We start from the raw sequence: 52,881 nt of genomic DNA on the forward strand, positions 1-52,881 counted from the left end.
ATCGCGTTCAAGCCCTTCGCCAGCTCGGTCAGTTTGGCCGACACGCGGGCAGCGCCTGCGCGGTCGCCCTGTTGCTCAAGCTGATTGCGCGCCGTGCTGAGTCCTTGCCAGTCACTGACAAAGCGTTCAGTTCGCAACGCCGGATCGGTGCGCACGGCGGCCTCGTGCTGCATGGCGCGCATGGCCTCCTGGCTGCGCCCGCCAACGGCTTCTGCAATCAGCTCAGGACGCCGCTCCAGCGCTTTGTCGAGATCGGTGACGGCATGGGGGCGGATCGCTTCGAGCGCCTTTCCTGCCTTCTCCAAGGCGTCCTTCTGGTGCGGGAGAATTGGCAAGCCCTGGGCCTTCATTGTGCCGATGTCGCCAAGCGCACGGGCGTAGCGCTCGACCGCGCGGCGCTGGTCGTTCTGTGTGTTCGACTGGACCGGGATTGGTTGGAGCTTACGGCCCTGCGGACGGAAGTTTCCGAAGATCGATTTCGCCTTTTCCGGCACCTGCCGGACCAACTCCACGATACGCTCGCGGAAACGCCACGTCGGCACGACGTATAAGCGCGCCCTCTCATGATAAAATCCTGCTCGGGACTAAGCAGTATCACACTGTCCCGGCGACCTTACTGCATTGGATTACAAGCACGATTATCATGGCTCCATCACACCAACGATGGAGATACCCCATGCGCAAACCCCGCGATTTTGATTCGGAACTGAAGGCTCTCGCCGACAAGGCAAAGCAGTTGAAGGAGCGCCGCGTACGCGACCTCGGCGCACTCGTCGCGGCAACCGGTGCCGACGCGCTCGATGCCGATGTCCTGGCAGGCGCGCTGCTCGATGCTGCCGCCAACACCGACAAGGCAACCGGGGAGGGCTGGCGCAAGCGCGGCGCGGCCTTCTTTCAGGGCAAACAACGCAACACTTCGGGCGGACCTCGCCAGCAGCCGGAAGGCACTCTCCCGCTCGATGGCGGCGCGGCATCGGCTTGAGGGGGCAAAGGCACGAACAGACATGCGCGAATGGCAGGTCAAACGCCGCGAACGGACCCGGCAACTGATCGAGCTGGGCGGCCTCGTCGCCAAGGCCAAACTGGTCGAGCTGACCGACGATGATCGGGCCGCGCTCTACGGCGCGTTCCTCACCGTTGCAACCAAGCTTCGCGGTATTGACGGAGCGCAGGCGCTGGTGCTGTTCAGGCGCAGGGGCAAGCGGGCGTTTGAGGCCGAACAGGACGAAGCAGTCTCCAAATAGATTTGCATCGCCAAACGAGTTGATTTGTCCCGGAGATTCTTATAACGGGTCGCGTCAGCCAAGCCCGGCGTGTTTCTGAAAATGGAAAGGAGCAAATCATGCGAGCAGTGATCGTTCGTCTCACAACCGATTTCCCGATCCATAATATTCAGGAACATATTGCATGGGCAATTTCCTGTCGGGCGGACAAGCACGCCTGATTGTCGTTCGCAGCGGATTGAACGCTGCGCATTTCACCATTCCGGGCCTTTTGCATGCGCAGTGCAAGGTGACCTCCATTGCTATGGAGGGCCGCCATGCGTTCTGACATGTTCAAGGTCATCGTCGAGCGACCGCGCTGGGGCGCAAGCCATGCGTCGTCGCCAAAACTAAAGAGGACCAAAGATCGCACGCTGAAGCACATCGGGCACAAGCGCCACGCCTTCGAAAGCGCGCCCTACACAAAATCGCTCAATGAGAACCTTGCTCCATTGGTTCGCTTCCTGCGCAGCCGGAGGGGGCAGCCGTGGGACAGCGTTTTCAGCGAGATTTGCGAGCGCCTCGATACGGGGAGCACAGTCAAGATGCACGTTCGCGAGCACCTTGAAGATTTCGTTCTCACCCGGATCTCAATCGGACGGCACGGCGAGTGGATGTTCGAAGGAGAGGTTCTCGGCGCCCACGGCATGTGGTTCAGGCGCCGCGAATTCTTCGTCGATCCGGATGATGGCATTCTCAAGGACTATGCTTTGCTAGCCAAGCGACTGCCGGCAGCAAATCGCAAGTCAGCGGGAGGGCGAGCATGAACGAGCAAAATTCGCTTACGCTGATCGCGCGCGAACCCGCCCGCTTCGATCCTGTGGCACTTGATCAACTCGAAACTACTTCCCGTCTTGAAGGGATGGATCGTGTTGTCGGATTGCCCGATCTCCACGCGGGCAACGGGATCGCCGTGGGCGCTGCTTTCTGGTCTCAGAAGCGCATCTGGCCGCATCTTGTCGGGAGCGATATCGGCTGCGGCATGGCTCTCTGGGAGACCAGCCTGGCTGTGCGAAAGTTCCGGGTCGGCAAGGTCGAGCGCAAGCTGCACGGTCTTGATGAGCCTTGGGATGGACCGGCGGAACATGCACTGGCCAAAGCGGGATTGCCGCCTGAACTTGCCAGCCCAGCTCTCGGCACCATTGGTGGCGGAAACCACTTTGTTGAATTCCAGCGCATCGAGGAGGTCGTCGCGCCCGATCGATTTGCCGAGCTTGGCTTAAAGGATGACCGCGTCCTGATGATGGTTCACAGCGGTTCGCGTGGGCTGGGACAGGCTATCCTGCAAGAGCAAATGGCCAGGCATGGAACGGAGGGTCTCCATGACGGCGCTCCGGACGCTGACGCCTATTTGCAGCGGCACAATCAGGCCGTGGCATGGGCGGTCGTGAATCGAGCTGTGATCGCCAACCGGTTTCTTGACGCCCTCGGCATGTCTGGCAATTGCCTGCTCGACATCGTGCATAACAGCGTCACTCGGCATCGCGAGGGCTGGTTGCACCGAAAGGGGGCTGCACCGGCGGATTGCGGCTTGGTCGTGATACCAGGGTCACGGGGAGACTTCAGCTATCTGGTTGAGCCCGTGCCCGATCGTGCCGATGATGCCTTATACTCGCTTGCGCATGGGGCGGGCCGCAAATGGAGCCGTAAGGATGCCCATGCCCGCCTCTCCCGCAGATATCGCGTGGCCGACATGCTGCGTACCAAACTGTCCAGCCATGTGATCTGCGAGGACCGCCGCCTGATCTTTGAAGAAGCTCCGGAAGCCTACAAGGATATCGCCGGTGTCATTGCCGATCTGGAGGCCGCTGGCCTGGTTCGGGTGATTGCCTGCCTTCGCCCCCTGCTCAGCTACAAGACGAGGGCGTCATGACAGAAGCGATATTGCATCTGACCTCCGGGAAAGGGCCTGCTGAATGCCGTTGGGTGGTTGCTCGCCTAGCCGAGGCTTTTGCCGACGAAGCTGCAAGGATCGGTGTGACTTGTGAGGTGCTTGATGCTCAAGATGAGCTTGCAGCTTCGCTGCTGATGCGTGTTTCAGGTGATGGGGCGCTCGCCTTTGTGAGGGAGCGGACGGGAACGATCCTCTGGATCGGCGAAAGTCCTTTTCGCCCCAGGCACAAGCGCCGTAACTGGTTTGTCGGCGTTTCGCTCGCGCCTATACCAGATGACGTGCCAGACTTGCGCGATAGCGACATTGACTTTCAGGCGATGCGAGCAAGCGGTCCTGGAGGACAGCACGTCAACAAGACTGACAGCGCTGTACGCGCGACACACCGGCCAACTGGCTTGGTTGCAACCGCGCAGGAGCAGCGATCACAGCACGCAAACCGCAAACTGGCAAAACTGAAATTGGCCATGCTGTTGGAAGATCGTCGTTCAGGCGCAAGTGACGATGTGCGACACGAGCGGTGGTCACTTCACCAGCAACTGGAGCGCGGAAACCCGGCGCGCACGTACACTGGTCCGAAGTTCAAGCTGAGGAAGGGCGGGTAGTGGCAGGTTTCCAATTGCACTTATGAACTGGGTTGCCGGACTGGTTTACGAATTGCCGTGATGACCAAGCCTAACTTGGTGTTTGGGCGACTTCGTAAACCAGCGGCGTTTCGAGTCGTGCGCAAAATCGAGCAACGCTGGCGCGGAATTCCGCCACTGCCGTCGCATTTCTTCGCACGTCGGTCGCAGAATCGGGCCGAACGAAAAAATTTTCAAAACCGTGGGCGGCGGAGCGGGTTGTCCGCAAAAGTCTCTACCCGTCCATAGTCGGTTCAAATCGCGCAAATCGTTGAAGAATTGCCCGAATTCCAACTGAACCACGCCCTTGCGCCATTCGCAAAAGTTCTCATTATGTTCCGGAGAGGGGCTGCCGATACCATAGAGAGAATGCCCCATGTCGAATACCGAACGCATTATCCGCCTCAAGACCGTGCTCGACCGGACCGGACTTTCCCGCTCCACCATTTATCGCAAGATCGCCGAAGGCACGTTCCCGTCGCAAGTGAAGATCAGCATCCACGGCGCGGGCTGGCACGAGTCAGCAATCAACCGCTGGATCGCCGATCCCGCCCACTATCGTGAAGAGGAGCCGGCAGAATGAGCGACCATCAACCTGTCGAGCCGATTTGCATTAGGGTAAATGACGCTGCCCGTATGATCGGCATCGGGCGCACGAAGCTCTATGAACTGATCTCCAGCGGTGAACTCGAAACGGTGAAGATCGGCAAGGCAACGCGCGTTACCACTGCCAGCTTGCACGAATTGGTGAGGCGGTGGCGTGACGAAAGGTGAATTCGTGCGCTTCTCTTGAGCCATTCATCTCATTGCAGGCCGCATCGGAATGGTGCATCCAAATAGATCTGATGGCACCTCCTTCGAAATATGAGCGGATGGAAATCCGGAAAGCGATAGGGAATCGTAGCGTTCCGGGCGCTGATAACGGTGAACGATTGAGCGGGCCTGACTATCTCGTCGCACACGCGTGTTTTGGATGTCGTAAATCTTGGAAGCTTTCCGACGAGAGCGCAGCAATCTGTCCACAGTGCGGAAATTCTGCGCATTGGATGGGGCGAGCGTTCAAGGCTCCCAGGAGGTCCGACGAGGAGCAATGGACTAAGGTTGAGATGCTGTGGCGAGCTGGTTTTCGGTTCTTACCCAACACCGGCTGGCGTGCAGCCGAACCTTATCCGGAGCGATTGAGAGAGGTAGCTAAGTTTATCGCTGACAATCCGAAGCACCCATTTCGGTTCGAGACCTAGGGAATGAAAACGGCCTTTGATTTGCCTAATAGCGAGCTTGACGAACAAGAGCGCAAATTCCTCGAAGAAATCGGCGAGCATGGTTGGTTCAACACACGCGTTTTCGACCCGGAGCGCGAGGAGCCCGACTTTTCCTACTCGACGGGCATATTCTCAAGTACCGGTTTCCCGGAAATTGTCGTATTTTCACTGCCCAAACAGGTTTCCCATGACATCCTATGGGACATCTATCGTGACGTATCAGGTGGGAAGGCGTTTCCAGCTTCCACCAAGATCGAAGGCATATTCGGCAATCATGATGCCGTTTTTCTGCCGGTCTCTAGAAATAAATACCGCGACTACCTCGGCTGGAGTCGGTGGTTTTATGACGGTGATGAATTTCCCTGCCTTCAACTGATTTGGCCCGACCCCAACGGGAGATTCCCGTGGGAATCGGATTTTGAAACGAAATTCAAATCTGACCAACCCGACCTGACGAAAAGCGGCTGGACCGATTTGAGGATTCGGCCCTAAAGTTAGTTGGGTAGTTCGCCTGAAGAAAGAATTGGCCTTCACGCGCTGCTCTCATCGACGGCGCGCGGGCTATCGAGATAATCTGCCCAAACCGCCATCAGCTCGCGCCGCTTCTCGAAGAAGTCGGTGCGGCGATAGGCGGCTTCGACCTGGTTGCTCAGCTTGTGGGCCAAGGCCTTGTCTGCCACTTCCTTCGGAAAGTCGGTCTTCTCCGCCGCCCAATCGGTGAAAGCGGAGCGGAAGCCATGGACGGTTGCGCCCTTGATCCCGGCATCGCGCAACAGCTTGGTCATTGTCATGTCGCTAATGGGCTTCTCGCCATTGTTCGAGAAGACAAGGCCATCATCGCTCGTGCGCAGTTTCCAGCGTCGCCGCAGAATGGAAACTGCCGCTTGGGAGAGCGGCACGACATGCGTTTCCTTCGCCTTCATGCGCTCACCGGGAATGGTCCAGACCGCCTTGTCGAGGTCGATCTCGGTCCAGACGGCCTTGCGCGTCTCGCTCGAGCGCACGGCGTTGTAGATCGTAAAACGCAGGGCATCGCGGCCTGTTGTGGGTGATGCGGTCGCCAGCTCCTTCATGAACGCCGGAATCTCTGCATAGGGCATGGCCTTGAAGTGCTCGACCTTGTCGGTCTGGCGCGGCAATCCCTTGCGGACTGAGCGCAGCGCGGCCTCTTCTTCCCGCCATCCCCTGATATGCGCGAAGTCGAGCACGGCACCGATGCGCTGGAGAATCTTGCGAGCAGTGTCGGGGATTTCGAGCCAGATGGGCGTGAGCACCTCGACGACGTGGGTGCTGTCCACCTGATCGACGGGCTTCCTGCCGATCAGCGGGAAGACATGGTTCTCCATGCTGGAGATCCAGTTACGATAGTTCTGGTTCTTCCAGCCGTCCTTCAACGCCTCGTAGCATTCGCGCGCCGCCGTTTCGAAGCTGGGCACAACCTTGCGCGACTTTCGCCGTTCGGCAACCGGATCGATTCCTGCGCGGACCTGGCGGCGCAATGCGGCTGCGGCGTCTCGCGCCTCAGTCAGCGTCACATCGAGCGCCGACCCCAATCCATAGTCGCGTCGCCTGCCGTTGTGCTGCATCCGCAAGACCCAGCTGCGGGAGCCGCTCTCCTTCACGAAAAGACACAAGCCACGGCCATCAACGTAGCGACCGGGCTTGGCGTTTTTCACCTTCAATGCTGTCAGCGCCATAGGTTATACACACCATAAAATTGTTCCAACTTTCGACCCCACATGGTGATCGAAATGCAGGCAAACGGGGGCGATCAACCGTGAACACGGTAGACAACAAATCCCTGATTTTACAGAGTAGTTAGGGACGTCCCGACACTTCCTGCGACAGAAGTTTTAGCAATGTCGGGTGCGCCATTTCATCGGCATTTGGAAGACCTCCAGTCTACGCCGATCCGCGACCTTCGAGCTTAAGTAGAGATTTTGCGGTAGTAGCCCGCCCCATGGGCGATCTGCCGAGTCCCAAAAGGGCAATCAGGGCATCGGGGATGCCCTCACACCATAAAGCTTTCACCGCAGCCGCATGCGCCCTTGGCATTGGGATTTTCGAACACGAAGCCGGCTGTAAAATCGTCTTCGACCCAGTCCATCGTGCTGCCAATGAGATAAAGCACGCTGGCCCCGTCGATGTAGAACACGCCGCCGGGCGTTTCGATCTTCTCGTCGAACTTGGCTTCCTCGGTGACGTAATCGACCGAATAGGCAAGGCCCGAACAGCCGCGACGCGGGGTCGACAGCTTGACGCCGATCGCGTCGGCGGGCGCCTTGGCCATAAGATCGGCGACGCGCTGTTCGGCGGCGGGCGTCAGGATGACGGCAGCCTTGGGGGCGGGACGGGTCTTGGTGTCGCTCATCACAGCATCCCCAGTTCGAGACGTGCCTCGTCGGTCATCTTGTCGGGACCCCAAGGCGGGTCCCAGACGAGATTGACTTCCGCATCGCGAACACCCGGTACGCTGGCGGCGCGCAATTCGACCTCGCCAGGCATGGTTTCGGCGACCGGGCAATGCGGTGTAGTCAGCGTCATGGTGACGGTCACGTCGCTCTCATCGTCCACCTCGACGCCATAGATCAGACCGAGATCGTAGATATTCACCGGAATTTCCGGATCGTAGATTTCCTTGAGCGCGGCGACCACCGCTTCATACAAGTCGCCGCCGGGCGCACCGGCGGGCACGTTCTCGGGCTTTTTCTGGAGAAAGCCTTCGAGATAGTCGCGTTTGCGCTCCATGGTTTCGCGCGGGCTCTCCTCCGGATCGACGGCGTCCTCGACCCGCGCGCGCGGCGGCTTGTCCACGACGGTATCCGCCGGGGACGGCGCTGCAATGAAGTCCTTGTCCTGATCGTCGTTCATCCGAAGATCCTCTGGGTCCTTTCGATACCGCGCAGCAGCGCAGCGATGTCGCTTTCGTCGGAATAGAGCCCGAAGCTCGCCCGGGCGGTGGCGGGAACGCCGAGGTGGTGCATCAGCGGCTGCGCGCAGTGGTGGCCCGCACGGATCGCAACATTCTCTTCATCCAATATGGTGCCGAGATCGTGCGGATGAACCCCCTGAAGCGCGAAACTGACGATGCCCGCGCTTACCTCCGGCCCGAACAATGTGACCGAGTTCATGGAACGCAGTTCGTCGCGGAGCTGTTTCGCCAGCGCGCTTTCATGCGCGAACAGGCGGTCCGGGCCGAGCGCATCGACATAATCGATGGCCGCATGCAGCGCGATCGCCTCGGTAATCATCGGCGTGCCCGCCTCGAAGCGCTGCGGCGGCGGGGCGTAGGTGGTTTTCTCGAAGGTCACGCGATCGATCATCGCACCGCCGCCCTGCCAGGGGGGCATGGCATCGAGGATATCCTCGCGTGCCCACAACACGCCGATGCCGGTGGGTCCATAGGTCTTATGGCCCGAGAAAGCATAGAAATCGCAATCGAGCGCCGCCATGTCGAGCGCCATGCGCGGCGCGGCCTGGCAGCCGTCGAGCAGGATCTTCGCGCCGACCGAATGCGCCAGATCGGCGGCTTCACGCGCATCGAGCACGCTGCCCAGAACGTTCGAGACATGCGCCAGGGAAACCAGCCTGGTGCGCGGCGTCAGCAGTGCCTCGAGCGCGCCCAGATCGATCCGGTGGTCTTCGGTGAGCGGGCAGACGTCGATCTGCGCGCCGGTACGCTCGGCCACCATCTGCCAGGGCACGATGTTCGAATGATGCTCCAGCGTGGAAAGGACAATCCGGTCGCCCTCTCCGATATTGGCCATGCCCCAACTGGACGCGACGAGATTGATCGCCTCGGTTGCGCCGCGCACGAAAACGATTTCGTTCTCGCTCCTGGCACCCATGAACTCGGCCACGCGGCGGCGCGCGGATTCGTAGCCGAGCGTCATCTGCGCGCTGCGCGAATAAACCCCGCGATGAACCGTGGCATAGTCCTTGCCGAGTGCACGGGACATGGCGTCGATCACGGCTTGCGGCTTCTGGGCCGAAGCCGCCGTGTCGAGATAATGCCACGGCTGCCCATCGGCAGTCAGCAGGCCGGGGAAGTCCGCTTTCCGGGTCAAGGTCGCCGCTTCGCTCATAGCGCCCTGTCCACCTTGTCGAGCGCAATGCCCATCATCGACTCGCGCGTCTCGTCGTCGTCGAGCGAGACCAGCGCATCGCCGAGGAAGGCCTGCACCAGCAGACGGCGGGCAAGGTCGGGCGAAAGGCCGCGTGCCGCCATGTAGAACCGCGCGGTCTCGTCCAATTGGCCGACACTGGCGCCATGCGCGCACTTCACGTCGTCGGCGAAGATTTCGAGCTGCGGCACGGCATTCACGCTCGCGCCCTTTTCAAGCAGCAACCCCTTGAAGTCCTGCGCCGCATCGGTCTTCTGCGCATGGCGTACGACATCGATATTGCCGAGGAAATTGCCCGTGCCGTGGCCCCAGTGAACCGCACGAACCGTCTGATTGCTGGTGCCCTCCGGTTCGGCATGGATCGTGCGGGTGACGATCTCGCGCACCGTCTCGCGGCCACCCACGGTAATACCGCCAAGTTCGAAATGCGCGCCATTGCCGAGGGTCACCTCGATCTCCAGCCGCGCGAATTCGGCCGAGGAGAGCACGGCGAAAATCTCGCAGCGCGCGCCCTCGCCGACACTCACACGCCAGCGGTGCAGTTCGGTGGGCTTCGTATCCGCCGCATCGGCGATAAGGAGCGTTTCGCGGAAGGTCTCGCCCGCCGCGATATCGATCAGGCGCCAGTCGTCCAGCGCCTCGCCCTGCAACCGCTCGACCGCGGAATAACGCCAGGCCTCTTCGCGCCTTGTGGGAAGTTCGGCTGTTTCAGGCATCCGCCATCACCGCATCATACCCTTCACTTTCAAGCTCGATTGCCAGTTCGGGGCCGCCGGTACGTACGATCCGGCCCTGCGACAGGATCGAGACCTTGTCGGGCTTCACCACTTCGAGCAGGCGCTGATAGTGCGTGATCAGCAGCACACCCTTGGCCGGGTCGCGCATGATCGCATTGATCCCTTCGCCCACGACGCGCAGTGCGTCGATGTCGAGGCCGCTATCGGTCTCGTCGAGCACGGCGAATTTCGGATCGAGAATGCCCATCTGGACCATCTCGGCGCGCTTCTTCTCGCCGCCCGAAAAGCCGACATTGACGTGCCGCTTGAGCATTTCCGGATCGAGCTTGAGCAAGCCCGCCTTGTCCTTGGCAAGCTTGAGAAATTCACCGCCGGTCAGCGCTTCTTGCCCACGCGCCTTGCGCTGCGAGTTGAGCGCCTCGCGCAGGAATTGCAGGTTCGACACGCCGGGAATCTCCACGGGATACTGGAAGCCGAGGAACAGGCCGGCCGCCGCGCGTTCGTGCGGTTCGAGATCGAGCAGGTCCTGCCCGTTGAACTCGACCGAACCCTGCGTAACCTCGTAGCCGGGCCGTCCGCCCAATACATAGGACAGCGTCGACTTGCCGGCGCCATTGGGACCCATGATCGCATGGACCTCGCCCGCAGGCACTTCGAGCGTGAGCCCGTTCAGAATTGTCTTGCCGTCGATTTCGGCATGGAGATTGTCGATTTTCAGCATGATGCGATTTCCAGATTGTCGTCGCCCCGGACCTGATCCGGGGCCGGTGCTGTCTTGAGCGCAGCGCCAGAAAGAGAAGCACTATCCCGGATCAAGTCCGGGATGACGGGAGAGGGGTGTGAGCGCGTCATCGGCGGTCTCTCGGCCCGCCGGTCGGGCGACCTCGCCGCGGGGTCGCGCCGTATTTTGACTGGTGTTCGCGGCGCGCGGTCTGCTTGTCGCGGTAGCGCGCGTTCATGGCGGCGAAGATCGGCTTCATCGCCTCCTCGACATCTTCGAGGATGGTCGCGGCGGGCACCCGGAACACTTCGACGCCGACGCTGGCCAGGCTCTTGTCCCGGCGCTTGGCGAGGGTGTCGTTTTGATCTTCTTCGTCGATTGCGATGGCAAGGCCGAGCGGGTGAGAGACGAAGTCGAGGATCGCCGAGCCGACCACGGTGTGCCGGGTGAACTTGTACTTGCCGAAATCTTCCTTGGCGAAGCGCGCCGCGAGTGTCTTGTGCGCGGGTGTCGCATGGCGCCGCAGATAGCGCGCCCGCTCATGGATCGCATCGAGCCGCTTTTCCGAAATCTCCCAGCCGCGGCCCTTCTTCTTGATCGCGGGGGTGTCGTCGGCGGTTTCGCTGGGATCGCGAAGCTGGAGGGTCTTGCGGTCGGTCATCGAGTAACACCAAGCCGCTCACGAGCACATTTTTTGCCTATCTTTTCAGCCCTATCAGCGGCAGCAATGTCCGCCCGGACTTCACGGATTTGTCGCTTCGTCATCGGTAAGATGCGATTGATTTGGCGATAATCTTCATCCCCGCTTCGAATAGCGGCCCTAACTTTAGGAAGATTCCGCGTGAATTGATCGTGCACTCTCCGCCAAAGCTGGATGAATTCATCCTCGCCCGCGTGAGCGACCCCCAGCCTGACAGCCAGCGCGAATTGTTCTTCGTGATAACTTATGCGCTCATCAATGGCGGCGAGCTCATCCATCATTTTGTCGATTTTTCGACAGACCTTTTCGGGACTCGTTCCAAACATCACCCCACACTCCCCTCAAGCGAAATCCCCATTTCGTCACCCTGAACTTGCTTCAGGGTCCATTTCTCCATTCGCGCCGAAGCAAATTTGAGCGCGATGGATGCTGAAAGGAGTGTAGTATGACGGTTGGGGGGCGTGATGAGCGTCATCCAACCGACCCTTCCAGACTGATCGCCAGCAGCTTCTGCGCTTCGACGGCGAATTCCATCGGCAGCTCTTTCAGCACGTCCTTGGCAAAGCCGTTGACGATCAGCGCCATCGCTTCCTCGTCGTCGAGGCCGCGCTGCATGGCGTAGAAGAGCTGGTCGTCGCTGATCTTGCTGGTGGTCGCCTCGTGCTCGATCTGGGCGGAGGGGTTCTTCACCTCGATATAGGGCACGGTGTGCGCGCCGCACTGGTCGCCGATCAGCAGGCTGTCGCATTCGGTACGGTTGCGCACGCCGTCGGCGTTGGCGGCCACGCGCACCAGCCCGCGATAGGTGTTGTTCGACTTGCCCGCCGAAATGCCTTTGGAAATGATCGTCGAGCGGCTGCCGCGCCCATTATGGATCATCTTGGTGCCGGTATCGGCCTGCTGGTAATTGTTGGTCACCGCGACCGAGTAGAACTCGCCCACGCTGTCTTCGCCGTTGAGCACGCAGCTGGGATATTTCCAGGTCACCGCGCTGCCGGTTTCGACCTGCGTCCAGCTGATCTTGCTGCGCGCGCCCTGACACAGCCCGCGCTTGGTGACGAAATTGTAGATTCCGCCCACGCCTTCCGCATTGCCGGGATACCAGTTCTGGACGGTCGAATACTTGATCTCCGCATCTTCGAGCGCGACCAGCTCGACGACGGCGGCGTGGAGCTGGTTCTCGTCGCGCATCGGCGCGGTGCACCCTTCGAGATAGCTTACATAGCTGCCCGGTTCGGCAATGATCAGCGTGCGTTCGAACTGGCCGGTATTCTCGGCATTGATGCGGAAATAGGTGCTGAGCTCCATCGGGCAGCGCACGCCTTTGGGCACATAGACGAAGGTACCGTCGGAGAAGACCGCGCTGTTCAGTGTGGCGAAGAAATTGTCATGCTGCGGCACGACCTTGCCGAGCCACTTCTTCACCAGCTCCGGATATTCCTTCACCGCCTCGCTGATCGAGAGGAAGATGACGCCCGCCTTCTTCAGCTCTTCGCGGAAAGTGGTGGCGACGCTGACGCTGTCGAACACCGCATCGACCGCAACCTTGCGCGCCCCCTCGACCCCGGCGAGCACCTCCTGTTCCGCCACCGGAATGCCGAGCTTGTCGTAAACCGCCTTGATCTCCGGATCGAGCTCGTCGAGCGACTTGAGCTTTTCCTTCTTCTTCGGCGCCGCGTAATAATAGGCGTCCTGGTAATCGATTTCGGGATAGCCGAGCTTGGCCCAATCGGGCTCTTCCATGTCCTGCCACAGGCGAAACGCCTTGAGCCGCCAGTCGAGCATCCATTCGGGCTCGCCCTTCTTGGCGGAGATGAAGCGGACCGTCTCTTCGGTCAGTCCCTTTTCGGCGAATTCGGTTTCGATATCCGCCGACCAGCCATGTTCGTATTCGGCCGCCTTCTCGGCAGCTTCCTTCGCTTCGGCATCCATTTCGGGCTTGGCCTGAATGTCCAGTTCTTCGCTCATGCAATCTCTCTTGTTCGGGCAAGCTGGGTCAGCGGAATCGCCGCCAGCGCACCACGAAGTGCCTCGTTCACGACCGGCCAATGCGGTTTGACCGAGCAATCATGCTCGACAAGACAATCCGCGCCCTCGACACAGGCGGTAAGCGCTATTGGCCCCTCTACCGCCTCGACGATGTCGGCCACGGTGATCGCCGCCGCCGGTCGGGCCAGTTGCAACCCGCCACCGGCACCGCGTGTCGAGCGCAGCAGGCCTGCCGTCGAGAGTTTGCTGACCAGCTTCTGCACCGTGGGCACCGGCAGCCCGGTTTCGGCAGCCAGTTCGGCGGCGCTGGTCTTTCCCCCGCCGCAATGGCGCGAGGCCGCGCACATGGCGACGACGGCATAATCGGCAAGGTTGGACAATCTCATATCGGCAACTCGGCAACGCCAGGCTTAATCGGACCAAATCGGTCTGATTGGTCAAGTAGGCGCGTAAAAACGCCATTTCAACGAGAATCGCCGTCTTGCGAGTCGTTAGCAATTAGCTGTCGGCGAGCGGGTCCCTGCCCAGTTGCTCCGCCTCGCCCGAGCCGAACAGGTCGACCGAGCTGTAGCCATCAGGCCCCAGCATGTCGTTGATGGGAGAGCCGGCATCGGGCTGCAGGCGCTTGGGCGTGCGCCCGGTGAAAAAGCGGATCTCCTTGATGAGATGCGCCTGATCGTAAAATGCCTCACGGATTTCCGCTTCGAGCTCTTCCGGCAGCTGCGGAATGGAGAGGAGAGTGGCAGCGCGCACCGCGCGATAGCGGCGCACCAACCGAACGGGCGATTGCCCGAAGAATTGCGCAACCAGCCGCTGCGACTGCCGCTTGGAATAGGGCAATCGTTCGTAAAGGTCGTCAAGGTCCGGCTTGAACGAGCTCGACAGCCATTCGAGCGTCCGGTCGATCACGGCGAGATGTTGCTCGGGCAGCTGCGAAATGCCCCGCCTGACGATATCGCACATAGCATCGAGCAAACCTTCATCATCGAGCTGATCGGTTCTCCATTGTTCGGCCAGCGCCCCGAATTCATCCGCGAGACCTGCCCCGAGCACCATTCCGGGCTCCAGGAAACAATCGTGGTAATCGTGAACCGACAGCCCCGAAAGAGCCGCCCACCCCCGGAAGTTCAGCGATACGCCGAATAATGTGGCCGGACCCGAAACGCTGAAATGGCGCGCCTGACACAGGGGTGCGAGAAAGAAGGCACCGCTCGTTTCACCAACGTCGTCACCATCGAACTGCATCCGACCGAGACCCTGCGCGAACACCACCATCTGGCCCGAATAAGCCGGCAGCACATCGTCTAGCTGATCGTCCGGGCTGCGCCAGATGTAGAGCGAGTTCAGGTATGGCGCGAGCTCGGGCGGCGCGGCTACGAATTCGAAAAATTGTGACGCGTCGTCACCCGGAAGACCCGACAAACCCCTGTCCCGTTCCCTGCCTCACCCAGTAAATTGTATAAATACGCCAAAAGCGCTGCGCTCGCAATTGCAATATGAAGAAATAATTCCATTCGCTCGCCACGCGCCACAGAAAGCCGCTCTCCATAAAAAAGGGGGCGGCCTGTGAAGACCGCCCCCTGAAGTCGAGAACTCGTTGCAGAACTGCTCCGAGCCCTTCGGGTCGCAACAGCGTGTTAGGCGGAGTCTGTGACAATTGATTGTATGCAAGCGACAGGCCTCAAAATGCGAGTTTTTCTTTGTGCCCTGCTTGCATATTGCGCGCCTCGCCCAGCCCCGGAAACCTCGACAGCGGAAGCATGAGACGGCATGGCGCTGGCATGTTGTTCGACCTCGCCCGCCCCGCCCTTTTCGCTCTCGATCCAGAGCGTGCGCACCGTCTTACCGTAAAGGCACTGTCCGTTTCCCCTCGGGTCGGGCCGCAACGTGCAGGCCCTCTGGCAGTGGAGATTGCCGGGCTCGCTTTTCCGAACCCTGTGGGTATGGCGGCCGGCTTCGACAAGGATGCCGAGGTCCCCGATCAGCTACTCGGTCTCGGTTTCGGATTTGCCGAAGTCGGATCGATCACTCCGCGCCCACAAAAGGGCAACCCCAGGCCGCGCCTTTTCCGGCTGGTCGAGGACCGCGGTGTCATCAATCGGATGGGCTTCAACAATAGCGGAGCGCAGGACGCGCTGACTCGTCTCGCGAAGCGCGCAAGCCGCCCAGGGATTGTCGGGATCAACATCGGCGCGAATAAGGACAGCGAGGATCGGACCGCCGATTACGCGGTCATGGCCCGGCTCATGGCGCCATTTGCATCCTATCTCGCCGTCAATATTTCCAGCCCGAACACGCCGGGCCTTCGTGCTTTGCAAGACGAAGGCGCATTGGCGGGCCTGCTCGACGCGGTCATCGACGCGCGCGGCGAAGGCGGTCCGCCTGTTTTCCTGAAAGTCGCGCCGGACCTCGAGCCAACGGATATCGACGCGATTGCGCGTATCGCCGTCGAGCGCGAGCTGGGCGCTTTGATCGTAGCCAATACCACGATCGCACGCCCCCCGCTCAATAGCAGCCATGCGAGCGAAAGCGGGGGCCTGTCGGGCGCCCCCTTGCGCGACCTTGCCCAGCAACGGTTGCGGGATTTTCGCGTGGCCACCGGCGGCACGGTGCCGCTGGTCGGTGTCGGCGGTATTGCCAGTGCCGAGGATGCGTGGGCGCGTATCCGCGCGGGCGCGAGCCTCGTCCAGCTCTATAGCGCCATGGTCTATGAAGGCCCCGGCCTGCCGCGCCGCATCCTGCGGGGCGTCGAGAAGCTAATGCGCCGGGATGGGTTCGCGTCGATTGCGGAAGCGGTCGGAAGCGAATAGGCAGCGGCGGATGATCAGGATATTTTCCGGCCCGCTGATGGCAATAGCCCTTGCTGGCTGCGCCACAACCCCTCACCCCGTTATCGACACCGCGCCGACAGTGCCCGCCTTCGCGGGAGCGGTTTCGGCGGCCGATCCCCGTGCGCAAGCCGCCGGCGAAGACATGCTCGCTCGGGGCGGAAGCGCGACCGATGCGGCGATTGCCGTGATGCTGGCCTTGACCGTCGTCGAACCGCAGAGTTCGGGCATTGGAGGCGGCGGCTTCCTGGTGCGCGGAACGGCGGACGGGTCCGTCGGCACCTTCGATGGACGGGAAACGGCGCCCTCGGCGGCCACCCCGGAAAGGTTCCTTGATGAGGAAGGGAACGCCTTACCCCATATGGAAGCTGTCCGCAGCGGGCTGTCGGTCGGTATCCCGGGCAATATCGCCTTGGCAGCAAAAACCCACGCCGCCCATGGCAAGCTTGGCTGGGCAACCCTTTTCGATCCGGCGATCCGGCTTGCGCGAGAAGGGTTCAAGATGAACCCGCGCCTGCATGGCATGCTAGAACGAGCGAAGAACCGGTCCGCGCATACCGAAGAGGCGCGTGCATTGTTCTTCGATGCTGCAGGCGACCCTCTCCCCGTCGGCACCCGTCTGACCAATGAACGACTGGCCCGGACTTTCGAAGCGATCGCGGCGGCGGGGCCGAGAGCTTTCTATACGGGCAGCCTTGCCCGCGAGATCGCCGAAACGGTTTCCGCGGACACGCCGCGCGATGGCGCCATGTCCTATGCGGACATCACCGGTTACGAAGCCAAAACGCGCGATGGCGTATGCGGCACCTACCGCGCCTATCGGATATGCACCATGGGTCCGCCGACCTCGGGTGGTATCGCCGTGCTGCAGATTCTCGGCCAGCTCGAACGGTTCGATCTGACAGCCCTGGGGGTGGACAACCCGGCGACGTGGCACCTCTTCATCGAATCGCAGCGCCTCGCCTATGCCGATCGCGAGCTTTACCTCGCCGATAGCGATTTCGTTTCGGTCCCGGTCGCGGGTCTGATCGATCCGGATTATCTCGGCTCGCGCAGCGCGCTGATCGAGGCGGGCGCGGCCCTCGGCACGGTCACTGCGGGCATTCCGGAAGGTGCACCCACCGCCGCAGCGGACGGGAACGAGCCCGAAGAACACGGCACCTCCCATTTCGCGGTCGTCGACGCAGACAGCACAATGGTCAGCTACACCTCGACCATCGAAGGTGCATTCGGCTCGGGGCTCATGGCAGGGGGCTTCTTCCTCAACAATGAACTGACCGATTTCAGCCGTTCGCCGGTCGTCGACGGCAAGCTCGTCGCCAATCGGGTCGAGGGCGGCAAACGACCGCGCAGCTCGATGTCGCCGACGGTCGTCTGGGACCCTGAAGGCAAGCCGTTCCTCGCCGTGGGCGCTGCCGGCGGCAGCACCATCCCCGTACAGACCGCGCGCGCCATCATCGGAGCGATCGATTTTCAGCTTTCGGCCGACGAAATCCTCGGCCTGCCCTTCGTCATGGCCTTTGGCGATCGTCTGTTGCTCGAGAAGGGGACCTGGCTCGAGGATCGGGCGGATGTTTTCCGGTCCTTGGGCCATCGGCAGGTATTTCTCCGCGAGGCGCCGGTGAAGGGCGGCGCGGTTCTGCGCACCGCCGCAGGTTGGAAAGCGGCCCGCGATCCGAGACTCGCGGACCAAATCCACACACCGTGATCCGCATGGTCGGCGGCTTGCCGTAGCGCAGCGGGCATCCTAAGCCAGTGCCCATAAAACGACATATATAATAAGAACTGCTGAGGAGCCTGCCGTGCTGACGGATATCGATTCAGCCAACAATCTCGTCGAACTCTTTCTCAAGCGCGCCGACGAAAAGGCCGACCAGCCTTTTCTCGGCGCCAAGATCGATGGCTCCTGGCAAACGCTGAGCTGGCGTGAAGCAGCCGACCAAATGTGCCTTCTGGCGGAAAATTTACGCGGATTGGGCCTGAAAGACGGCGATCGGGTGTGTCTGGTATCCGAGAACCGCCCTGAATGGTGTATCTCCGATCTCGCCATTATGGCGGCGGGCTGCATCACCGTCCCGGCCTATACGACCAATACGGAACGCGATCACGTCCACATTCTCGACAATTCGGGCGCGAAAGCGGTCATAGTATCGACCGAGAAACTGCTCAGGCCGCTCCACGGCGCGCTTCAGGCTTCGGGCATTGCGGAACATGTGATCGGTATCGACGATCTGCACCGGCAGCAATCGGGCAGCTTCACCTTCCATAACTGGGATAAAATGCTCGAAGGCGAGGCGTCTGCCGCGCGCGGCGCCGTGGAACAGCGGATTTCCGGCATCGGCCGCGGCGACACCGCCTGTATTATCTATACGAGCGGCACGGGCGGGGCTCCGCGCGGCGTCCTCCAGCATCACGGTGCAATCCTGTGCAACATTGCGGGGGCAGCGGAAATCCTGATCGAGGATTTCGGTATTGCCGAAGATGAAAGGTTTCTTTCCTTCCTCCCTCTCAGCCATGCCTACGAACATACTGGCGGGCAGTATCTGCCAATCAGCGTTGGCGCACAGATCTATTATGCCGAGGGACTCGAAAAGCTCGCCAGCAATATCGAGGAGACCCGGCCCACGATCATGGTCGTCGTTCCGCGCCTGTTCGAGGTATTGCGCACCCGGATCATGAAGCAGATCCAAAAGCAGGGCGGGCTCGCGGAAAAGCTGATGAACACCGCGCTCGAAGTGGGGGAACGGCGTGCAGCAGATAGCGCGAAATTCGGCGACGGGCTCAAGGATTTCGCAGTTACCCGCCTGCTCAAACCCAAAATTCGTCAACGCTTCGGCGGGCGGATCAAGGCCATGGTTTCCGGCGGAGCGCCGCTCAATCCCGAAGTCGGCATTTTCTTCGACGCGATGGGCCTGACCATGCTGCAGGGCTATGGCCAGACCGAGGCCGGCCCGGTGATTAGCTGCAACCGTCCGGCGGCGGGGATTGCGATGCATTCGGTCGGCCCGGCCATGCGCGGGGTCGACATCAAGATCGCCGAGGATGGCGAGATTCTCGTGCGCGGCGAGCTGGTCATGCACGGCTACTGGCAAAATGAGAGCGAGACCGCGCGTACGATCAAGGACGGCTGGCTGCACACCGGCGATATAGGCCATCTCGACGAGAAGGGCCGGATCGTCATCACCGACCGCAAGAAGGACATGATCGTCAACGACAAAGGCGACAACATTGCCCCGCAAAAGGTCGAGGGCATGCTGACGCTACAGCCAGAGATCGGTCAGGCGATGGTGGCGGGCGACAAGAAGCCCTATATCGTCGGCCTCATCGTGCCCGATGCCGAATGGACGCTCGAATGGTGCCGGGCGCAGGGCAAGCAGTTCGATTGCAAGAAGGTCCAGGAGCTACCCGAATTCCGCAATGCCATACGCGCTGCGATCGATCGCGTGAACAAGGACCTCTCGGTGGTCGAAAAGGTCCGCCAGTTCGCCTTTGCCGACGAGCCCTTCACCATCGAGAACGAGGAGATGACCCCCTCGATGAAAATCCGCCGGCACAAGATCAAGGAACGCTACGGCGAGCGGCTCGATAGGCTGTATCGGGCCTAAGCCGCCACTTCCTCGATGAATTCGGGATAGAAACTCGGCGCCCGGTCGCTCCAGCCGGGGGCGGTGGCGGCGGCTTCGCTGAGCGACTGCAGCAGCATCTTGCGGCGTTCCGGGCGGATGTGCGGCAGCGCGGCGGCGGCGCAGAAGGCGCTTGGCAGCCACGGACGAACATCGGCGGAGATCAAGCGTTCATAGAGGAAGCGGAAGGCGGAAAAGCTGTCGATCCGCTCCTGCGCCAGATCGAAGGCGGCAACCCGGGTAAGCTTCCCGACAAAGCCTTCGACGCTGTCGAGGCCCGATTGTTCGGGGATCGACTGGCGCAGCGCTTTCAGTTCCTGATAGGCGACATATTGGCTGCGGATTGCGGCGTTCTCGCTCGCATTACGGCCCCAGATGCGAAAGGCATCGCAGCGGCCGAGGCCGATATCGAGGCTGCGGCGGATATAGCGCTGCTCGGCGGCGGTCAGTCCGGCGAACTCGCGCATTTCGGCAATAGTGATCGATGCGGTACCCGTTACGGCCATGATCGGCACTCCCTAGTTACGAGGTCGAGTGTCACCGAATATGGTTAACAAGCGGTAAGCCGGGTCAGCGCTGGACTGGCTGCCTGCGCTTTCGCCATTCGGCCTTCGGGCCGATAGGCACAGTATCCCCTCGCGCTGCGTGTCTTCGCGAATGTTCGGGCGTCGCCTTCCAGGGGCTAGATCAATCCGGCCAGCGGGCTGCTCGGATCGGCATATTTACGCGTTGCCATCCGACCCGCGAGATAGGCATCGCGCCCCGCCTCGACCGCCAGCTTCATCGCGCGGGCCATGCGGATCGGGTCCTGGGCCTCGGCGATGGCGGTGTTCATCAGCACACCGTCGCAACCGAGTTCCATCGCCACCGCCGCATCGCTGGCTGTGCCGACGCCCGCATCGACCAGCACCGGAACGCTTGCACCCTCTATGATCAGGCGGATGGTGACGCGATTCTGGATTCCCAGACCCGAGCCGATCGGCGCGCCCAGTGGCATGACGGCGACCGCGCCCGCATCCTCGAGCTGCTTGGCGGCGATCGGGTCGTCGACGCAATAGACCATCGGCAGAAACCCTTCCTTGGCCAGGGTCTCGGTCGCGGTGAGTGTTTCGCGCATATCGGGATAGAGCGTTTTGGCTTCGCCCAGGACTTCCAGCTTGACGAGGTCCCAACCGCCGGCTTCGCGCGCCAGCCGCAGTGTGCGGATCGCATCGTCCGCAGTGAAGCAGCCAGCAGTGTTGGGCAGATAGGTGACTTTCTTCGGATCGATGTAATCGGTCAGCATCGGCGCTTTCGGATCGCTGACATTGACGCGGCGCACGGCCACGGTGACGATTTCCGCACCCGATGCCTCGAGCGCGGCGGCATTCTGCTCGAAATCCCGGTACTTGCCGGTGCCCACGATCAGGCGGCTTGTGAATGTGCGCCCGGCGACCGACCATGTATCATCGCCCTGGCCGCCCCCCACGAAATGAACGATTTCCAGCGTGTCGCCCTCGGCGATCGCGTGATCGGCGAGGGCGCTGCGCGGCGCGATGGTGCCATTGTGCTCCACCGCGACCTTGGCGGGATCGAGTTCCAGCTCTTTCACGAGCTGAGCGATGGTGGTGGCGGCAGTGCGGCGGCTCTCGCCGTTTACGGTCAGGGCAATCATGCCGCCCGACTTAGTCCCCGCAGCGCTCCTTGCAAGCGGAGGAATGCACATGGCGCAGATTGAGGATATGTCCGAACGAAACCAGCGCGACGCCGATGATGGTCAGGACGGCTTCCTTGATACCGTGCGGAACCGCCAGCGCGGCACCCATGAAAGTGAGGCCGGTCATGGCAATGACAAAGGGTGCGGCCATGCGGTGGCGCAGCGCGCCCCAACCGATCGCCACGCCCGCGATCAGGGTTGCCAGCAGGAGCCCGATCTCGTGAATTTCGGGAGCCAGGAAAAGTTCGCCCCCAATTCCCAGGCCCGACACGAGCACGATCGACAGCAGGCAATGCAATGCACAGGCCCCGGAAAGAAAAATTCCCGCCCGGTCAAGCCTCCGACGAATCGGCAAGATGGCGCGTTGCAGCATGGCATGGCAGTTATGTTATGTTGTATCCCGTTTCAAGGAAAACCGCTTGGGGATCGTCTCTTTTCATCGATTGCGACGGCCGGGCTGGCGCTTGTCCGTTTTGCACTTGCACTGCGCTCGCGTGGAAACCACAGACAGAGCCATGTCTGAAACCAGCAGAAACACGCGACCGGTCGCCTTGGCAAACTGGCTGCTCGTCGTCGCGACGATGGTTGTCCTGATGGTCGCCGTGGGCGGTATCACACGTTTGACCGAAAGCGGCCTGTCGATCACCCAGTGGAAACCGATTACCGGTGCCATCCCGCCGCTTACGGAAAGCGCGTGGCAGGCCGAATTCGATCTTTATAAGGCCACCGGCGAATACAAGCATGTCACCGGACCAGCGGGCATGGATCTCGCCGCCTTCAAGTTCATCTTTTTCTGGGAGTGGTTTCACCGCCTGCTGGGCCGCTTGATCGGACTGGCCTTTGCGTTGCCGCTCGCCTGGTTCTGGATACGCGGCGCGATCCCGCAGGGCTACAAATGGCGGCTGGTGGCGCTGCTGGCCCTGGGTGGGCTCCAGGGCGTGTTCGGCTGGTTCATGGTGCGCAGCGGACTTGCCGGAACGATGACCGATGTGAGTCACTTCTGGCTTTCCATCCACCTGCTCACAGCGCTTTTCACGCTTGGCGGGCTGGTCTGGACCGCGCTCGACCTCAGGCAACTGGCAAGGGGCAATTCCAGGCCCGCGCGCTGGGTCTTCACGGCGAGCTGGGCTGGCGGCATCCTTTTCATCCAGCTCCTTCTGGGTGCGTGGGTGGCGGGCCTCAACGCCGGGCTCGCCTCGGACACCTGGCCCTTGATGCAGGGGCGGCTGGTTCCCGAATATGACAGTTCGCGCGGCTTCCTTTACGCGATCACACACGATCCCTTCCTTATACACTTCCTGCACCGCTGGTGGGCCTGGGTCGCGGTGGTGGCGCTGGTCGTGATGGCGAGACGGGTGAAACCGCTCGCGCGACCGGCCTCGATCGCGATCCATTCTGCCTTCGGTACACAGATATTGCTCGGGATCGCGACGGTCTGGACCGGCGTCGCGCTATGGGTCGCGGTGGCGCACCAAGTGGTCGGCGCGCTGCTGGTCGCCAGCTTCGCCTGGGGTGCCCACGCGCTCGGTCGCAGATCGTGACCGCGCTGATTTATTGTCCCTTTCCGGATGCGGCGAGCGCAGAGGCCATAGGCCGTGCTCTGATCGAGGAACGCCTCGTGGCCTGCATCAATATCGGCTCGCCGGTCCGATCGATCTTCGCGTGGGAGGGAACGGTCGATGAAGGCGAGGAAGCCCCCTGCCTTTTGAAGACGTCGAGCAAACTGCTCGCGCGGGCCATTGCGCGTCTCGAAGACTTGCACCCCTATGATACCCCCGCAATAGTGGGCTGGAATTGCGACGCAGCCGGGCGGGCAACGGAACGCTGGCTCGGTGCTATATAACGTCGACAAACGGGGGCATTGTTGAGAACGATCGACCGCAGGGAGAGTCTACAGCTTTTCACCGGACTGGCCTCAGCAGCCATGCTCTTCATTTCTGGCGGTCCGGCCTTCGCTGCGCAGGGCACCGCAATCACCTTCCCGCGTGGCGAATTCATCCTCCGCCGAGAGCTCGAACGGGAAATGGCGCGTAGAGCCACACTGCTGGTCGCGCGCGCATGGCGTGGACGCTTCGAAACCGATGGCGAGACGGCACTGGTCACCGGCGAACAGATATCGAGCCGGGTTGTCGCCCCCGCTCATCTCGAGCCCATCGCCGCCATCGAGCGCGAACGGCGCTCTTCCGGACCATTCCCCGCGCGTCTCGACATGGACGGCAGGATTGTAGGCGAAGCAACCGGATCCGCCGCTGGCAAGGCCGAAGCAGTGAAGGCGGCCATGGCCGTGCTGGAACGTGCGGGCCACACACTTGGCCAATTGCACGAAAGCAAGGCCTATCTCGATCGTTTGGCCAGCTCGGCCGACGCCATGACGAGAAAGATTCCGGCGGATCTCTTCTTTCCGGTAGTGGGGAGGCAAGCGAACGCAGGGCGCTGACGCTGCCTGGGGAGAGGAAGGCCAGGTTTCTGTATTTCTCAAGGCCAGCGCTGGTCCGGGAGGCTTGCTCGATACGTTCGAACGCCGAATTGCCACTCGGGTAAGGGACGATGCGCGCCTGGCTCGCGAAAGCTGGTCTCTGCGCCTCGAATAGGCTGTGGTTTTATTTTACCTCCCCTGACACGCGCGGAATTGCTTGACTACAGCGTCAAGGAACGTCATTTGCCGCCCGCTTTGCGGATCCGTTTGCGCGGATTCGCCGACTGACGCCGGCGCCTTAGGGACCCGGCACGAACACTAGGAACGGAAACCAGCCATGAAGGCTCTCACGAAGACCACCCGGTCGATCAAACCGGCAGAGGTCGAAAAGAAGTGGCACATCATCGACGCCGAAGGTCTCGTCGTCGGTCGTGTCGCGGCGATTATCGCCAACATCCTGCGCGGCAAGCACAAGCCGAGCTACACCCCGCACGTCGATTGCGGCGACCACGTCGTCGTCGTCAATGCCGACAAGGTGAAATTCACCGGCAAGAAGCTGAACGACAAGGTGTATTACAAGCACACCGGCCACCCGGGCGGCATCAAGGAAACCACTCCGGCCAAGGTGCTGGAAGGCAAGTTTCCCGAGCGCGTCCTGGAGAAGGCCGTGGAACGCATGATTCCGCGTGGCCCGCTTGGCCGTGCACAGATGCGCGCCCTCCACGTATTCGCCGGCACCGAGCATCCCTATGACGGCCAGAAGCCCGAAAAGCTCGACGTTGCCTCGATGAACCGCAAGAACAAGGTTGTCGCGTAATGGCCCCCGAATCGCCGAACGAAACCAAGAACGAAACCGTCTCGGATCTCGCCGATCTGAAGGACATCGCCGGTGACGCGCCCGAGGGCGACGCCGCCGATATCGCAGCCACCGCCGAAGTCCCCCTGCGCGAGCAGGAGCTGGACAAGGAAGGCCGCGCTTATGCCACCGGTCGCCGCAAGGACGCTACCGCTCGCGTGTGGCTCAAGCCCGGCAGCGGCAAGGTCACTGTCAACGGCAAGGACCAGGAAGTCTATTTCGCACGTCCGACGCTGCGCCTGATCATCGACCAGCCCTTCACGATCACCGATCGCCAAGGCCAGTACGATGTCGTCGCCACCGTTCGCGGCGGCGGCCTTTCGGGCCAGGCCGGCGCCGTCAAGCACGGCATTTCGCAGGCTCTCGCAAAGTACGAGCCCGCGCTGCGCGGCACGGTCAAGGCCGCTGGCTTCCTGACCCGCGATAGCCGCGTGGTCGAGCGTAAGAAGTACGGCCGCGCCAAGGCACGCCGCAGCTTCCAGTTCTCGAAGCGCTAAGGCTTTACCCGATCATTGGATCACCAGGGGGGCGGTTCCGCAAGGGGCCGCCCTTCTTTCTTGCGTGTCCGCTTAGCGTTGTAACAGCATAATGCCCCAGGCCAGCGCGGTGCCACCTATGAAGAGCGGCCAGGACCACCAGAAATCAAACTGGTGAAGCTCCACCCGGAAAATCGCCAACTGACCGCCCCTGGACCCCTGCGACCCGATCGTCAGCGCCACTATCAGAGTGAGAATGGCGCCCAGTGGCACCGCCTTGACGAGTTCCATCGTTTAGCCCCCTTGTACCGTTGCGCATCCTTTCGTGAACGCGAGCGCATTTCCAGAGCGGTGACGAACGGGATTAGTCTTGGTGGTTAATGGATGGGAGGGTCCACGCGGGGCACCTGGCGAATCGGAGCGACCGGCTCACCCTCCTGTCGTGGCGGCAGCGCGTTCTCCGGAACGTCGTCGATCTGCATGTCTCGCGTGTCCACATCCTGCAGATTGCGCACATAGACGCTCAGTTTCTCGCCGTCCCACTCGATCTCGTTGAAGCTGGGCGGGGTGGATCGCGTGCGCTGCGACAAAGTGCCCGCACCGATCATCCGAACCGGTCCTTCGCTGGTCTTCTCCAAGATATCGAAGGCATCGTGGACGTGACCTGAAAGAACGGCTTCGACATTGCGTTTCGCCAGTTCGCGCAGCGCCTTGCCGCCATGCTTGGTAAGGGCCGTTCCCTGAGTCCCGACTTCACGCAAGGGATGATGCACTGCCACCAGCGCACGCGTTCCGCTGGGAAGAGCGTCGAGTGCATCAAGACACCGCTCAAGTGCTCTGTTGCTCACCCAGCCCTTCGACCAGTTGAGCCGCGGCTGCATGCGGACCGCCGTTTTGAGCGGGATAATCGCGAGTCTGCCCAGATCGAGCTCCTTCTCGACCTTTTCCGCCATTCCGCGAAACCGCCTATAGGGCGCAAAAAACCGTTCGATCGGGTTGAAGTATGGCATGTCGTGATTGCCGACTTCGACCGTGACAGGCGCCTCTAGCGAGTTGATCCAGCGGGTTGCCGCAGCAAATTCGCGATGCCTCGCTCGCATCGTCAAATCGCCTGTGATTGCGACCGCATCGGGCCTCTTCTCCGCGATTTCCTGTTTTACCCAGTCGAGCGCGCGATTGTTCTCCAGCCCGAAATGAATGTCGGAGAGGTGAAAAATCCGCCGGAAGTCAGAAGCCATGGGATGTCGCTAGCAGGTCGACGGGGCAATCAGCTACAGTGAATTCCGCCTGCGAGGGGAGAGTCGCCGGCTCTCCGTCGATCAGGACCTGCAAGGGTTCGCCGGCGCAGTTTTCCATTCGCACCCTGTCGAGCAGACCCAGCCGCTCATGAGGCCCTTCGCGAAATCGTCGCCGCAGAACCGCCCAGCCTTGCTGCAGGATATCGCTGGCGCTTTCGGGACGATAGCCGTCGACCTGAAGCCCGCGATGGCTTGGAGTCAGTTCGATCAGCGGATAGCCATCCTTATGGCCGATCACCGGTTCGATCAGACGCACGCGCGAGCCGCCGGTCGTCTCGGCTATGGCCTCGCCGGCACCCTGGGCCAAACCAGCGACGTCAAAGTCACGCATCGCCTCGCGCACTTCCGCCCATGCCGTCCCGGGGCCTACCAGAAGGCCTGCAAGCGCACTGCCTGCGTCGCAACGCGCCATCATGGGGCGAATTGGGCGGTAGGCACCCCGGGAAATGCAATCGAGTATCTCTTCGCATGCGACATCCTGCCCGTGAAGGCGCGCGCTCATGAGATTCATCGTGCCACCGGGTAGGACCAGAATCTCGCCGTCCCATCCTGACAGAGTGGCAATCACCGCATTCAGACTGCCGTCGCCGGTAAAGACGACCAGACGCGTCACTCCATCATCCCGAAGGCTGGTCGGCGTTGGCAAAGCCTGAGCGGGAAATTCCACAATCCGATCTGGAGACAAGCCGCGCATGGCCAACGCGCCCAGCAAAGAATCGTACGCGGCGTCACTATTGCTACCGCTGCGCGCATTGACGACCAACCAGGAACGTGGGCAACCCATGAGAATGAAGCGCCGAAACGCGCGCCCGGTTCCCGCAGTCACATACGGCCATTCAGTATCAGCCACGCGGTTATTCCGTTGAGGAAGCTATAAAACCCATATGCCCAGGCCGCTGCGGGCCAGCCATGACCGGCCAGAAGCATGGCCGTGAGCAAAACCACGAATTCGAAGGCCAGGGCAAATCGCCCACCACCCGATCGGAAAGAGGCGGGCAGCGTATCGAGCAAGGGGTGGTTCGAATCGAGAACTGCCCTGTGAAGCGCGAAATTCACGATCCCGAGCACGAAGATGATACCGAGCGACATAGGACGAGTGTCTTACGCTCGTCGTCCGCCGATGGCCAAATACCATTGGTCGGCAAATCTACACCTCCGGTCAAATCGCTGTGCTGCCTGTCGAACGGGAGGTGTGATTACAGATGTAGCCATGTAATACAGTTGGTGCGGCAGGCGTTTCCCCTCATCGATAGAGCCGGCCGCAGACCCGGAGATGATACCATGAAGACACCTCTCGCTACACTCGCCGCCCTGGGCCTCGCCCTGTCCGCTACCACGGCGCAGGCCGAATCGGTAAGCGTCGCCTACAAGGATCTCAATCTCGACACGGCAGCAGGGCAGAAGATTCTCGAACGGCGTATCGATGCAGCAGCGCGTGAAGCATGCGGCTTCCGAGGCCAGCGCACTGGAACCAGGGTCCGCAGCCCAAGCTCACGCGAGTGTTATGAGGCGGCCAAGATCAGCGCCAGCGAGCAGATCGCAGCGCGCATCAAGGACGAGTCCTTGGGCGGCTGAAACCCCCAGTCCGCCCAACCACCGACCCCGGCCGGATGCAGTCCCCCGGCCGGGGTCACTTTTTGTCCGCTGCAATCGAGCGGGCAGTGGGCAGGCCGAGCACACCGCCGCTCGGCATGTCTCACACGCGTCTCTGACACGCTCCAGAATGTCGGGTATGTGGCCGGTGGAAACCGGCCTGAGCGCCTTTAGCGCCCAGCCATCGCCTTCACCTTCGGCAGATAGGTTCGGCCGATCCGCAGCGCCTCCCCGTCGGCAAGTTCGACCGACCAGACCCCCAGACCGTCATGCCGCAGGCCGGTAATGCGATCTCTGCGAAGGATGGTCGAGCGGTGAATGCGGATGAATTTCGCGGGGTCCAACCGCTTTTCCAGCCCGGCAATGGTCTGCAGGAGAAGATAGGTCCTCGCGGCCTCGCCTTCCCCGACATGCAGGCGGACATAGTCACGCTCTGCATCGATCCGGCCAACTTCGGACGTTGCAATGCGGATCAGTTCCGAACGGTGCGGAATCCACAATTCGTCCAACCACGTGCTGTCGCTCCTCTCACTATCGCCTCTCCGGGCGAGCGCGCGCGACACGGCCCGTTCCAGCCGCTCGGGCTTGACCGGCTTGAGCACGTAATCGACGGCATCGAGATCGAAAGCTTCGACCGCGTAATTGTCATGCGCGGTAACGAAGACCACCGCCGGTCGCTCCGCTTTCTTGGCCAGCGATTTGGCCACCGACATTCCGTCCACTTCCGGCATGGTCATATCGAGCAGGATGAGGTCGGGCGTAAGCGCATCGACCAGACGCAGGGCCTGCGCGCCATCGCTGGCGGTGCCGACGACCTGCAGCTCGCCGATCTTCGAACAGATCACCTGCATCCGCTCGACTGCCAGGGGCTCGTCATCGACGATCAGGGTCTTGAGTTTTTCGGTTTCTTCCTCAGCCATGCTTCACCATCGGTATCCTCAGCTCGGTTTCATAGCCGGTCAACGATGGCCCGGAAACGATCGTCGCGGCATTGCCGAACCGGGCTTCGAGGCGGTCGCGAACATTGGCCAGGCCTATGCCGAAGCCGTGATTCCCGGAGGCACCTGGGCCGTCATCGCCAACGGTGAGCACGAGCCGCCCATATTCCTCGCGCGCAGCGATCGTGACGGTCACTGGCCTGCTTGATGCCGAAACACCGTATTTTACCGAATTTTCCACGAGTGGTTGTAGAATCATGCCAGGGACCTTGAAACCGGCCAGTTCGGACGGGAGATCGACCTTCACCTTCAAACGCTCGGGGAAGCGGACCGATTCGATTTCCAGATAATGTTCCTGGAGATCGATCTCGTCCTCCAGCGTCACATCGCCGGTCGGATCGTCGGCAAGGCTGTGGCGGTAGAACCGGGATATCGTCTGTATCATCTGCTCGGCGCGTTCGGCTTTGCCCGTCATGACCAGGGCAGAAAGCGAGTTGAGCGTGTTGAACAGAAAATGCGGATTCACCTGATAGCGCAAGGAGCGCAGCTCGGCCGCCTTCGCCGCGCTACGGAACCGTTCTCCCCGACGTTCCGCGGCACGCGCCTGTGCGCCGGCAAGGAGAGCTAGAAATAGCGCCGCCCAGGCAAGCAGGAGGAAATACCGCCCGATCGCAAGGTCGAAGGTCATCCGCCATTGATCGAGCGAGGTGGGCGCGGGCGCGATGACCACGCTCTGCGGCACCGATTGCTCCGCCTCTTCCACCTCTTCGCCCATTTGGCTGCGCGGAAGGTCGATCAGGAGATTCCCGGCATCGTCGCGGCGCAACGCGATACCGCGTTCCTTGCCCATTTGCTGCTCGACCCTGGCTTCGATCGAATCAAAGACCCAGCGATTGGCCTGCGCGATCATCATGGCGCCCGGCATTGCCGCGATCAGCGCAACGGCAATCTTAATGCCCAGCGCCCTGTTCTCCACCGCACGCAGGCACAGCCACAAGAGCGCCGTCACCCCTACGCCGATCACGCTGACAAGCGCGCGGCGCCAGAGCAGCTCGTCCTGGAATTCAAGACCGACAACCACACCGCGAAGCGTGATTAGAAGGAAATAGCAGAGCCACAGACCGACCATCGAGGCAAAGACAACTTTGCCGGGCAGGCGTTCATCTGGCGGATTCATCTGGCGTTCATCGATCGACACGCTTTGCGATGTGCCCATTCGAACGCGCAATTGCCAGCGCGGCGGTCGAATGGGTTGTGCGGTTGGTCGAGAGCCCCGCTATTCGGCGGGCTCAAGGTCCCCTTCGGCGATCCGCCGACGCCATTCGGCCGGTGCGAGTGTGTGGACGTTATTGCCCGCTGCATCGACTGCAACGGTAACCGGCATATCCTCCACCTCGAATTCGTAGATCGCTTCCATCCCCAAATCCTCGAAAGCGAGGACCTTGGCCCCCTTGATCGCGCGGCTGACCAGATAGGCAGCGCCGCCCGTCGCCATCAGATAGGCGACCTTGAACCTGGAGATGACCTCTACCGCATTGTGCCCGCGTTCCGCCTTGCCGATCATGGCGAGGAGGCCGAGATCGAGCATCATCTCGGTGAACTTGTCCATGCGTGTGGCGGTGGTCGGACCGGCGGGGCCGACCACCTCGCCCATCACCGGATCGACCGGCCCGACGTAATAAATGGCCCGGCCCCCGAAATCGACCGGCAGCTCTTCGCCCGCATCGAGCATGTCCTTAATGCGCTTATGCGCCGCATCGCGCCCCGTCAGCATCTTGCCGGAGAGCAGCAGGCGATCGCCATGCTTCCAGCTCGACACTTCCTCGGGAGTGAGCGCATCGAGATCGACTCGCCTGGCTGCCGCATCGGGTTTCCAGGTAACCTGCGGATATTCGTCGAGCCTGGGCGGTTCGAGATAGGCAGGGCCTGAGCCATCGAGAGTGAAATGCGCGTGGCGCGTGGCGGCGCAATTGGGGATCATTGCCACCGGCTTGCCCGCCGCGTGGCAGGGTGCGTCGAGAATTTTCACGTCGAGAACGGTCGACAAACCGCCCAGTCCCTGCGCGCCGACGCCCATGGCATTGACGGCATCGAAGATGTCGATGCGTAGCTGCTCGATATCGTTCCGCGCGCCTCGCTGTTTGAGCTGACCCATGTCGATCGGATCCATCAGGCTCAGCTTGGCGAGCTTCATGCAATGCTCGGCCGTGCCGCCAATGCCGATGCCGAGCATGCCCGGCGGGCACCAGCCCGCACCCATCGACGGGATCTGCTCGATCACCCAGTCGACGATATTGTCCGACGGGTTCATCATCTTGAACTTCGACTTGTTCTCGCTACCGCCGCCTTTCGCGGCCACATCGATGCTCACCGTGCTGCCCGGCATCATTTCGACCGAAAGCACCGACGGCGTGTTGTCGCGCGTATTGCGGCGAGTGAAGGCCGGGTCGGCGAGGATCGAGGCACGCAGCTTGTTGTCTGGATGATTGTAGGCGCGGCGCACGCCCTCATCGACGACCTCTTGCAAGGACCGGTCGCTATCGAGGCGGCAATTCATTCCCCATTTGACGAAGACGTTGACGATGCCGGTGTCCTGGCAGATCGGTCGATGCCCCTCGGCGCACATCCGGCTGTTGGTGAGGATCTGTGCGATCGCATCCTTCGCCGCCGGACCTTTTTCCGCTTCATAGGCTTCGCCCAGCGCGCGAATGTAGTCCATCGGATGGTAATAGGAGATATACTGGAGTGCGTCGGCCACGCTCTCGATCAAGTCGTTTTCGCTGATGACGGTCATGTCGCTCATCGCCGCAAATTCCCATGTTGCAGATTTGCGCTCCCCGATAGGCGCGTTTGCCGCCATCGGTCAAAGCGCTTGGCCACAACGGGCCTTGCGCCTAAGGCAACCGGAGCTTGCATAAGCGTGTTATTGATGTAATACAGCTCGCGGAACGACCCATGACCCTGACCACTACCCGCCTCGATTATGCCGCCGCCCGCAAGGCGATGCTCGACAGCCAGTTGCGAACCAGCGGCGTCAACGACGTTTTCGTGCTCGAACGCATGGGCACCGTGGCGCGCGAGGATTTCGTCCCCCAGGCCGCGAAGGCCACGGCCTATATGGACCGCGCGATTAGGCTGGAGAGCGGTGGATTCCTGCCCGCCCCGCTGTTTCATGGCGCGATGCTGGCCGAAGCGCGCCCCACGATGGACGACAGCGTCCTCGTGATCGACGGCGGGAGCGGTTATCTGCCCGCACTGGTCGAGCCGCTGGTTGCGAAGCTCGACACGGTCACGCCCGACAAGGCTGCCAATGGCGCAAAGCGGGGCGCCTACACGCTCGTCCTGGTCGACGGGGCGATCGAACATGTGCCCGCCGCGTTGGCCAAGCTGGTGGCGGATGGCGGGCGGATCGTAACCGGCATGGTCGAGCGCGGCGTCACCCGTCTTGCCACCGGCCGCAAATCGGGCAAGGCGCTGGCATTGTTGTCGCTTGCCGAAATGGGGATCCCGCGGCTCGGCGCATTCGACCGGCCGCAAAGCTGGAGTTTCTGAATGCGTCGCGGAGGGTTTTCGAAAAATCTTGTCCTGGGGTAAGCGCAGGTGCGCTGGCACTGTCCGCGCCGGCCCATGCGGACACTCTCCAGGAAGCCCTGACGCAGGCCTATCGGAACAATCCGACACTGCTTGCCGCCCGCGCCAACCAACGCGCAGTCGACGAAGATGTACCGATCAACGAAGCCCGGGTATTCCGAGCATCAATACGACTGCGACCTATACCGAGTTCATCAAGAATTCGCCCAACAGCTTTACCGCGCCGGAAAGGGTCTTGCAGATCGGACCCAGGCTGGAAGTCCCTATCTATGCCGGCGGGGCGATCCGCAACGCAGTCAAAGCGGCCAAAGAACGCGTGACTGCCGGGCAGGCCGATCTGCGCGCCATAGAAAGCGCGCTCTTCAACCAGGTTGTCGCCGCTTACATGGATGTTCTGCGCAGCGAGGCGCTGGTTTCGCTTTCCGCCAATCAAGTGGAGGTCCTGTCGGTCAACGTGCAGGCGACCAGCGACCGTTTCGAAATCGGAGACCTCACCCGTACCGACGTGGCCCAGTCGCAATCGCGCCTCGCTTTGGCCCAGGGCGATCTGCGCAATGCGCAGGCCACCCTTATCAATGCCCGCGAAACATATATCCGTCTCGTCGGGGAAGCGCCCACCGATCTGCAGCCGCCGCCGCCGCTTCCCAATCTGCCGGCCAATGTCGAAACCGCAGTCGATACCGCGCTGGCCAGCAATCCCGATCTGATCGCCGCCAAGGAACGGGCCGAGGCCGCCGGTTTCGATAGCGAAGCGGCCGGTTCGGGGCGCCTGCCGAATGTGTCCCTGTTCGCAAACACGGCCTATACCGACTATTTCGACACTCTTGCCGGTGGCGCGGGCGGTATCGCTCAGGAAGAGACGACGGCCAATGCCGGCGTGCGGGTAACCATTCCGATTTTCCAGGGTGGTCTGCCCGCGGCGCGCCAGCGTCAGGCACAGGCGCGTGAGACGGCAGCGCTGGAACAGGTGATCGCCACCGAGCGCGAGATCATAGCGCAGGTGCGGGCCGCCTGGTCGAGCTGGCAGGCGTCGCTCGCCGTGATCGAAAGCAGTCGGATCGCCGTCGATGCGGCCGCTCTCAGCCTCGAGGGTGTGCGCGCGGAAAATTCGATCGGCAGCCGCCAGATTCTCGATGTGCTCAATGCCGAGCAGGAACTGCTCAATGCGCGCGTCCAGCTCGTCACCGCTCGCCGCAATGCCTATGTCGCAGGTTTCACGCTGCTCGCGGCGATGGGCCGTGCAGAGGCCCGCGACCTCGGCTTCATCGGCGAAGGCCTGCTTTACGATCCGGCGGAAAATTACGAGCGAGTACGCGGGCGCGTATGGGACTGGGATCGCGATCCCAAACCGGTCGCGATCTCGACCAGCACCGTTGCCGTACCGGCCCCGAACGCCGATGTTCCGCCAGAGGATGAAACCGGGACCGAATCAGGCTATTGAGGGAATGTACCGAATCGGGGCGTACCGATTCGCCAGCAGGGGCTTGAGAGACGATGCAGCAACCGGGTGAACCCTCGGTCGAAGAAATTCTCGACTCAATCAAGAAGGTCATCGCGCGCGACAATCGCGACGGTGCGATCCTCGAGCGGCGCAAACGCGCAGCGCCCGCTGAAAAAGCACCCGAACCGGCTGGTTCAGGTGAAACGGACGAAGTCCTCGAACTGCCGGAAGAAACCGCTCTCGACGATGGGGATAGCGGCGAAGACGCGCTGACCCGGGGCGATACACGCGAAGCCATGCGGCAGAACTTCGCCGCGCTCGCCATGTTGGCCGAACCGGGCAAGCAGCCGCAAATCGTGCGCTCTGGGGAAACCTCGCTGGAGGGCCTGGTTCGCGAGATGCTGCGTCCGATGCTTGCGCAATGGCTCGACGATAATCTTCCCGGAATGGTCGAGGAGCTGGTCAAGGCCGAGATATCCCGGATCGCCGGCAAGCGCAGTTAGGCGCGCCTTCAAGTACCTTGACCGTGAAGCCCAAATCGCTGCGCAAGGCCGAACGAGCGCTGGCCAAGACGGGCGGTGCGCGCGCGGAACGCCAGATATTTCTCTGCGCCCTGTCGGAAAAGCAAAAATGCTGTAGCCGCGCGGATGGGAAAGAGGCCTGGAACTATCTGAAGCGGCGGCTCAAGGAGCTGGGTCTGGCGGGGAGCGGAGGAACGGTTCAGCGCACAAAGGCGGATTGCCTGCAGATCTGCGATTCAGGCCCCATCGCCGTCGTCTGGCCGGACAATGTCTGGTACCATTCATGCACGCCCGAAGTGCTCGAGGCGATCATTCAGCGCCATCTGATCGGCGGCGTACCCGTCGAGGAATACCGGCTCCGACCGGGCGACTAGTCGATTTTCTTGCGCGCTTCCTCAATCGATTCGTCGTGCCCCGTACCTGAAGACAGGAAGACGAGCCCCATCAGCGCGCTGGTGAGCAACATCGTGAAGCCGATGCCGAGCGCGGTGGCGATGTAGAAGTGAATCGACACCTCTTCGTCGCCATATTTGTAAAGCAGCGCCAGCGCGATCGCCACGATCCCGACGGTCAGCAGGAACATGAAGCGCATGATGCGCCTGAAGCGGGCCCAGGCGAAGGCCGCGCTTTCCGGATCGTCGAGGAGGGATTTTTGCGTCATCGCGAAGCCACATGGCGCGCACCGGCATGATAATCAACGCTTCCCCGCAATCCGATTCGCTTTTTCGAGTCGAAAATGGCATTCTGACCACTTCATCACAGGAGGATATGGCGTATGGAAATCCGCAGGTTGATCGAAGGGCGCGCGAGTTCGGACATCATTTCCTGTGCGTTGGACATACCTGTCCGCGAAGCCATCGCTCTTCTGGCCTCGAAACGGATCGGCGCCATACCCGTAACCGAACACGGGAAGGTAGTCGGCATCTTTTCCGAACGCGACGTTATCTATCGCCTCGCCGATGAAGGCGATGCATGCCTTTCCAGACCGCTTGGCGACGTGATGACCGCGCCGGCGATCACCGTGAACCGCGATACGCCGGTGCTCGAAGCGCTCGCCTTGATGACACGCCGCCGCATTCGCCACCTTCCGGTCGTCGATGGAGCCGAGATGTGCGGCTTCATTTCGATTGGCGACCTCGTCAAGGCTCGGCTCGACGAGATCCAGCACGAGGCGGAAGCGATGCGCGAATATATCCAGACCGCTTGAGACCGGCCGCAGCGCTCCCTACATCCAGCTCATGACCACCGCCCCGACACTGACCGATGCCGCTGCGGCCCGCATTGCCGCGATCGCCGCGAAGCAGGCCAAGCCTGCAATCTTGCGCCTGTCGGTCGAAGGGGGCGGGTGTTCGGGTTTCCAATATAAATTCGATCTCGCGGAGTCGCCCGAAGGCGACGATTCGGTGAGCGAAAATGACGGTGTGAAACTGGTGGTCGACGCAGTCAGCATGGACCTCGTCGCCGGAAGCACGGTCGATTTCGTCGAATCGCTCGGTGGGGCTGCTTTCAAGGTCGAGAATCCGCAAGCGGCCGCCGGTTGCGGCTGTGGATCCAGTTTCGGGATCTAAGGTCCTGCCCGCCTGTTCGGAGGGGCTTGCACGCTTCCCCGGCGCCGCGACACAGTGGCTTGCGCCGCCCGCTCCCCGCTTGGCGAGCGGAACGCGCGTGTCGGCCTTGATGCTAGCCAAGGCCGGGGCGACGCCATAAGACCCACGCCATGCGTATCGCCAGTTTCAATATCAATGGGATCAAGGCCCGTCTGCCGCGCCTGAAGGAATGGCTCGAGGAAACCCGGCCCACCGTCGCCTGCCTGCAGGAAATCAAGACGATGGATGAGGGCTTTCCCGCCGAAGAATTCGAAAGCATGGGCTACCAGGCAATCTGGCATGGTCAGAAGAGTTTCAATGGCGTGGCCATCCTTGCCGATGGCGAAAAGCCGGTGGAGATTCAGCGCGGCCTGGGCATCGACGGACCGAAGGATGGAGAGGGCGAACAGGCCCGCTATCTCGAGGCGGAGGTAAGGGGCCTGCGCATTTGCAATCTCTACCTGCCCAATGGCAATCCGCAGCCAGGGCCGAAATTCGAGTACAAGCTGGCCTGGATGGAGAAATTGCGCACGAGATTGCGCGCCATCTGGGAAGAACAGGTTCCGGCCGTGGTGCTGGGGGATTTCAATGTGATCCCCGAAGACAAGGATGTGTGGTCGGTCCGCGCGATGGCCTCGGACGCGCTGATGCAGCCCGAATCACGCGATGCCTATGCGCGACTGCTAGCCGACGGATGGACGGACGCAATCGACACGCTCAACCCGCGGGGCGGCGTATGGACCTACTGGGACTATCAGGCGGGCGCCTGGCAGCGCGATCATGGTTTCCGGATCGACCACCTTCTGCTGTCGCCCGAATTGGCCGACCGGATGAACGCGGCGGGTGTCGACAGGGAATATCGCGGACGCGAGAAAGCCAGCGATCATGCGCCCGTCTGGGTCGACTTGCGAGACTGACGCCGACCTAGCCCAAGGAGAAGGGGCCACCGCGCAAGCGGCAGCCCCTGCATCCGTGTGCGAAACTCGAGCTTAGCGATAGAAGACGTGGGTATCGATCGTCGCCACGGCTACCTTGCGGCGGCTCCAGCCGGGGCGCACATATTTCGCATGGAAATACACCGCATCATCCGCGCTGCTGTCCCACAGGCCGCGATGGGCGATACGCGCAATGGCCTGCGCGCGCTTCCACGCCGCCGATCCGGTCTTGATGCGCGGCATGCGGCCGTTCTTGACGAAGGAAAACTGAGACCGCTGATACACGACGGCGCAGTAGCTTGAGGGCCAACGGCGATCTTCGGCGCGATTCATAATTACCTTGGCGACGGCGAGTTGGCCTTCGAGCGGTTCGCCGCGCGATTCGAAATAGACCGCACCGGCGAGGCACTGCAATTCTTCGGACAACTGCCCCGCAGCAGGCATGGCATCGATGAGGGCACGCAAGCTGTCGGCTTGCGGCACGTCATCGGCGAAATTCTCGGATTCGGCTTCCGCCTGGGCGGGAAGCTCCTGTACCACCTCGTTTTCAACGAATACCGGCACCACTTCCTCGGTGAGGGGGGCTTCGGTGGTAGCTGTTTCGGTTGCTTGCGCCGCAACCTGGGCGTTGGCGCCGGAACCTTCCGCTCCGGCAAACGTCGTAAGGGCGATCGCCGCGACAAGCGCGGTGAAACCAGTGAACTTGCGAATCATTATTGGCAGACAACTAAGCGGTTGGCGGTCTGTCGCAGGCTGGGACCCATGGCGCGTTGATTGCGTCCTTGATGGCGGATCCGTTAACGGGCCTGCCGGCCACCCCCCGTCTGCGTGCTAGCGTGCCGACCCCATTGCCGTCCTACGCCGCCTGCGCATCGAAGTTGGCGGCCAAATAGTCGCAACTGAAATCAAGTCAAGTCAATCGACCGCGCTTGCGACGAAGCGTTCGGCATTTTCGACGTCCAGCTCGATCACCCAGCAATCGGGGTCGGAAGCTCGCCTTTTCGCGACATACTCGTCAAATTCTCCCCGATTTTCAGAGTCTTGCTCACGCGTACATATGAAGCGCCGGGACCCGTCGAGCTGGGGCATGCGCTCCCACAGGCGGGTATTTTTGCCACTATGTGTGGTTAATACGAGAATGACCCCTGCGTCTTTCTCGCCCTTTTGCAGCACCATTCCGAAGCCCCCCGCACCTTCCACCGCTCTGATCAGCCCGGAAACCTCGATATGGGAAGGCAGACGTTCGTCCATATGGATCAGGGGTTTGTCACATAGCCCGGCAGGCTCGACAGGGGGATGTGCGAGCGCATGAAGGTGCCGGTTCCGCGGCCGATCTCGTCACCCTCGGCATCGACCAGCCGCGATTCGGCGACAAATACGCGCTTGCGCCCACTCACCCAGCGCCCCTCGGCCACGACTTCGCCCACCCGTACCGGTTTGGTAAAATGCAGATTGAAGGAAGTCGTCAGCAGGAAACGGTCGGTAACGAAGGTGTTGGCGGCGTAGAATCCGGCATCGTCGAGCATCTTGAAATAGATCGTGCCATGCGCCGCCCCGGCCGCATGATAGACCTCTTCCGTGATGTCGAAGGTGATCCGCGCCGTACCTTCGCCGGTTATTTCGAGCCGCGAGGAAAACAGCGCATTGACCGGCGCCGATGCATAGAGGCTCTCGAGCGCGCGATAATGGCGCTGTGCCCCGCTGGTTGCGGCCCCGGTCACGGTAATGCGGTCTCCCTCAGCGCGGCTCGACCCAGCCGATCGAGCCATCGTGACGCCGATAGACCATATTGTGTTCGCCGCTACCCGCATTCTTGAACAGCAGGCCATTGGCATTCTGGAGGTCCAGCAGCATCACGGCATCCGCCACACTGCATTCGGGAATGATCGCCTTGGTTTCTGCGATGATCGGCGGGCTGTCGGCGGTGATTTCTTCGTCATTGTCGGGTTCCGGCACCCCGAAAATCGTATAGGCGGCTTCTTCTTCCCGGACCGCATGCGCGGCTTGTTTGTGACGGTCCTGGATGCGGCGCTTGTAACGGCGCAGCTGCTTTTCGATCTTGCCTGCCGCCGCGTCGAACGCCTGATGGACGTCATGCGCCTCGGCATGGCCCTTGAGGATCAGGCCCTGCATCACATGAGTCACGATATCCGACGTGAAGGAGCCTCCGGGCCCCTTGCCGAAAGTGACGTGCGAGGAAATCGCGCGGTTGAAATATTTCTCGACGATGGAGTTCAAACGATCGCCGACATGCTCCTGCAAGGCTGCGCCGGTATCGATCTGGTGGCCGGAAACACGTATATCCATCTTGTCGTTTTCTCCTTTACCGTCCCCCGAGCGATCCCAAATCCCCGGCCCCACCGCCGGTTCCCAATGGCCCGCGATCTAGCCCCATAAAGGGTTCTCGATCCCGGCCATGAAGTTCCTGTGTCGCGCCAGTTCGGCCTCGCTGGGAGTATGTCGGCGCGGTTCGCGCCGAGGGCCGACAGGTGCCTTACGCACTGCCGAGATTTCGACCGGCCGGGAAATGTGTGCCGCAGCTACCTCTGCCGCGAGTTCGAGACCGATCTGGCGGCCGCCCCTGAGCTCGACATAGACCTGCGCCAGCAATTCGGCATCGAGCAGTGCTCCATGCTTTACCCGGTGGCTCCGATCGACTCCGTAACGCGAACACAGCGCATCGAGCGACAGCTTCGCGCCGGGATGGCGTTTGCGCGCAAGAGCCACCGTATCCACCATCCTGCTGGTGCAGACAGGCTCCATGTCGATGAGTGTCAGTTCTGCGTTGAGAAATCCAAAGTCGAACCCCGCATTGTGCGCGACCAGCGGAGAGCTCCCGATAAAATCGAGCAATTCGCCAGCCAGATCGCCAAACAACGGCTTGTCGGACAGGAACGCCGACGACAGACCATGCACGGCCTCGGCGCCAGCAGGCATGTCACGCTCGGGGTTGAAATAGGCGTGGTAGCTTTCGCCGGTCGGCACGAGATTGACCAGCTCGATGCAGCCGATCTCAACCATCCGGTCCCCCGTCTTGGGATCGAGTCCGGTGGTTTCGGTATCGAACACGATTTCACGCATCGGGTCTTCTATCGGCTTCGCTGAACAAGATTACAAGGGGGTTACGGTGCTTGGCGAGCGGAGTACGAATCGCCCAATTCGGCGATCAGGGCGATCACGGCGTCTTCGGTTTTCTCCAAGTTCGTCCCGGTATCGATCACATGATCGGCGCGGGCGCGCTTTTGCGAATCGGGGACCTGGAGTTCGAGTATGTGGGCGAATTTTTCCTCGGTCATGCCAGGCCGGGCGAGAACCCTCATGCGCTGCGTCTCGGCGGGCGCGGAAACAACGATCACCTTGTCGACCGCTTCGGCACCGCCCTTTTCGAACAGCAGGGGGATATCGAAAACCACCATCGGCGCGCCGACATGCTCGATCACGAACGCTTCCCGCCTTGCCGCGACGGCAGGATGGACGATCGCCTCGAGCCGGGCGAGCTTTTCCGGATCGCCGAACACCAGTGCCCCAAGCTTGTCTCGCGCAACGCCGTTCTCGTCCGTGCTTCCGGGAAAGGCCTTTTCGATGGCCGGGACCAATGCGCCCCCTGGCCCCTGCATGGCGCGGACCTCCGCGTCGGCATCGAACACCGGAACACCCGCCGCTTCGAACATCGCGGCCACGGTGGACTTGCCCATGCCGATAGACCCGGTCAGGCCGATAATAAGGGGGCGAGTCACGTCATCAGCCTTTCGTGCAGTTCCGCATCATGATCTCGTGGCGGTTCGACACCGAAGAATTGGGTGAACGCCGCGGCGGCCTGGCCGATCAGCATGGCGAGACCGTCTATGGTTTCGAAGCCGGCCTCGCGCGCCTTGCGCAGGAACTCGGTTTCCACCGGATCGGTGACGATATCGTAAGCGATCGAGCCAGGCGGAGCATGAGACCAGTCAAAGGCTAGGGGGGGTTGCCCGCGCATGCCGAGCGGGGAGGCGTTGACGACGAGATCGCAGCATCCCTCCCGGTCATCGAAGGCGAAATCGGTGACGTCGGCAAAATGGCTTAGCGGAGCGGCATGGTGTTCCCCGATCGGATCCAGCTCGTCGAGCAGAGCTTGCGCCTTGTCCGGGTTTCGGCCCGCCAGAACCAGTGTGAACCCCTCTCCGGCCAATCCAGCCACGATGGCCCGGGCCGCGCCGCCTGTTCCGATCACGCGAGCCATGCGGAAATAGTGCTTGCTGCGCAGGCGAACCGACAGCGGTTCCAGAAATCCCGCTACGTCGGTGTTCCGCCCGACCAATTTGCCATCGGACGCCTTTACCACCGTGTTGACCGCTCCGACGCGTTTGGCGAGCGGTTCGAGCCGGTCCATGAGCGGCATGATCGCCTGTTTATGCGGCATGGTGACATTGCAGCCGCGCCAGTCCGCATCGCCGCGTCGTTCGGCGATGAAATCCTCGAGCGCGGCGGATTCGACATGCTGCGCGCGATATTCAGCCGCGAGACCGAGCTTTTCTATCCAGAATCCATGGATCGCGGGGGATTTCGACTGGCGGATCGGATCGCCGATCACTTCGGCATAGCGAGTCACGACAGCAACGCACCTTGCCCGCGCAAGGCGTCCAGAACCTGCAGTAAGGGCATGCCCAGCACGGTGAACTGATCACCCATAATGCTATCGAAAAGCTGCACGCCCGGCCCTTCGATCCGGAATACACCGACACAATAGCTCACTGCGGGCCATTCCGCATCGAGATAGGCGGCGATGAAATCGTCCGACAGGTCACGCACCCGCAAGCGCGCGAAATCGGAACCGACCCAGAGGATCTGGCCGTCACGCGCAAGTGCCGCAGCGCTATGCAGCGTCATGATCTTGCCGGAAAAGAACCGCAAATGCTCCGCCGCATTCTCCCGGCTGGAGGGTTTATCGAACCGTCTGCCATCGACCTCGACCAGAGAATCAGACCCTAGCACCAAGGCATCGGGCTGCCCGTTGGAGACCGCCGCAGCCTTGGCAGCGGCCAGCGCCTGCGCGATTTCCCCGGGCTCGGCTCCATCCATTTCGGATTCGAGGGCGCGTTCATCGACATCCGCGCCCTTTGCCGTGAAAGCGATACCCGCCGCCTCCAGCATCGCCTTGCGAGAGGCGCTGTTGGAGGCAAGGATCAAACCGCTCCCTGCGATCCGTGTCATATCGGTTTGGCTCCCTGACGCGTTCCGCGCGCCTTTCTCTCGTTATAGAGGCGGATCACGGCGGCGGCAGTTTCCTCGATCGAGCGGCGTGTCACGTCGATTACCGCCCAGCCATTGTCGGCAAACATCCGGCGGGCGAACTTGACCTCATCTTTCACCCGCTCGTTATCGACGTAGTCGGTTTGACGCTCTTCGTTGAGCGTCAGCAGGCGGTTGCGCCGGATCTGCACGAGACGTTCGGGCGCGGTGGTCAGCCCGACCACCATCGGATGTTTGAGCTCGAACAGTTTGGAGGGTGGCGGACTTTCCACGACCAGAGGTATATTGGCCACCTTGTAGCCGCGATTGGCGAGATAGATGCTGGTCGGTGTCTTGGAACTGCGCGAAACCCCCGCAAGCATGATATCCGCCTCTTCCCAGTCTTCCCATCCGATACCGTCATCATGCGCGATGGTGAACTGGATCGCCTCGACCCGGTTGAAATAGGCCTGATCCATGGCGTGCTGCCGACCGGGACGCCCGTGCGCTTCCTGGCCGAGCGCCTTTTCCAGCGCTTCGGTCACGCGATCGAGGATCGGTACCGCCGGAAGGCCCGACTGCGTGCACGCTTGTTCCAGCCGTTCGCGCGTTTCGGGATTAACCAGGGTGAACAGCACCAGACCGGGATTGGCCTTGAGTTCGGGCAATATGCGTTCGAGGTGCTGGCGGCTGCGGACCATGGGCCAGAAATGCCGCACCACGTCGGCATCCTCGAACTGCGCAAGCGCCGCCTTCGCCAGCATTTCGAGCGTCTCGCCGGTGGAATCGGACAGCAGGTGAAGATGAATCCGGTTGGAGATTTCGATACCCTGGGCCTGTGGAGAACGCGAGGCATAAACCACGGGAGAAAGCTGGCGACAAGTTCGGGACCAAAAACCCTCCCCGATACGAGTCCTTCACGGGCCGATTCCCGCACAGCAAATGGAAGTTGTGCGCAGGGGTGGGGACAGCGAGGATAAGTTTGACTCGACTCAGGGCCGCTGGCGAGTCGGATTTGCGGCTCCACCCTTTGCAGCGCGGGAGAAATCGGGCAGGGGCCGCTTATCCCTGAAATCCACAGGGCCAACAGACTCCTTCTACCTCTATATAAATACTATTATTTATTGGATTGGACTCATCGATGCCCGGTCTCCTTCTCGACACGTTGAATGGCAAGCGAGGATCACGCGTCCCTCTCTGGCTCATGCGCCAGGCCGGTCGCTACCTTCCCGAATATCGGGCTCTGCGCGCCGAAAAGGGCGGTTTTCTCGCCTTGGCCTATGATAGCGAGGCGGCCTGCGAGATTACCTTGCAGCCCATCGAGCGGTTCGGTTTCGACGGGGCGATCCTGTTTTCCGACATCCTCATCGTGCCGCATGCCATCGGCCAGCATCTGGAGTTCCTTGCGGGCGAAGGTCCCAAGCTCTCGCCGCCGCTGGTCGATGCAGCGCTGGAAGGGCTTACTCCCGATCCCTCGCGCTATGACGCGATTTACGAGACGGTACGCCTCTGTCGTCGGCGCCTGCCCGAAGGGGTGACGATGCTGGGCTTTGCCGGGAGCCCGTGGACCGTGGCGACTTACATGGTGGCCGGCGAGGGAAGCCGCGACCAGCACGAAGCGCGCGCGCTGGCCTATCGCGATCCGGCCAAGCTCGATGCGATTCTCGATCGGATCGTTGCAGAAACCATCGATTATCTTTCCGGCCAGATCGGAGCCGGTGCGGAAGCGGTGCAACTGTTCGATAGCTGGGCGGGCAGCCTTGCTCCCGATGAGTTCGAGCGGTTGGTTATCGCTCCGAATGCGAAAATCGTTGCCGAACTGCGCAGGCGCCACCCGGCGACGCCGGTGATCGGCTTTCCCAAAGGCTCAGGCGAAAAGCTGTCGGCCTATGCCCGCGAGACGGGCGTACAGGCGGTCGGTGTGGACGAGACAATCGATCCGGTCTGGGCGCATCGCGAGTTGCCCCAGGGCATGCCGGTACAGGGCAATTTCGATCCGCTACTGCTCCTTTCTGGCAGCGAGCGCCTGGAAAGCCGCGCGCGCTTCATCCTGGAGGCATTTGCCGACCGACCGCATGTCTTCAACCTCGGCCACGGTATCGATCGCCGCACTCCGATCGAGCATGTCGAGCGACTGATTGCGGTGGTTCGCGATTTCGAGGGTGACGGAGGCGGGCGCGGTCCCTAGATGATCGTGCAATGCAGGATGTTCTCGCGATGACCTATTTCTGGCTCAAAGCCGGCCACATCATTTTCATGGTGTTCTGGATGGCGGGATTGTTCATGCTGCCACGGCAGATGATTTATCTTCACCCTGCATCCGAGGGATCCGAAGCGTCCGCCATGTGGGCGAAACGAATGGGGCTGCTTCGCAAGGTCATCCTGACACCCAGCCTGATTGTGGTCTGGGTCTTGGGTCTGCTCCTGGCGATGGCGATCGGCGCCTGGGACCAGGGCTGGTTCCACGCAAAATTGCTCTTTGTCGTGCTCCTGACGGCTTTCCATGGAATCATGGTTGCGCGGGCGAAGAAAATGATCGCGGGCGAACGACCGATGACCGAAAAGCAACTGCGTATCTGGGGAGAATTTCCGGGGATCGCGCTTGCCATCATCGTGGTGCTGGTGGTCGTCAAGCCGTTCTGACCCGCGCCATTGCGATATTCCGTGCTCGCTTGGCGCCCATGAGGCACCGCTATATCGCTTTGCCGATTGACGCCCATTCGGCGCGGGCGTAACTGCACTGCCATCTCCCGGCTAGAGGTCTCGCATTCGCACGAGGCCGGGTCCGCTTTCTCCAAGCCCATACCGACCCGTCGGACACCCAAACTGAGAATACCGAGTAAAACACATGCATCTCAAGGATTTGAAAGAAAAAACTCCGGCAGACCTGGTCGCGATGGCCGAGGAGCTGGGTGTCGAGGGTGCCTCGACGATGCGCCGACAGGACCTGATGTTCTGCATTCTGCGCGAACTGGCCGAGGACGAGGACTACGAAGAAAAGATCATGGGCATCGGCACCATCGAGGTGCTGCAGGATGGCTTTGGATTTTTGCGTAGCCCGGAGGCGAATTATCTCGCCGGACCCGACGACATCTATGTCTCGCCCAATCAGGTCCGCAAATGGGGCCTGCGCACCGGCGATACGGTCGAAGGTGAAATCCGTGCGCCGAGGGAGGGCGAGCGCTATTTCGCCCTGACCGAACTGTACAAGGTCAATTTCGACGATCCCGACGCGGTTCGCCATCGCACCAATTTCGACAACCTCACGCCGCTCTACCCGGAAGAAAAGCTCACGCTCGACACACTCGATCCGACGGTCAAGGACAAGTCGGCGCGCGTGATCGATATCATCTCGCCGCAGGGCAAGGGCCAGCGTGCGCTGATCGTCGCGCCGCCGCGCACCGGTAAAACGGTGTTGCTGCAGAACATCGCCAAAGCGATCACGGATAATCACCCGGAAGTCTTCCTGCTGGTCCTGCTCGTCGACGAGCGGCCCGAGGAAGTCACCGACATGCAGCGCAGCGTCAAAGGCGAGGTGATTTCCTCCACGTTCGACGAACCTGCAAACCGGCACGTCCAGGTCGCCGAAATGGTCATCGAGAAGGCCAAGCGCCTCGTCGAACACAAGCACGATGTGGTTATCCTGCTCGACTCGATCACGCGTCTCGGCCGTGCCTACAACACGGTGGTGCCCAGCTCGGGCAAAGTGCTGACCGGCGGTGTCGACGCAAACGCATTGCAGCGCCCCAAGCGTTTCTTCGGCGCCGCCCGCAATATCGAAGAGGGCGGATCGCTTTCGATCATCGCGACCGCGCTGATCGATACCGGCAGCCGTATGGACGAGGTCATCTTCGAAGAGTTCAAGGGCACGGGCAACAGCGAAATCGTGCTCGACCGCAAGGTTGCGGACAAGCGCATCTTCCCGGCGCTCGATGTCGGCAAGAGCGGGACGCGCAAGGAAGAGCTGCTTGTCGAGAAGGACAAGCTTTCGAAAATGTGGGTCCTGCGCCGGATTCTCATGCAGATGGGCACGATCGACGCGATGGAATTCCTGCTCGACAAGATGAAGGATTCCAAGACCAACGAAGATTTCTTCGCGACGATGAATCAGTAGCGTCTCGGTCCCGCCTGTTGAAAGATGCCGATATCTTTCGGCTCTTTGGGCATGCGTCTACAGCAGGCGGGACCGGATGCAGTGCTGCCCGATTTGGATCGGAGCGGACGTGGCGCGCAAACAGCTACGCGAGGTCAGGATGTAATCGTCGGTGCTCGGTGGATGGGCCATGCGGTTGAATGCATGGCAGCGGCTATCTGTGCTGGATTGCTGCCCTGCATTCCATTCGACCATGCCGCCGAGGAGGAGGTACAGGGAAGGCCGATCAGCCCTTCATCTTCTCCAGCATCGCGGCCATCTGTTCCCACACTTTGTTGACTGCCTTCAGCGGGCGCACCATCACTTTGAAATCGGCGATCATGCCGTCCTCGTCGAACCGGATGAGGTCGATACCGTTGACGTGAATGTCGTCCATCTCGGTCGTGAATTCGAGCATGGCGTTATCGCCGTCGATCAGTTCGCGGACATATTCGAAGCTGTCATTGCCGAGTGTTTTTCCGGCGGCGGAAAGGTAGGCGACCACGATGGGGCGGCCGACCTGAGGGGTATGCACGACGGGCGAATGGAATACGGCGTCGTCACGGATAATGGCAGAGAGCTCTTCGGCACAGCTGCCGTTTTCGATGACTTGGTGCCAGCGTTTCAGGCCTAGCTCTGCGCTCATTCTGCTCTCCGGAAAGTGTCCGCCCGGGCGGCATGCCAGTGCCGGGCATAGGGTGTCGCGTCGGCATCCTCGAGCAACTGGCCCGGCTCGAGGAAGGTGTAGATGCGATCGATGGCATCGGAGCGCGCCCCGTTCAACCGTTCGCGCATATCGTGCGGGTCGATTTCCCAGGGACTGGCGAGCCCCATGGCCACCACGATTTCGCGTAGCGAGTGAAGCGTCTGACGCTGGAAGCGCGCGATGCGGGGAGCCTTCTCCTCCACGACCAGGCCGCGTTGCCGCCATGCGTCCTGGGTGGCGATGCCGGTAGGGCAGGTTCCCCTGTGGCAATTCATCGACTGTACGCAGCCCAGGGCGAACATAAAGGGCCGGGCGGCATTGCACCAATCGGCACCGAGCGCGAAAGCCTTGGCCAGTTGCGCGCCCGAATGCAATTTGCCCGAAGCGGCGATTTTGACCTTGTCCTTGAGCGCCAGCCCCACAAGCATGTTGCGCACCATGATTTGCCCCTCACGCAAGGGCATGCCCACCGAGTTGGATAATTCGAGCGGTGCCGCGCCAGTTCCTCCTTCGGCGCCATCGACGGTAATGAAATCGGGGTGCAGCCCGGTTTCCAACATCGCTTTGCCAATGGCGAAGAGTTCGTGCGGTTGCCCGACACACAGCTTGATGCCGACCGGTTTGCCACCCGATAAATCGCGCAGAGAGGTGAGCCATTCGAGCAATTGAACCGGTGTCGAGAAGGTCGGATGGGCCGCCGGCGAAATCACCGTCTCGCCAACGGGCACTCCGCGCGCCTCTGCGATCTCTTCGGTCACCTTGGCGCCCGGCAGCACACCGCCATGCCCCGGCTTGGCACCCTGGCTCAGTTTGATTTCGATCATCTTCACCTGATCGCTGGTGGCATTGTCCCGAAACTGGTCCGGATCGAAATGCCCGTCGGACCGACGCGCGCCGAAATATCCGCTGCCCAGCTCCCAGATGAGATCGCCGCCGGGGGAACGGTGATAGCGGCTGATCGAGCCTTCGCCCGTATTGTGCGCAAACCCGCCAAGGGCGGCGCCCGCGTTGAGTGCTTCGATGGCGCGCGCGGAAAGCGAACCGAAGCTCATTGCCGAGATATTCAGCAGGGCGGCGGAATAGGGTTTGGCACAGGTGCCTTCGCCCACGGTGACGCGCCAGTGATCGGGTGCATCCTGTTTCGGTGCGATCGAGTGGCTGAGCCATTCATATTCATCGGAGTAGACATCGAGCTCGGTTCCCATCGGATGAGAATCCAGATCGCCCTTTGCCCGCGCGTAAACGAGCGCTCGCGCCTGATGGCTGAAGGGACGACCATCGAGGTCGTCCTCCACGATATAGGCCTGCGCGAAGGGCCGCAGGTCCTCCATCAACCAACGAATACGGGCCAGGACCGGGTAATTTCTCCTAAGTGTATGTTCGCGCTGAAGAAAATCCCAGAGCGCCAGGATCACAAGCGGAATTAGGAGCCATAGCGTCCAGCGCGCCGGTTCCCACCACCAGGCGACCCCGCACAGTGCGACCAGACCGGCGGGGACGACATACCGAAAGGGAATATGCTCCACGCGTCAGCCGAGATGCCGGGCGAAAAACTCGGCGGTTCTGCTGTCTGCCAATTGCGCGGCGTCTTCGGATCGACGCTTGCCGAATTCGGTGGCGAAACCGTGATCGAGCCCTTCGTAATCGTGCAGTGTGACCTTGGGATGGTCGTCCAGGCCCTCATGCATGGCCTTTTGCGTATTCTTGTCGACGAATCCGTCCTCTGTAGGAATGTGCAGCATGAGCGGGTTCGCGATCGCATGCTTTTCACCGAGAAGACCGTCGATACCGACGCCATAATAGCCGACACTCGCATCGATATCGGTGCGGGCGGCGGTCATGAAAGCGAGGCGTCCACCGAGGCAGTAACCAACGCAACCAACCTTGGGAACGCTTTCCTCGCGCCTGATATAATGGATCGTGGCTTCGATATCCCGAATTCCCTGATCCTGATTGAACCGGCCCATCAGATCGAGAGCGCGCTGAAATTCGGGTTCGACATCGGGATCGAGCTCGACTCCCGGTTCTAGGCGCCAGAACAGGTCGGGAGCGATCGCGAGATAACCCTCTTCCGCGAGCTTGTCGCACTTGCGCCGGATGCCCGCATTGACCCCGAAGATCTCCTGAATGACGAGAATCGCGGCCTTGGCTCGCTCGGCGGGTCTTGCGACGTAAGCGGTGAATTCTTCCGTGCCCGACAGTGTGGGGATGGTGACGGTTTCGGTCATGGGTTTTGTGCCTCGCTCGCTTCGAATGGTGTCTTATGCTTGCATGACGCGCATTGCAGACCCAAATAGGGTCTCGCAAGCCATAACGGAGGAAGCGCGATGAAGGTCCATATCGAAATCGATTGCACGCCCGAAGAGGCAAGGACCTTCATGGGGCTGCCCGATGTCGGCAAGGCAAACGCCGTATATGTCGACATGATGTCGAAGGCGATGAAGGGTGTGAACAATACCGACCAATTGCAGGAATATGCGAAACAGTTGGCACCGATGGGGCAGGCCGGTTTCAAGCTTTTCCAAAGTTTCATGGAAGGTGCCAATGCGGCGCGTACTTCGTCGGCGAAGAAGACTTCCGACGACGATTGAGGCCGTTACGGCGCGATGAGCGAGACGATCTATGCGCTGTCGAGCGGTGCGCCGCCTGCGGGGATCGGTGTTATCCGCATAAGTGGGTCGGATGCCGGGTCGGCGCTCGAGCGGCTTACCGGGGGCCTTCCTCCCGAACGTTCGCCCCGATTGAGAGCCCTGCGCAATGCCACTGGCGATACGCTCGACCAGGCTTTGATCCTGTGGTTTCGCGGTCCAGCCACGGTTACCGGCGAGGACCTGGCTGAAATTCACTGCCACGGGGGCAGGGCGGTGATCGCGGCTATTCTCCAGGAACTTGGGACCTACGCGGGATTGCGGGAGGCCGAGCCGGGAGAATTCACGCGGCGTGCCTTCGGCAATGGCAAGATCGATCTCGCCGAGGCGGAGGGTCTTGCCGATTTGCTTTCAGCTGAAACCGAAATGCAAAGGCGGGGAGCGATGCTCTCGGTCGGAGGGGAGCTATCGCGCCGAATTGAGGGATGGCGCGAGCGTGTTCTCGGCTTCGCCGCTGCGGTCGAGGCGGTCATCGATTTCGCCGACGAGGACGATGTTGCCGGCCTGCCGGGTGACTTCCATGCGCGGTTGGAAGATCTCGCGGCGGAGATCCGTGGCATCGCCGCCCAGCCTGCCACCGAGCGTCTTCGGGATGGCATCAGGGTCGTTTTGGCGGGTCCTCCCAATGCGGGGAAATCGTCGCTATTCAACGCATTGTTGGCGGACGATGCCGCGATCGTCACTGCCGAGGCGGGGACAACCCGCGACGTTCTCGAACGCCCAGTAGCGATTGGCGGCATCCCATTCGTATTGGTGGATACGGCGGGAATGCGGGAGAGCGGGGCGGGTGCAATCGAGGAAATCGGGATAGAGCGAGCCCGCCGCGAGGTCTCGGCGGGGCAGATCGTCCTGTGGTTGGGAGAGGAGGCAGACGCACCCGAAGGCGCGATTTGCGTGCGCTCCAAATCGGATCTGCGCTCCTCAGAAAGCGGCGGTTTACAAGTTTCAGCGGTAACCGGCGCCGGGATCGAGCGATTGACGGCGCTTCTGGTCGAGCGAGGCCGCACCGCTTTACCCCCCGTGGACAGATTGGCTTTCAATCGGCGTCAGCGGGATTGGGCCTTGGCCGCGGCCGAGGGCCTCTCCGCCGTGAGAGTGGACGACGACCTCCTGCTTGTCGCTGAACACCTTCGGACCGCGCGTCGCGCGCTCGATCGACTGGTTGGCCGCGAGTCGACCGAGGAAATGCTCGACACGCTTTTCGGCAGATTTTGTATCGGGAAATAGTTGTTTCACGTGAAACATGCGCCTTTGACGTGAATCCCGGCTTTCGGTAGAGCGCCGATCCCATGCACGATTTCGATGTTCTTGTAGTCGGCGGCGGCCATGCCGGGGTCGAAGCGGCCTGCGCCGCCGCCCGAATGGGGGTGCGCACGGCTCTGGTGACGCTCGATCTCGACAAGGTCGGCGCCATGAGCTGCAATCCGGCAATCGGGGGATTGGGGAAGGGGCATCTCGTCCGCGAAGTCGATGCGCTCGACGGCGTAATTGCCCGTGCTGCCGACGCGGCAGCGATACACTATCGCATGCTGAACAGGTCGAAAGGCAGCGCGGTATGGGGGCCGCGCGTTCAAGCCGATCGGAAGTTGTTTCACCGGGCGGTTCAAGCGATGGTTCGGGCGCAGCCATCACTGGAACTGGTCGCGGGGGAGGCGGCTGCCCTTCGTCTCGAAGGGGGGCGGGTCTGTGGACTGGAATTGGCGGACGGAACGCGGATCACGTCGCGTGCGGTGATCTTGTGCACGGGCACCTTCCTTGGCGGGATATTGTATCGCGGTGAAGAACGCTTCGAAGGCGGGAGGATAGGGGAAGGGGCTGCCCACCGTCTGGCGACACAATTGCGCGAGGCCGATCTTCCGATGGGAAGGCTTAAGACCGGCACGCCTCCACGTCTGGACGGGCGCACGATCGATTGGGCTTCGCTGGAGGAGCAGCCGTCTGACAATGAATGCTGGACGATGAGTTCGCTGACCGGGGCGAGATCAAACCCCCAGCTGTTCTGCGGAATCACCCGTACCAATGCGCGCGCGCATGACATTATCCGCGCCAACCTCGATCGGTCACCGCTGTTTTCCGGCGCCATCGGCGCGGCAGGCCCCCGTTACTGCCCCTCTATCGAAGACAAGATCCATCGGTTTGGCGATCGCGATGGGCATCAGGTATTCCTCGAGCCGGAGGGTCTGGATACCGAGCTCGTTTATCCGAACGGAATATCGACATCGCTTCCCATCGATGTCCAACTGGCCATGCTGCGGGCGATGGATGGTTTGAGCCGGGTGGAAATGTCCGTTCCCGGTTATGCAGTCGAATATGACCATATCGACCCGCGCGCGCTCGCTTCTTCGCTGGAGCTTCACGCTATTCCGGGCCTTTACTGCGCGGGGCAGATCAACGGTACGACGGGATACGAAGAGGCGGCGGCACAGGGGCTCGTCGCCGGCATGCACGCCGCTTCGGCGATCCTTGGCGTCGAGGCGCTGCCGCTCGATCGCGCGAATTCCTACATTTCCGTGATGCTCGACGATCTGACGCTTCAGGGTATCACCGAGCCCTATCGCATGCTGACCTCACGGGCGGAATACCGGCTACGCCTTCGCGCGAGCAATGCCGATACGCGCCTGACGCTCCTGGGAATGAAACACGGCTTGGTCGGAAAGGAGCGGGCAGAATGGTACGACAGGCGTGAGGAGCGTCGCGCGCGATATGAACAAGCGCTCGCTACCCCTATTCATTCGAAAGTTCTGGCGGATGCGGGGTTTCACGTGAAACGTGACACCGGACCTCGTCCAGCCTCCGAGTGGATCGCTGGCGGTCATGCCGATTTATCCGCTCTGGGGCCGTGGTTGGACGGTGTGGATCCCGACGACTCACTTGCCACGGAGTTGGCGGAGGATGCATTTTACGCGCCTTATCTCGCGCGGCAAAGGGCCGAGCTTGCCGATCTGCGCACAAGCGAAGCGCAGCGCCTGCCTCCCGACTTTCCCTTCGCCGAGGTTCCTGGACTGTCCAATGAAATGATAGAGCGGTTGTCGGTTGCACGGCCGGAATCGCTGGCGGCCGCTGGCCGTATCAGCGGTGTC

The 52,881-nt window shown here is 61.5% G+C and carries 65 protein-coding genes and 1 pseudogene (2 of these 66 running past the window's edge); 31 read left to right on the forward strand and 35 right to left on the reverse strand.

All coding sequences use genetic code 11. The features are described from left to right. On the reverse strand, positions 1–350 hold the 5' portion of the coding sequence (locus DVR09_RS17445) for a hypothetical protein (protein WP_199798585.1). Its footprint begins 643 nt before the window's first position; the window shows 350 of its 993 coding nt (coding positions 1–350); its start codon is at positions 348–350; its stop codon lies beyond the left edge, outside the window. Between the two features lie 326 nt (positions 351–676). On the opposite strand from DVR09_RS17445, the gene DVR09_RS02420 reads away from it, so the two are divergent. The 9 genes from DVR09_RS02420 (at position 677) to DVR09_RS02455 (ending at position 5,530) form a co-directional block, all read left to right on the forward strand. Continuing rightward, positions 677–982, forward strand: a complete 306-nt coding sequence (locus DVR09_RS02420) for a conjugal transfer protein TraD (RefSeq protein ID WP_115415522.1) — start codon at positions 677–679, stop codon at positions 980–982. Positions 983–1,004: 22 nt separating this feature from the next. After that, on the forward strand, positions 1,005–1,244 hold the full coding sequence (locus DVR09_RS02425) for a conjugal transfer protein TraD (RefSeq protein WP_115415523.1): 240 nt from the start codon (positions 1,005–1,007) through the stop codon (positions 1,242–1,244). 163 nt (positions 1,245–1,407) lie between these two features. Continuing rightward, entirely contained in the window at positions 1,408–1,551 is a 144-nt protein-coding gene (locus DVR09_RS17055; RefSeq protein ID WP_162814826.1) for a hypothetical protein, read from the forward strand. A gap of 1 nt (position 1,552) precedes the next feature. Continuing rightward, on the forward strand, positions 1,553–2,029 hold the full coding sequence (locus DVR09_RS02430) for a hypothetical protein (protein WP_199798586.1): 477 nt from the start codon (positions 1,553–1,555) through the stop codon (positions 2,027–2,029). Then, entirely contained in the window at positions 2,026–3,135 is a 1,110-nt protein-coding gene (locus tag DVR09_RS02435) for an RNA ligase RtcB family protein (RefSeq protein WP_115415525.1), read from the forward strand. Before DVR09_RS02430 ends, DVR09_RS02435 begins: the two co-directional genes overlap by 4 nt. After that, entirely contained in the window at positions 3,132–3,758 is a 627-nt protein-coding gene (gene prfH, locus DVR09_RS02440; protein WP_115415526.1) for a peptide chain release factor H, read from the forward strand. Before DVR09_RS02435 ends, prfH begins: the two co-directional genes overlap by 4 nt. A gap of 394 nt (positions 3,759–4,152) precedes the next feature. After that, the gene (locus DVR09_RS02445; protein ID WP_009802104.1) at positions 4,153–4,359 is read left to right on the forward strand and encodes a helix-turn-helix transcriptional regulator; all 207 of its coding nucleotides are present in this window, start codon (positions 4,153–4,155) and stop codon (positions 4,357–4,359) included. After that, positions 4,356–4,550: a helix-turn-helix domain-containing protein gene (locus DVR09_RS02450; protein ID WP_115415527.1), complete on the forward strand. Its 195-nt coding sequence runs from the start codon at positions 4,356–4,358 to the stop codon at positions 4,548–4,550. The genes DVR09_RS02445 and DVR09_RS02450 overlap by 4 nt, the downstream gene beginning before the upstream one ends. Before the next feature lie 470 nt (positions 4,551–5,020). Then, complete coding sequence (locus DVR09_RS02455; RefSeq protein ID WP_115415528.1) at positions 5,021–5,530, forward strand: DUF4262 domain-containing protein; 510 nt, start codon at positions 5,021–5,023, stop codon at positions 5,528–5,530. 38 nt (positions 5,531–5,568) lie between these two features. Here the strand turns inward: DVR09_RS02455 and DVR09_RS02460 are convergent, their stop codons facing one another. The 11 genes from DVR09_RS02460 to DVR09_RS02510 form a co-directional block, all read right to left on the reverse strand. Then, positions 5,569–6,735: a tyrosine-type recombinase/integrase gene (locus DVR09_RS02460; RefSeq protein ID WP_115415529.1), complete on the reverse strand. Its 1,167-nt coding sequence runs from the start codon at positions 6,733–6,735 to the stop codon at positions 5,569–5,571. A 314-nt stretch (positions 6,736–7,049) separates the two neighbouring features. After that, positions 7,050–7,409: a HesB/IscA family protein gene (locus tag DVR09_RS02465; RefSeq protein WP_115415530.1), complete on the reverse strand. Its 360-nt coding sequence runs from the start codon at positions 7,407–7,409 to the stop codon at positions 7,050–7,052. Beyond that, positions 7,409–7,909, reverse strand: coding sequence for an SUF system Fe-S cluster assembly protein (locus tag DVR09_RS02470; RefSeq protein WP_115415531.1), 501 nt, complete (start codon positions 7,907–7,909; stop codon positions 7,409–7,411). Before DVR09_RS02470 ends, DVR09_RS02465 begins: the two co-directional genes overlap by 1 nt. Beyond that, entirely contained in the window at positions 7,906–9,123 is a 1,218-nt protein-coding gene (locus DVR09_RS02475) for a cysteine desulfurase (RefSeq protein ID WP_115415532.1), read from the reverse strand. Before DVR09_RS02475 ends, DVR09_RS02470 begins: the two co-directional genes overlap by 4 nt. Then, a complete protein-coding gene (locus DVR09_RS02480) occupies positions 9,120–9,878 on the reverse strand; it encodes a SufD family Fe-S cluster assembly protein (protein ID WP_115415533.1) in 759 nt (252 codons plus the stop codon). The genes DVR09_RS02475 and DVR09_RS02480 overlap by 4 nt, the downstream gene beginning before the upstream one ends. Continuing rightward, complete coding sequence (gene sufC, locus DVR09_RS02485) at positions 9,871–10,620, reverse strand: Fe-S cluster assembly ATPase SufC (protein WP_115415534.1); 750 nt, start codon at positions 10,618–10,620, stop codon at positions 9,871–9,873. Before sufC ends, DVR09_RS02480 begins: the two co-directional genes overlap by 8 nt. 127 nt (positions 10,621–10,747) lie before the next feature. Further along, the gene (locus DVR09_RS02490; RefSeq protein ID WP_115415535.1) at positions 10,748–11,281 is read right to left on the reverse strand and encodes a DUF559 domain-containing protein; all 534 of its coding nucleotides are present in this window, start codon (positions 11,279–11,281) and stop codon (positions 10,748–10,750) included. Continuing rightward, on the reverse strand, positions 11,278–11,646 hold the full coding sequence (locus DVR09_RS02495; protein ID WP_234041524.1) for a hypothetical protein: 369 nt from the start codon (positions 11,644–11,646) through the stop codon (positions 11,278–11,280). Before DVR09_RS02495 ends, DVR09_RS02490 begins: the two co-directional genes overlap by 4 nt. A gap of 145 nt (positions 11,647–11,791) precedes the next feature. Continuing rightward, on the reverse strand, positions 11,792–13,288 hold the full coding sequence (gene sufB, locus DVR09_RS02500; RefSeq protein ID WP_115415537.1) for a Fe-S cluster assembly protein SufB: 1,497 nt from the start codon (positions 13,286–13,288) through the stop codon (positions 11,792–11,794). Continuing rightward, positions 13,285–13,695 (reverse strand): SUF system Fe-S cluster assembly regulator, encoded by a 411-nt coding sequence (locus DVR09_RS02505; RefSeq protein ID WP_115415538.1) that lies wholly within the window; start codon positions 13,693–13,695, stop codon positions 13,285–13,287. The genes sufB and DVR09_RS02505 overlap by 4 nt, the downstream gene beginning before the upstream one ends. 112 nt (positions 13,696–13,807) lie before the next feature. Further along, positions 13,808–14,731 carry a helix-turn-helix transcriptional regulator gene (locus DVR09_RS02510; RefSeq protein ID WP_115415539.1) on the reverse strand — a complete coding sequence of 308 codons (924 nt, stop codon included), beginning with the start codon at positions 14,729–14,731 and terminating at the stop codon, positions 13,808–13,810. A 359-nt stretch (positions 14,732–15,090) separates the two neighbouring features. Here DVR09_RS02510 and DVR09_RS02515 point away from each other — a divergent pair, with 359 nt between their 5' ends. From DVR09_RS02515 to DVR09_RS02525, 3 genes are all read left to right on the forward strand, one after another. Further along, positions 15,091–16,119 carry a quinone-dependent dihydroorotate dehydrogenase gene (locus tag DVR09_RS02515; RefSeq protein WP_174223711.1) on the forward strand — a complete coding sequence of 343 codons (1,029 nt, stop codon included), beginning with the start codon at positions 15,091–15,093 and terminating at the stop codon, positions 16,117–16,119. Between the two features lie 10 nt (positions 16,120–16,129). Then, positions 16,130–17,845: a gamma-glutamyltransferase gene (ggt, locus tag DVR09_RS02520; RefSeq protein WP_115415541.1), complete on the forward strand. Its 1,716-nt coding sequence runs from the start codon at positions 16,130–16,132 to the stop codon at positions 17,843–17,845. A 94-nt stretch (positions 17,846–17,939) separates the two neighbouring features. Then, positions 17,940–19,742 (forward strand): AMP-dependent synthetase/ligase, encoded by a 1,803-nt coding sequence (locus DVR09_RS02525; RefSeq protein ID WP_115415542.1) that lies wholly within the window; start codon positions 17,940–17,942, stop codon positions 19,740–19,742. Here DVR09_RS02525 and DVR09_RS02530 read toward each other — a convergent pair. The 3 genes from DVR09_RS02530 to DVR09_RS02540 all read right to left on the reverse strand — a co-directional run bounded on the left by DVR09_RS02530 (position 19,739) and on the right by DVR09_RS02540 (position 21,754). Further along, on the reverse strand, positions 19,739–20,266 hold the full coding sequence (locus tag DVR09_RS02530) for a hypothetical protein (protein ID WP_115415543.1): 528 nt from the start codon (positions 20,264–20,266) through the stop codon (positions 19,739–19,741). The genes DVR09_RS02525 and DVR09_RS02530 overlap by 4 nt on opposite strands. 176 nt (positions 20,267–20,442) lie before the next feature. Next, entirely contained in the window at positions 20,443–21,414 is a 972-nt protein-coding gene (thiS, locus tag DVR09_RS02535; protein WP_115415544.1) for a sulfur carrier protein ThiS, read from the reverse strand. A 10-nt stretch (positions 21,415–21,424) separates the two neighbouring features. Beyond that, positions 21,425–21,754: a MerC domain-containing protein gene (locus DVR09_RS02540; protein WP_435867801.1), complete on the reverse strand. Its 330-nt coding sequence runs from the start codon at positions 21,752–21,754 to the stop codon at positions 21,425–21,427. A gap of 217 nt (positions 21,755–21,971) precedes the next feature. Between DVR09_RS02540 and DVR09_RS02545 the strand changes: the two genes are divergently transcribed. The 5 genes from DVR09_RS02545 to rpsI all read left to right on the forward strand — a co-directional run bounded on the left by DVR09_RS02545 (position 21,972) and on the right by rpsI (position 25,225). Then, the gene (locus tag DVR09_RS02545; RefSeq protein WP_115415546.1) at positions 21,972–22,997 is read left to right on the forward strand and encodes a COX15/CtaA family protein; all 1,026 of its coding nucleotides are present in this window, start codon (positions 21,972–21,974) and stop codon (positions 22,995–22,997) included. Then, the gene (gene cutA, locus DVR09_RS02550; protein WP_234041525.1) at positions 22,994–23,299 is read left to right on the forward strand and encodes a divalent-cation tolerance protein CutA; all 306 of its coding nucleotides are present in this window, start codon (positions 22,994–22,996) and stop codon (positions 23,297–23,299) included. Before DVR09_RS02545 ends, cutA begins: the two co-directional genes overlap by 4 nt. A gap of 21 nt (positions 23,300–23,320) precedes the next feature. Further along, the gene (locus tag DVR09_RS02555) at positions 23,321–23,893 is read left to right on the forward strand and encodes a hypothetical protein (protein ID WP_162814828.1); all 573 of its coding nucleotides are present in this window, start codon (positions 23,321–23,323) and stop codon (positions 23,891–23,893) included. Between the two features lie 316 nt (positions 23,894–24,209). Next, positions 24,210–24,689, forward strand: a complete 480-nt coding sequence (rplM, locus tag DVR09_RS02560) for a 50S ribosomal protein L13 (RefSeq protein ID WP_115415549.1) — start codon at positions 24,210–24,212, stop codon at positions 24,687–24,689. Next, positions 24,689–25,225 (forward strand): 30S ribosomal protein S9, encoded by a 537-nt coding sequence (gene rpsI, locus DVR09_RS02565; protein ID WP_115415550.1) that lies wholly within the window; start codon positions 24,689–24,691, stop codon positions 25,223–25,225. Before rplM ends, rpsI begins: the two co-directional genes overlap by 1 nt. A gap of 72 nt (positions 25,226–25,297) precedes the next feature. Here rpsI and DVR09_RS02570 read toward each other — a convergent pair whose 3' ends face one another. The 4 genes from DVR09_RS02570 to DVR09_RS02585 all read right to left on the reverse strand — a co-directional run bounded on the left by DVR09_RS02570 (position 25,298) and on the right by DVR09_RS02585 (position 27,591). Beyond that, positions 25,298–25,495 carry a hypothetical protein gene (locus DVR09_RS02570; protein WP_115415551.1) on the reverse strand — a complete coding sequence of 66 codons (198 nt, stop codon included), beginning with the start codon at positions 25,493–25,495 and terminating at the stop codon, positions 25,298–25,300. 86 nt (positions 25,496–25,581) lie between these two features. Continuing rightward, on the reverse strand, positions 25,582–26,442 hold the full coding sequence (locus DVR09_RS02575) for a metallophosphoesterase family protein (protein WP_115415552.1): 861 nt from the start codon (positions 26,440–26,442) through the stop codon (positions 25,582–25,584). Continuing rightward, on the reverse strand, positions 26,432–27,286 hold the full coding sequence (locus DVR09_RS02580; protein ID WP_234041591.1) for a diacylglycerol/lipid kinase family protein: 855 nt from the start codon (positions 27,284–27,286) through the stop codon (positions 26,432–26,434). The genes DVR09_RS02575 and DVR09_RS02580 overlap by 11 nt, the downstream gene beginning before the upstream one ends. A 38-nt stretch (positions 27,287–27,324) precedes the next feature. Further along, positions 27,325–27,591: a hypothetical protein gene (locus DVR09_RS02585; protein WP_115415554.1), complete on the reverse strand. Its 267-nt coding sequence runs from the start codon at positions 27,589–27,591 to the stop codon at positions 27,325–27,327. Positions 27,592–27,783: 192 nt separating this feature from the next. Between DVR09_RS02585 and DVR09_RS02590 the strand changes: the two genes are divergently transcribed. Continuing rightward, positions 27,784–28,077, forward strand: a complete 294-nt coding sequence (locus tag DVR09_RS02590) for a UrcA family protein (protein ID WP_115415555.1) — start codon at positions 27,784–27,786, stop codon at positions 28,075–28,077. Positions 28,078–28,265: 188 nt separating this feature from the next. Here DVR09_RS02590 and DVR09_RS02595 read toward each other — a convergent pair whose 3' ends face one another. The 3 genes from DVR09_RS02595 to DVR09_RS02605 are packed head-to-tail and all read right to left on the reverse strand — an operon-like array spanning position 28,266 to position 31,827. Next, positions 28,266–29,015: a LytR/AlgR family response regulator transcription factor gene (locus tag DVR09_RS02595; protein ID WP_115415556.1), complete on the reverse strand. Its 750-nt coding sequence runs from the start codon at positions 29,013–29,015 to the stop codon at positions 28,266–28,268. Next, positions 29,008–30,249: a sensor histidine kinase gene (locus DVR09_RS02600; RefSeq protein ID WP_234041526.1), complete on the reverse strand. Its 1,242-nt coding sequence runs from the start codon at positions 30,247–30,249 to the stop codon at positions 29,008–29,010. The genes DVR09_RS02595 and DVR09_RS02600 overlap by 8 nt, the downstream gene beginning before the upstream one ends. Positions 30,250–30,309: 60 nt before the next feature. Beyond that, positions 30,310–31,827: a fumarate hydratase gene (locus tag DVR09_RS02605; protein WP_115417741.1), complete on the reverse strand. Its 1,518-nt coding sequence runs from the start codon at positions 31,825–31,827 to the stop codon at positions 30,310–30,312. A gap of 161 nt (positions 31,828–31,988) precedes the next feature. Here DVR09_RS02605 and DVR09_RS02610 point away from each other — a divergent pair, with 161 nt between their 5' ends. The 4 genes and pseudogenes from DVR09_RS02610 to DVR09_RS02625 all read left to right on the forward strand — a co-directional run bounded on the left by DVR09_RS02610 (position 31,989) and on the right by DVR09_RS02625 (position 34,960). Continuing rightward, the gene (locus DVR09_RS02610; RefSeq protein WP_115415557.1) at positions 31,989–32,585 is read left to right on the forward strand and encodes a protein-L-isoaspartate O-methyltransferase family protein; all 597 of its coding nucleotides are present in this window, start codon (positions 31,989–31,991) and stop codon (positions 32,583–32,585) included. Positions 32,586–32,638: 53 nt separating this feature from the next. Further along, positions 32,639–34,065, forward strand: a pseudogene (locus tag DVR09_RS02615) (TolC family outer membrane protein). 53 nt (positions 34,066–34,118) lie between these two features. Beyond that, positions 34,119–34,568, forward strand: coding sequence for a DUF2497 domain-containing protein (locus DVR09_RS02620; protein ID WP_115415558.1), 450 nt, complete (start codon positions 34,119–34,121; stop codon positions 34,566–34,568). A 23-nt stretch (positions 34,569–34,591) separates the two neighbouring features. Further along, positions 34,592–34,960, forward strand: a complete 369-nt coding sequence (locus tag DVR09_RS02625; RefSeq protein WP_115417742.1) for a (2Fe-2S) ferredoxin domain-containing protein — start codon at positions 34,592–34,594, stop codon at positions 34,958–34,960. On the opposite strand, the gene DVR09_RS02630 is transcribed toward DVR09_RS02625, so the two are convergent. Further along, positions 34,957–35,247: a hypothetical protein gene (locus DVR09_RS02630; protein ID WP_115415559.1), complete on the reverse strand. Its 291-nt coding sequence runs from the start codon at positions 35,245–35,247 to the stop codon at positions 34,957–34,959. The two genes, DVR09_RS02625 and DVR09_RS02630, sit on opposite strands and share 4 nt — an antisense overlap. A gap of 114 nt (positions 35,248–35,361) precedes the next feature. On the opposite strand from DVR09_RS02630, the gene DVR09_RS02635 reads away from it, so the two are divergent. The 3 genes from DVR09_RS02635 to xth all read left to right on the forward strand — a co-directional run bounded on the left by DVR09_RS02635 (position 35,362) and on the right by xth (position 37,089). Beyond that, positions 35,362–35,793 (forward strand): CBS domain-containing protein, encoded by a 432-nt coding sequence (locus tag DVR09_RS02635; RefSeq protein WP_115415560.1) that lies wholly within the window; start codon positions 35,362–35,364, stop codon positions 35,791–35,793. A 31-nt stretch (positions 35,794–35,824) separates the two neighbouring features. Then, positions 35,825–36,154 carry a HesB/IscA family protein gene (locus DVR09_RS02640; protein WP_115415561.1) on the forward strand — a complete coding sequence of 110 codons (330 nt, stop codon included), beginning with the start codon at positions 35,825–35,827 and terminating at the stop codon, positions 36,152–36,154. A 149-nt stretch (positions 36,155–36,303) separates the two neighbouring features. Beyond that, positions 36,304–37,089, forward strand: a complete 786-nt coding sequence (gene xth, locus DVR09_RS02645) for an exodeoxyribonuclease III (protein ID WP_115415562.1) — start codon at positions 36,304–36,306, stop codon at positions 37,087–37,089. Between the two features lie 72 nt (positions 37,090–37,161). Here xth and DVR09_RS02650 read toward each other — a convergent pair whose 3' ends face one another. The 9 genes from DVR09_RS02650 to DVR09_RS02690 all read right to left on the reverse strand — a co-directional run bounded on the left by DVR09_RS02650 (position 37,162) and on the right by DVR09_RS02690 (position 43,079). Beyond that, the gene (locus DVR09_RS02650; RefSeq protein ID WP_115415563.1) at positions 37,162–37,821 is read right to left on the reverse strand and encodes a cell wall hydrolase; all 660 of its coding nucleotides are present in this window, start codon (positions 37,819–37,821) and stop codon (positions 37,162–37,164) included. Between the two features lie 201 nt (positions 37,822–38,022). Then, positions 38,023–38,358: a DUF1491 family protein gene (locus tag DVR09_RS02655; protein ID WP_115415564.1), complete on the reverse strand. Its 336-nt coding sequence runs from the start codon at positions 38,356–38,358 to the stop codon at positions 38,023–38,025. Between the two features lie 5 nt (positions 38,359–38,363). After that, a complete protein-coding gene (locus tag DVR09_RS02660) occupies positions 38,364–38,828 on the reverse strand; it encodes a PaaI family thioesterase (RefSeq protein ID WP_234041528.1) in 465 nt (154 codons plus the stop codon). A 16-nt stretch (positions 38,829–38,844) separates the two neighbouring features. Beyond that, positions 38,845–39,414, reverse strand: coding sequence for a ribosome hibernation-promoting factor, HPF/YfiA family (gene hpf / locus DVR09_RS02665; protein WP_115415566.1), 570 nt, complete (start codon positions 39,412–39,414; stop codon positions 38,845–38,847). A 78-nt stretch (positions 39,415–39,492) separates the two neighbouring features. Then, complete coding sequence (dnaQ, locus tag DVR09_RS02670) at positions 39,493–40,188, reverse strand: DNA polymerase III subunit epsilon (RefSeq protein WP_115415567.1); 696 nt, start codon at positions 40,186–40,188, stop codon at positions 39,493–39,495. Positions 40,189–40,229: 41 nt separating this feature from the next. After that, on the reverse strand, positions 40,230–40,844 hold the full coding sequence (gene coaE / locus DVR09_RS02675) for a dephospho-CoA kinase (RefSeq protein WP_115415568.1): 615 nt from the start codon (positions 40,842–40,844) through the stop codon (positions 40,230–40,232). After that, positions 40,841–41,695, reverse strand: a complete 855-nt coding sequence (aroE, locus tag DVR09_RS02680; protein ID WP_115415569.1) for a shikimate dehydrogenase — start codon at positions 41,693–41,695, stop codon at positions 40,841–40,843. Before aroE ends, coaE begins: the two co-directional genes overlap by 4 nt. Next, positions 41,692–42,297 (reverse strand): Maf family protein, encoded by a 606-nt coding sequence (locus DVR09_RS02685; RefSeq protein ID WP_115415570.1) that lies wholly within the window; start codon positions 42,295–42,297, stop codon positions 41,692–41,694. Before DVR09_RS02685 ends, aroE begins: the two co-directional genes overlap by 4 nt. Next, complete coding sequence (locus DVR09_RS02690; protein ID WP_234041592.1) at positions 42,294–43,079, reverse strand: pyruvate, water dikinase regulatory protein; 786 nt, start codon at positions 43,077–43,079, stop codon at positions 42,294–42,296. The genes DVR09_RS02685 and DVR09_RS02690 overlap by 4 nt, the downstream gene beginning before the upstream one ends. A 377-nt stretch (positions 43,080–43,456) precedes the next feature. Between DVR09_RS02690 and hemE the strand changes: the two genes are divergently transcribed. The 3 genes from hemE (at position 43,457) to rho (ending at position 46,429) form a co-directional block, all read left to right on the forward strand. After that, positions 43,457–44,503 (forward strand): uroporphyrinogen decarboxylase, encoded by a 1,047-nt coding sequence (gene hemE, locus DVR09_RS02695; RefSeq protein WP_115415571.1) that lies wholly within the window; start codon positions 43,457–43,459, stop codon positions 44,501–44,503. An 11-nt stretch (positions 44,504–44,514) separates the two neighbouring features. After that, positions 44,515–44,958 carry a CopD family protein gene (locus DVR09_RS02700; protein ID WP_115415572.1) on the forward strand — a complete coding sequence of 148 codons (444 nt, stop codon included), beginning with the start codon at positions 44,515–44,517 and terminating at the stop codon, positions 44,956–44,958. 205 nt (positions 44,959–45,163) lie between these two features. Beyond that, entirely contained in the window at positions 45,164–46,429 is a 1,266-nt protein-coding gene (gene rho / locus DVR09_RS02705; RefSeq protein WP_115415573.1) for a transcription termination factor Rho, read from the forward strand. 265 nt (positions 46,430–46,694) lie between these two features. On the opposite strand, the gene DVR09_RS02710 is transcribed toward rho, so the two are convergent. The 3 genes from DVR09_RS02710 to DVR09_RS02720 are packed head-to-tail and all read right to left on the reverse strand — an operon-like array spanning position 46,695 to position 49,381. Beyond that, positions 46,695–47,093, reverse strand: coding sequence for a nuclear transport factor 2 family protein (locus tag DVR09_RS02710; RefSeq protein ID WP_115415574.1), 399 nt, complete (start codon positions 47,091–47,093; stop codon positions 46,695–46,697). Further along, complete coding sequence (locus DVR09_RS02715) at positions 47,090–48,679, reverse strand: FMN-binding glutamate synthase family protein (RefSeq protein WP_115415575.1); 1,590 nt, start codon at positions 48,677–48,679, stop codon at positions 47,090–47,092. The genes DVR09_RS02710 and DVR09_RS02715 overlap by 4 nt, the downstream gene beginning before the upstream one ends. A 3-nt stretch (positions 48,680–48,682) precedes the next feature. Further along, a complete protein-coding gene (locus DVR09_RS02720; RefSeq protein ID WP_115415576.1) occupies positions 48,683–49,381 on the reverse strand; it encodes a dienelactone hydrolase family protein in 699 nt (232 codons plus the stop codon). A 99-nt stretch (positions 49,382–49,480) separates the two neighbouring features. On the opposite strand from DVR09_RS02720, the gene DVR09_RS02725 reads away from it, so the two are divergent. The 3 genes from DVR09_RS02725 to mnmG form a co-directional block, all read left to right on the forward strand. Further along, complete coding sequence (locus DVR09_RS02725) at positions 49,481–49,744, forward strand: DUF6489 family protein (RefSeq protein WP_115415577.1); 264 nt, start codon at positions 49,481–49,483, stop codon at positions 49,742–49,744. Positions 49,745–49,759: 15 nt separating this feature from the next. Further along, positions 49,760–51,028, forward strand: coding sequence for a tRNA uridine-5-carboxymethylaminomethyl(34) synthesis GTPase MnmE (gene mnmE / locus DVR09_RS02730; RefSeq protein ID WP_115415578.1), 1,269 nt, complete (start codon positions 49,760–49,762; stop codon positions 51,026–51,028). Positions 51,029–51,090: 62 nt separating this feature from the next. Then, positions 51,091–52,881, forward strand: partial view of a tRNA uridine-5-carboxymethylaminomethyl(34) synthesis enzyme MnmG gene (gene mnmG / locus DVR09_RS02735; protein ID WP_115415579.1) — the 5' portion only. It continues 60 nt past the right edge of the window; only the first 1,791 of its 1,851 coding nucleotides appear in the window; it begins with the start codon at positions 51,091–51,093; the stop codon falls past the right edge of the window.

Origin of the sequence: Erythrobacter aureus (genome assembly GCF_003355455.1) — a bacterium.
Classification (GTDB): domain Bacteria; phylum Pseudomonadota; class Alphaproteobacteria; order Sphingomonadales; family Sphingomonadaceae; genus Qipengyuania; species Qipengyuania aurea.

What these genes read in the sequence shown, in the direction of transcription:
- DVR09_RS02420 (WP_115415522.1), top strand. Translation starts at nt 677, where the DNA reads ATGCGCAAACCCCGCGATTTTGATTCGGAACTGAAGGCTCTCGCCGAC.
- DVR09_RS02425 (WP_115415523.1), top strand. Translation starts at nt 1,005, where the DNA reads ATGCGCGAATGGCAGGTCAAACGCCGCGAACGGACCCGGCAACTGATC.
- DVR09_RS17055 (WP_162814826.1), top strand. Translation starts at nt 1,408, where the DNA reads ATGGGCAATTTCCTGTCGGGCGGACAAGCACGCCTGATTGTCGTTCGC.
- DVR09_RS02430 (WP_199798586.1), top strand. Translation starts at nt 1,553, where the DNA reads ATGTTCAAGGTCATCGTCGAGCGACCGCGCTGGGGCGCAAGCCATGCG.
- DVR09_RS02435 (WP_115415525.1), top strand. Translation starts at nt 2,026, where the DNA reads ATGAACGAGCAAAATTCGCTTACGCTGATCGCGCGCGAACCCGCCCGC.
- prfH (WP_115415526.1), top strand. Translation starts at nt 3,132, where the DNA reads ATGACAGAAGCGATATTGCATCTGACCTCCGGGAAAGGGCCTGCTGAA.
- DVR09_RS02445 (WP_009802104.1), top strand. Translation starts at nt 4,153, where the DNA reads ATGTCGAATACCGAACGCATTATCCGCCTCAAGACCGTGCTCGACCGG.
- DVR09_RS02450 (WP_115415527.1), top strand. Translation starts at nt 4,356, where the DNA reads ATGAGCGACCATCAACCTGTCGAGCCGATTTGCATTAGGGTAAATGAC.
- DVR09_RS02455 (WP_115415528.1), top strand. Translation starts at nt 5,021, where the DNA reads ATGAAAACGGCCTTTGATTTGCCTAATAGCGAGCTTGACGAACAAGAG.
- DVR09_RS02460 (WP_115415529.1), bottom strand. Translation starts at nt 6,735, where the DNA reads ATGGCGCTGACAGCATTGAAGGTGAAAAACGCCAAGCCCGGTCGCTAC.
- DVR09_RS02465 (WP_115415530.1), bottom strand. Translation starts at nt 7,409, where the DNA reads ATGAGCGACACCAAGACCCGTCCCGCCCCCAAGGCTGCCGTCATCCTG.
- DVR09_RS02470 (WP_115415531.1), bottom strand. Translation starts at nt 7,909, where the DNA reads ATGAACGACGATCAGGACAAGGACTTCATTGCAGCGCCGTCCCCGGCG.
- DVR09_RS02475 (WP_115415532.1), bottom strand. Translation starts at nt 9,123, where the DNA reads ATGAGCGAAGCGGCGACCTTGACCCGGAAAGCGGACTTCCCCGGCCTG.
- DVR09_RS02480 (WP_115415533.1), bottom strand. Translation starts at nt 9,878, where the DNA reads ATGCCTGAAACAGCCGAACTTCCCACAAGGCGCGAAGAGGCCTGGCGT.
- sufC (WP_115415534.1), bottom strand. Translation starts at nt 10,620, where the DNA reads ATGCTGAAAATCGACAATCTCCATGCCGAAATCGACGGCAAGACAATT.
- DVR09_RS02490 (WP_115415535.1), bottom strand. Translation starts at nt 11,281, where the DNA reads ATGACCGACCGCAAGACCCTCCAGCTTCGCGATCCCAGCGAAACCGCC.
- DVR09_RS02495 (WP_234041524.1), bottom strand. Translation starts at nt 11,646, where the DNA reads ATGTTTGGAACGAGTCCCGAAAAGGTCTGTCGAAAAATCGACAAAATG.
- sufB (WP_115415537.1), bottom strand. Translation starts at nt 13,288, where the DNA reads ATGAGCGAAGAACTGGACATTCAGGCCAAGCCCGAAATGGATGCCGAA.
- DVR09_RS02505 (WP_115415538.1), bottom strand. Translation starts at nt 13,695, where the DNA reads ATGAGATTGTCCAACCTTGCCGATTATGCCGTCGTCGCCATGTGCGCG.
- DVR09_RS02515 (WP_174223711.1), top strand. Translation starts at nt 15,091, where the DNA reads ATGTTGTTCGACCTCGCCCGCCCCGCCCTTTTCGCTCTCGATCCAGAG.
- ggt (WP_115415541.1), top strand. Translation starts at nt 16,130, where the DNA reads ATGATCAGGATATTTTCCGGCCCGCTGATGGCAATAGCCCTTGCTGGC.
- DVR09_RS02530 (WP_115415543.1), bottom strand. Translation starts at nt 20,266, where the DNA reads ATGGCCGTAACGGGTACCGCATCGATCACTATTGCCGAAATGCGCGAG.
- thiS (WP_115415544.1), bottom strand. Translation starts at nt 21,414, where the DNA reads ATGATTGCCCTGACCGTAAACGGCGAGAGCCGCCGCACTGCCGCCACC.
- DVR09_RS02545 (WP_115415546.1), top strand. Translation starts at nt 21,972, where the DNA reads ATGTCTGAAACCAGCAGAAACACGCGACCGGTCGCCTTGGCAAACTGG.
- rplM (WP_115415549.1), top strand. Translation starts at nt 24,210, where the DNA reads ATGAAGGCTCTCACGAAGACCACCCGGTCGATCAAACCGGCAGAGGTC.
- rpsI (WP_115415550.1), top strand. Translation starts at nt 24,689, where the DNA reads ATGGCCCCCGAATCGCCGAACGAAACCAAGAACGAAACCGTCTCGGAT.
- DVR09_RS02570 (WP_115415551.1), bottom strand. Translation starts at nt 25,495, where the DNA reads ATGGAACTCGTCAAGGCGGTGCCACTGGGCGCCATTCTCACTCTGATA.
- DVR09_RS02575 (WP_115415552.1), bottom strand. Translation starts at nt 26,442, where the DNA reads ATGGCTTCTGACTTCCGGCGGATTTTTCACCTCTCCGACATTCATTTC.
- DVR09_RS02580 (WP_234041591.1), bottom strand. Translation starts at nt 27,286, where the DNA reads ATGGGTTGCCCACGTTCCTGGTTGGTCGTCAATGCGCGCAGCGGTAGC.
- DVR09_RS02585 (WP_115415554.1), bottom strand. Translation starts at nt 27,591, where the DNA reads ATGTCGCTCGGTATCATCTTCGTGCTCGGGATCGTGAATTTCGCGCTT.
- DVR09_RS02590 (WP_115415555.1), top strand. Translation starts at nt 27,784, where the DNA reads ATGAAGACACCTCTCGCTACACTCGCCGCCCTGGGCCTCGCCCTGTCC.
- DVR09_RS02595 (WP_115415556.1), bottom strand. Translation starts at nt 29,015, where the DNA reads ATGGCTGAGGAAGAAACCGAAAAACTCAAGACCCTGATCGTCGATGAC.
- DVR09_RS02600 (WP_234041526.1), bottom strand. Translation starts at nt 30,249, where the DNA reads ATGGGCACATCGCAAAGCGTGTCGATCGATGAACGCCAGATGAATCCG.
- DVR09_RS02605 (WP_115417741.1), bottom strand. Translation starts at nt 31,827, where the DNA reads ATGACCGTCATCAGCGAAAACGACTTGATCGAGAGCGTGGCCGACGCA.
- DVR09_RS02610 (WP_115415557.1), top strand. Translation starts at nt 31,989, where the DNA reads ATGACCCTGACCACTACCCGCCTCGATTATGCCGCCGCCCGCAAGGCG.
- DVR09_RS02620 (WP_115415558.1), top strand. Translation starts at nt 34,119, where the DNA reads ATGCAGCAACCGGGTGAACCCTCGGTCGAAGAAATTCTCGACTCAATC.
- DVR09_RS02630 (WP_115415559.1), bottom strand. Translation starts at nt 35,247, where the DNA reads ATGACGCAAAAATCCCTCCTCGACGATCCGGAAAGCGCGGCCTTCGCC.
- DVR09_RS02635 (WP_115415560.1), top strand. Translation starts at nt 35,362, where the DNA reads ATGGAAATCCGCAGGTTGATCGAAGGGCGCGCGAGTTCGGACATCATT.
- DVR09_RS02640 (WP_115415561.1), top strand. Translation starts at nt 35,825, where the DNA reads ATGACCACCGCCCCGACACTGACCGATGCCGCTGCGGCCCGCATTGCC.
- xth (WP_115415562.1), top strand. Translation starts at nt 36,304, where the DNA reads ATGCGTATCGCCAGTTTCAATATCAATGGGATCAAGGCCCGTCTGCCG.
- DVR09_RS02650 (WP_115415563.1), bottom strand. Translation starts at nt 37,821, where the DNA reads ATGATTCGCAAGTTCACTGGTTTCACCGCGCTTGTCGCGGCGATCGCC.
- DVR09_RS02655 (WP_115415564.1), bottom strand. Translation starts at nt 38,358, where the DNA reads ATGGACGAACGTCTGCCTTCCCATATCGAGGTTTCCGGGCTGATCAGA.
- hpf (WP_115415566.1), bottom strand. Translation starts at nt 39,414, where the DNA reads ATGGATATACGTGTTTCCGGCCACCAGATCGATACCGGCGCAGCCTTG.
- dnaQ (WP_115415567.1), bottom strand. Translation starts at nt 40,188, where the DNA reads ATGCGTGAAATCGTGTTCGATACCGAAACCACCGGACTCGATCCCAAG.
- DVR09_RS02685 (WP_115415570.1), bottom strand. Translation starts at nt 42,297, where the DNA reads ATGACACGGATCGCAGGGAGCGGTTTGATCCTTGCCTCCAACAGCGCC.
- DVR09_RS02690 (WP_234041592.1), bottom strand. Translation starts at nt 43,079, where the DNA reads ATGCTGGCGAAGGCGGCGCTTGCGCAGTTCGAGGATGCCGACGTGGTG.
- hemE (WP_115415571.1), top strand. Translation starts at nt 43,457, where the DNA reads ATGCCCGGTCTCCTTCTCGACACGTTGAATGGCAAGCGAGGATCACGC.
- DVR09_RS02700 (WP_115415572.1), top strand. Translation starts at nt 44,515, where the DNA reads ATGCAGGATGTTCTCGCGATGACCTATTTCTGGCTCAAAGCCGGCCAC.
- rho (WP_115415573.1), top strand. Translation starts at nt 45,164, where the DNA reads ATGCATCTCAAGGATTTGAAAGAAAAAACTCCGGCAGACCTGGTCGCG.
- DVR09_RS02710 (WP_115415574.1), bottom strand. Translation starts at nt 47,093, where the DNA reads ATGAGCGCAGAGCTAGGCCTGAAACGCTGGCACCAAGTCATCGAAAAC.
- DVR09_RS02720 (WP_115415576.1), bottom strand. Translation starts at nt 49,381, where the DNA reads ATGACCGAAACCGTCACCATCCCCACACTGTCGGGCACGGAAGAATTC.
- DVR09_RS02725 (WP_115415577.1), top strand. Translation starts at nt 49,481, where the DNA reads ATGAAGGTCCATATCGAAATCGATTGCACGCCCGAAGAGGCAAGGACC.
- mnmE (WP_115415578.1), top strand. Translation starts at nt 49,760, where the DNA reads ATGAGCGAGACGATCTATGCGCTGTCGAGCGGTGCGCCGCCTGCGGGG.